Raw genomic sequence first — 57,249 nt, 5'->3', positions numbered from 1 at the left:
CATCTTGTCCCGCTCCTGATCGGAGAAGCCGGCGTTGCCCCGGTTGGACTTGGGATTCTTCAGGTCAATCTCCTGGTGGGCCACGTTCAGATCCCCGCACAGTACCACGGGTTTTCTGGCGTCCAGATCCTTCAGGTATACCAGAAAGGCGTCCTCCCACGCCATGCGGTAGTCCAGCCGGGTCAGGCCCCGCTGGGCGTTGGGCGTGTAACAGCACACCAGATAAAAGTCCTCAAACTCCGCCGTAATGACCCGGCCCTCCGTGTCGTGCTCCGGCAGGCCCAGGCCGTAGCTCATCCGCACAGGCGGTACCCGGGTGAACAGGGCGGTGCCTGAGTAGCCCTTCTTTTCCGCGCTGTTCCAGAACTGCTGATAGCCAGGCAGCTCCAGTTCAATCTGATGGGGCTGCAGCTTGGTCTCCTGCAGGCAAAACACATCCGCGTCAATGGTGTGGAAAAAGTCCAAAAAGCCCTTGCCCAGACAGGCGCGCAGGCCGTTGACATTCCAGGAGATCAGCTTCATACTTCATCCTCCACCGCCCAGCGCATGGGCTTCCCCTCCCCGTCCAGCAGGGGGGTCAGGCCGCCGGCGTAGCCGGAGACCGTCTGCAGATAGAGCGCGCCGGTCTCCGTGTCCAGCAGAATACGGGTGAGTTCGGTGACACCCTGGGTATAGATGATCTGAAAGCGGTCATGCTTTCCCATGATAGGAGCCCTCCAGTTCCAGCAGGAATTGTTTCAGCGCCAGCCCGCCTCCGTAGCCGGTCAGGAAGCCGTTTGCCCCCACCACCCGGTGACAGGGGATAAAGATGGACAGCGGGTTGTGGTGGTTGGCCTGCCCCACCGCGCGCACGGCCTTGGGACTGCCGATGCGGTGGGCCAGCTCCCCATAGGTAATGGTCTCCCCGTAGGGGATGGTGAGCAGGGCGTCCCATACCTTTCTGCGAAAAGGGGTGCCTTGGGGGGCCAGGGGCAAGTCAAACTGCCGGCGCTTTCCCTGGAAATACTCCAGCAGCTGCGCCTTTGCACACGCCAGCAGCGCCGTCTCCCGCTGGACCATGCGGGGATACCCCTGCCCGGGCAGCCAGATATGGGTAAGCGCGCCGTCCTCCTCGGCCAGGGCCATGGTGCCGGCGGGGGTGTCCACGGTGATCAGATCCATGGCCTCAGTACCTCCTCACCACGGCCACGACCTTGCCCAGGATCTCACACCCGTCTCCGTCGATGGGCTCATACTCCGGGTTTTCCGGCATGAGCCAGGTATGTCCATCCTTGCGGCGCAGGGTCTTGACCGTGGCCTCGTCCTCAAAGAGGGCCACCACGATCTCTCCGCTGCGGGCGTCCTGCTGCTGGTGGACCACCACCAGATCACCGGGCAGAATCCCCGCGTAGAGCATGGACTCCCCCCGCACGCGCAGGGCAAAATGCTCTCCGGTCAGGCCGTCGGTGTCAAAGGTCAGATAGTCCTCCACGCACTCCTGGGCCAGAATGGGGGACCCGGCCGCCACATTGCCTACCACGGGCACCCGGTCGGCGGGCGCCTCGGGCTCCGCCGCGGAGCGCGCGCCGGCTCCTCCGCAGATGGTGATGGCCCTGGTCTTGCCCTCCTCCTTGGAGATTAGGCCGGCGGCCTCCAGGCCCTTCAGATGGAAATGGACCGTGGAAGGGGACTTGAGCCCCACATGCTCCCCGATCTCCCGCACGGAGGGGGGATATCCGTGCTGGGCGGCGAAGGAGATGATATAGTCGTAGATCTGCTGCTGCTTGGGGGAAAGCGTCTTCATGGCAGACCCTCCTTTATAAAATTCCAGATTGATTGTACCACAGGAGAGAGAAAAATGCAAACATTTGTTCCAATAAAATTGTTCACAATTTAGACTTGATTTCTCCACGGGGTGGGCTTATACTACGTAAGCATACTAATTATCAGGGTGCGAACGATTGGAGGCGATGAAATGTACTGTGCGGACGAACCCAGCGCCATTTTTCACGGGCTTCAGCAGGCCCACCGCAAACGGGTGATGGAACAGCAGTCCGCCCGCGGCGTGGCGGAGTTGGGAAATCCCATGCTGTTGCTGGTACTGCTCCACGGGGAAGAGAAAGGTAAGGTCTTTTCCCAACGGGAGGTAGCCAGGACCATGCGCCTGTCCCCGGCCACGGTGGCCATGTCCCTGCGCTCTTTGGAGCGCCAGGGGTATGTGGCCCGCCGGGCCGATGAGCACGACCAGCGCCGAAACCGCGTGGTACTCACGGAAAAGGGCCGCCAGGCGGTGGGAACATGCGGCCAGGCGTTCCGGGCGGTAGACGAACAAATGCTCTCCGGCTTTTCCCGGCAGGAGCGCGCTCAGCTGACCAGCTTTTTGCTGCGCATGCTGGAAAATCTAGGGGGTCCGCCGGAGTTTCTGCCGCCCCCGCCGCAGGCAAAGGAGGAATCATAACTTGCTGCAACTCTTTCTCACGCACCTCCGGGGTTATGGGAAACAGGCCGTCAAGGCCCCCATTATGATGATCCTGGAGGTCATATGCGAACTGACGCTTCCGCTGGTAATGTCCAAGATCGTGGATGAGGCCATTCCCTCCGGGGACGTGGCCTACATCTTCAAGCTGGGGGCGCTGATGCTGGCGCTGGCCGCCGTATCCATGACCTGCGGCGTCCTGGGGGCCAAGTATGCCTCTTACGCCAGCCAGGGGTTTGGCGGCAACCTGCGTCAGACCCTTTTTGACAAGATCCAGACCTTTTCCTTCGCGGACATTGACCGCTTTTCGTCCGCGTCCCTCATTACGCGGATCACCAACGACGTGAACAACATGACCATGATGCTGGCCATGGGCCTGCGCATGCTGGTGCGCGCCCCGGTGATGCTGGTGGCCGCGCTGGTGATCAGCGTGGTGCTCAACGCGCGCCTGGCCCTGGTGCTGGCGGTGGTGATTCCCCTGATGGTGCTGGCCATCGGCGTGGTGATGAAGGTGTGCACCAAGCTCTTTGAAGCCATGCAGAAGAAGATCGACGCCCTGAACAACACCCTTCAGGAAAACCTGGTGGCCATTCGGGTGGTGAAGGCCTTTGTCCGCGGCGCCCATGAGCGGCAAAAGTTTAAAAAGGCCAATGATGAGCTGACGAAAGCCGGCCTCAACGTAGGTATGAAGATCGTAGCCATTCTGCCTGTGATGATGCTGGCCATGAACGGCGCCACCGTTGCGGTGCTCTACTTCGGCGGCAAGATGGTGATGGGGGCCACCTTCGATCTGGGCCAGCTGCAGGCGTTCCTCAACTATATCTTCCAGATCCTCATGAGCGTCATGATGGTGGCCATGTCCCTGCTCCAGCTCTCCCGCTCCCAAGCCTGTGCCCACCGGATCAACGAGGTGCTGAACGCGCAGCCCGACATTGAGGATCAGCCCCAGGCCGGCCAGTCCGCGCTCCCTGCGCCCCGGGGCAAGGTGGAGTTTCAGGACGTGTCCTTTAAATATGTGGCCACCGGAACCGGGGACGATGTGCTCTCCCACGTGAGTTTTTCGGTGGAGCCCGGACAGTTTGTGGCCATTGTGGGCGGTACCGGAACTGGGAAATCCTCTCTGGTCAACCTGATTCCCCGCTTCTATGACGTGACCGGGGGCGCTGTCCTGCTGGACGGCGTGGACGTGCGGAACTATCCCCTGGAGGAGCTGCGCAGCCGCATCGGCATGGTGCTTCAGACCAATGTGCTCTTCTCCGGGACCATCCGGGAGAACCTGCTCTGGGGCCGGGAGGACGCTACGGAGGAAGAGCTGGTTCAGGCGGCCAAGGACGCCCAAGCCTATGATTTCATCATGGCGCTTCCGAACGGGTTTGACACCCGTCTGGACCAGGGCGGCGTAAACGTCTCCGGCGGCCAGAAGCAGCGCCTGTGCATTGCCAGAGCCATGCTGCGCAAGCCCGCCGTGCTGATCCTGGACGACTCCACCTCTGCCGTGGACTCCGCCACCGAGGCGGCCATCCGGGAGTCCTTTCACAGGAACCTGGCGGGAACTACCGTCATCATCATCGCCCAGCGCATCTCCTCGGTGCAGTATGCCGACGAGATCCTGGTGCTGGACGACGACCATATCGCTGGCCGCGGCACCCACGAGGAGCTGCTGGCCTCCAATCCCATCTATCAGGAAATCTATCAGTCTCAGCAGGAAGGGGTGAGCGCATAATGCCGGGACCCAATCACGCCCCCAAGGGGGGCTATCAAAAGCCCAAGAACATGGGCAGGACCATCAGGCGGCTGCTGGGCTATCTCACCAGCAATCCCCTGCCCCTGCTTTTGGTGGTGGGCTGCCTGCTGGCATCGGTGTTCACCAATCTGGGCGGCTCGTATATGCTGCGGGGCATCATCAACGACTTTATCTGGTCGGGCTGCACCGACTTTGCCGGGCTGGGGCTGGCGGTTTTGAAGCTGATCGGCATCTATCTGCTGGGATGCCTGGCCACCTATATCCAGTCGGCCACTATGGTGCGCCTGGCCCAGCGGGGCATCAACCGGCTGCGCAAGGATCTGTTTGACAAGCTGCAGGATCTGCCCCTGAGCTACTTTGACAAACATCCCCACGGAGAGCTGATGAGCCGCTTCACCAACGACGCGGACAACGTGCAGCTGGCCCTGGAGCAGAGCGTGGTCTCTCTTCTGTCCAGCTGCCTGATGTTCGTGGGCCTGGTGGGGCTGATGCTCTTTATTAACTGGAGGCTGTTCCTGGTTACCCTGGTGGTGCTCGTGGCCACCATGACCCTCTTTAAAAACCTGGGCGGAAAGAGCCGCAAATATTATCGCGCGCAGCAGTCCGCCCTGGGCGCGGTAAACGGCAATATCCAGGAGATGATTGAGGGGCTGAAGGTGGTCAAGGCCTTTACCCATGAGGAGCAGGCCAAGAAGGAGTTTGAGCAGCTCAATAACGCCTATCGGGACGCGGCCCAGAAGGCCAACTTTTATTCCACCATGATTATGCCTGTAGCGGGCAATCTGATGAACATCAGCTATGCCCTGACTGCCGCCGCCGGCGGTCTGCTGTCGGTGCTCCAGGGCTTTGACCTGGGCGGCCTGGTGGTCTACCTCAACTATTCCAAGCAGGTGGGGCAGCCTCTCAACCAGATCTCCCAGCAGCTGACCACGGTGCTCTCCGCTCTGGCGGGCGCCGAGCGCATTTTTGAGGTTATGGATACCGAGCCTGAGGTGGACAATGGTACGGTGACCCTGATCCCCGCGGAGAAGGACGCCAACGGCACCCTCTCCGCTTACTCCGGCCAGGGCCGCTCCCGGGTGTGGGCCTGGAAGACCTCCAAGGGCAGCGGTATGGCTCTGGTACCTGTACTGGTGGGCGAGAACGACGTGCTGACCGAGCTGGGTCAGGCGGTGCGGGTGGAAAACGGCCTGAAGCTGCTGCCGCCCCATCAGGACTCCGAGGAGGGTCTCTGGGTGAAGATTGCCCCGGACGGCACCCTGACCGAGGTAGCCGACCTGGCGGCCCTGGCGGGCCACGGCTGGGCCTGGAAGTATCCCGACCATACGGGCAGGAGCTCACTGCACCTTATCCGGGGCACGGTGCGCAATGTGCCCGGCGAGGACTGCTATCTGACCGAGCTGCGGGGCGCGGTGCGCTTCCACCATGTGGACTTCTCCTATGTGCCGGGCAAGCGGATTCTCAAGGACGTGTCGGTCTACGCCAACCCTGGCCAGAAGATCGCCTTTGTGGGCTCCACCGGTGCGGGCAAGACCACCATCACCAACCTCATTAACCGGTTTTACGAGATTGAGAGCGGCATCATCACCTATGACGGCATTGATGTCACCCGGATCCGCAAGGATGACCTGCGCCGGAGCTTGGGCGCGGTGCTGCAGGACACCCATCTGTTTACCGGAACTATTATGGAGAACATCCGCTACGGCCGGCTGGACGCCACCGACGAGGAGTGCATCGCCGCGGCCAAGAGCGCCAACGCCCACTCCTTCATCCGTCGCCTGCCCGAGGGCTACCAGACCATGGTCTCCGGCGACGGCGGCAACCTGAGCCAGGGGCAGCGCCAGCTGCTGGCCATTGCCCGGGCAGCCGTGGCCGACCCGCCGGTAATGATCCTGGACGAGGCCACCTCCTCCATCGACACCCGCACCGAGCGGAACATTGAAAAGGGCATGGACGCCCTGATGGAGAACCGCACAGTCTTTGTCATCGCCCACCGGCTTTCCACGGTGCGCAACTCTAACTGCATTGTGGTGATTGAGCACGGCGAGATCGAGGAAAAGGGCGATCACGACCAGCTGCTGGAAAAAAAGGGGCGGTATTATCAACTCTATACCGGCCAGTTCCAGTTGTCCTGATTCAAAAAATAAAGCGGCCCGGACTGTGAAAACAGTCCGGGCCGCTTTATCTGCTTTTGCGGGAGGAGCAGCCTGCCCGGAGGGCAGGGCTCAGTCCTCGTAATTCATATAGTAGGGCTTCATCAGGCTGCCGGGCTGCTCCGTGGAGTCCTTCTGAGTGCCCCGGCGCAGCTCCGGCGGGCCGTTCCGGCGGCCCTGAGGGCGCCTCTTTTTGCCGGAGGCCTTGGCGGACTGCTGCGCGCCCCCTCCCTGCCTGGGCGCCTGCGACGGGGGCTCGGCGGGCTTGGAGGCCTTGGAGCGGCTGCGGCGGCGCTTTGCGGGCTTGTCCGCCGGAGTAGCGGCCGGCGTGCCCCCCGTCGGCCGGGCGGCGTGCCGGGGAGCCAGCAGGCGGGCGGTGGCATCCAGGATCACATCACTGGCCAGGGGATCCGGTTTTTCAAATTCAAAGACATCGGCGCTCTCGTGGACCGGAATGGCGGGGGCCGTGGCGGTCAGAGCCTCCTCCAGGGTGGCGCTGGCCCGATAGCCCCGGGCCGCCTTCCTCTGGGCCGGGGTCTGCTGTGGCTTAGGGGGCCGCTCCGCGGCGGGCTTGGCGGCCTTCTTCGGCCTGTCGGTCCGGGCCGGGGCGGTGGGCTGCGGCTCAGGTGCGGGCTGGGCGTTTTTCCGGGCCTCTGCGGCGGCCTTGGCCGCCGCATCCCGGGCACGGCGGCGCTCCTTGGCGGCGGCACGGGCCTCCGCGTCCTCCGGATTCACCACCCGGCCCTTTTTGTCCTTGGGCAGGGGGTCAAACACCTCCATGGGCCAAGGGTGGTCCTCCACTACGGGGATGGGCCGGCCCAGGAGCCTCTGGATGTTCTTGAGCTCCTCCCTCTCGTTGCTGTCGCAGAAGGAGATAGCGGTTCCCTCGTGGCCCGCACGGCCGGTGCGGCCGATGCGGTGGACATAGGTCTCCGGCACGTCGGGGAGGTTGTAGTTGAACACGTGGGAAAGCTCCTCAATGTCCAGCCCCCGGGCAGCGATGTCGGTGGCCACCAGGGCCTTGACCCGGCCGGCCTTGAAGTCGGCCAGGGCCTGCTGACGGGCGGTCTGGCTCTTGTTGCCGTGGATGGCCGCAGCGGACACCCCAGACTTATTCAGGTCCCCAGCCACCTTGTTGGCCCCGTGCTTGGTGCGGGTAAACACCAGGGCGTTCTTCACCCCGGCGGTCTGAATCAGGCTGGAGAGCAGCTTGGTCTTGTTGCCCCGGTCTACGAAGTAGAGCTTCTGGTCGATGACCTCCACCGGGGAGGAGACCGGGTCCACCGCCACCTTCACCGGGTCGGTGAGCAGCGAGTCCACCAGCCCCTGCACCTCAGGGGGCATGGTGGCGGAGAAAAACAGGGTCTGCTTTTTGGCGGGCAGCCACTTGAGGATTTTGCGCACGTCGTGGATAAAGCCCATGTCCAGCATCCGGTCAGCCTCGTCCAGGACAAAGATTTCCAGCTGCTCCACATGGATAAAGCCCTGGTTGTGCAGATCCTCCAGCCGGCCGGGGGTGGCCACCAGAATGTCCACGCCCGCCTTCAGCTTGTCCACCTGGGGCTGCTGCCCCACGCCGCCGAAGATGACCGCGGAGCGCAGGGGGAGGTGTTTGCCGTAGGCCCCAAAGCTCTCCTGGATCTGGAGGGCCAGCTCCCGGGTGGGGGTGAGGATCAGGGCGCGGATGGGCCGACCCTTTGCAGGTGCGGCGTTCAGCCGCTGCAGGATGGGCGCGGCAAAGGCGCAGGTCTTGCCCGTGCCGGTCTGAGCACAGCCCAACACGTCCCGCCCGGCGAGGGCGGGACCGATTGCCTTCTGCTGGATGGGGGAGGGCGTGTCATAGCCCAGCTCGTCCAGCGCGCGCAAAATGGGCGCAATGAGGCCCAGGTCTTGGAAGGTCATGTGATTAAATTCCTTTTTTCTCTGATTTGCCCTCCCTGCGCCGGGGGGCGGAGCAGACGCGCGGGAAAAGCCCGCGGCGCAGACGCGGGCAATCATACGTCAGGCGCCCGCCGGCCGGCGGTGGGCGTCAGGACGCAAGCTTCTATCCATATACTATATAGTATACCACAATTTCCCGAAAATACAAGAACTGCAGAATGGGGCCGCGAAGACGGCGTTACAGCCAGGAATCCAGGGGAATGTAGTGGACCGCCCGGGGGGGCTCGCTTTCATCCGTGCCGGGCGCATACTCGTTGATGCGCAGGGTAAGATCCTCCTCCCCCTGAGGGACGAAAAACACAAAGGAACCGTACAGCGGGTCTTCCCACTGGCAGTCCCGCAGGCTGACCGCGTACACACCGTACTCCTGCTCCAGCGCGCGGGCCAGAAAGGGGTCGTCATCCAGACAGAGCGCTGTGCCGTCGGGGAGCAGGATGCAGGGGGTGTCGAAGTACACATCCTCCCGCTGGGTACCTCCGGTGATCCACACGTCCACCGCCAGGCAGTCATACCCTTCCTGATAATAGCGGGAGGTCTCCTCCAGCGGGATCCACCAGCTGTCCTCAATGGACGCCTCGGCCCCGCTGAGCGGGAAGTACTCCCAGGTCTCGTGGAATACATCGCCCTCGGCGGCGGGGAGAGAGGGCTCGGGCGCGGGCTCGGAAAGGGAAAAAAGCGCGTCGTAATAGGCCTCCTGCACCAGGGAGACCAGCAGGCCGCCCACAGAAAAGAGGGCGACCAGAACCAAAACAATGACAACGATGACCAGCGGGGCTTTGCCCCGCCGCGGGGGCTCCTCGCAGGCGGCACAGCCCTGGATGCGGCTGGAATGTGTTTGGCGGCGCAGCTCCGGGGTCCCGCCGTAGGCGGGGTGACTGCCGGGCGAAGCGCCCTGCCCCGCTGTGTCCGGCGGCGTGCGGCGGGGTTGCTGCTGGCGGGCCCTGGCCTGCTCCTTGGCGCGGGTCTGATTGCGCTGGCCGGTTTCAAAGCGGGAGAGCAGCTCCCGCTCCAGCTGGGTGGCGCCGCTGTCGGCAGGCGGATTATAGGCTCCGCACTTCGGGCAGAAGTCGTCCTTGTCGTAGTCGTAGCGTTTCCCACAGTCCTTGCAGCGGATGGTGCGCATAACATGACCCCCTTTTCCGGTGGCTGGCAGCAGCGTGGCAGGAAGAAATACTGGGCCGCTCCAAAGGAAACGGCACAGACCAAGGCAGAGAAATTACAAAATTATTATAGCAAAACATCGCCCGCACGGCAATGGAGTGCTCCGTCAGCTGGGACAGCTGGCGGATCTTCTGGTTGAGCATATCCCGCATACAGTTGGGCACATGCTCCTGATGGGCCCGGTGAATGGCGACGCACTCCTTGCAGTTGCCGTGATAGCGGCAGGCCTTTTTGCAGGGGCAGTGATCCTTTTCCCGGTACTCCGCACGGAAGGCGGCGGCGAACTCCTCCTGCAGGCGGAGGCCCTCCGGCCGGTCGCCCCGGTGAAAGGCGGCCATGGCCTCTTTTTCCTTGGGATTTCCATCAATGATCATGACGGCTCTCCCCCCTCGGCGGCTAGCTGCTGGGTCCGGCGATTCAGAATGCGGGGAAAGCGCCGGATAAAGGTCAGGCCGGTACAAGCGGCGGCGGCAATGTCGGCAATGGGCTCTGCCAGCAGCACAAAAAACACTTGGTCGTGCCCGAACAGCCGGGGCAGCAGATAGACCAGGGGAATGAGCAGAATAATCTTGCGCAGCAGGGCTAGAAAGAGGGAAATCTTTGCCTGTCCCAGGGCCACAAAGGTCTGCTGGCAGGAGTTCTGCACCCCCATGGCGAAGATGCCGCCCATATAGATGGGCAGGGCCCAAACCGTGATTTCCACCAGCTCTGCCTTGTCGTTGAACAGGGCCACGAACGCACCCGGGAAAAGCCGCACCGCCAGCCAGAAGGCGCAGCTGAAAGCCACCGCGCAGGTCAGAAGCAGCCGGTAGGCCCGGCGCACCCGGTCCATCCGGCCTGCGCCGTAATTGAAGCCGATGATGGGCTGTGCGCCCTGGGCCAGGCCCAGAAGGGGCATGGAGAAAATCTGCATGATGCTGGAGCAGATGGTGACGGCGCCCACCGCCGGATCGCCTCCGTACAGGCGCATGGAGGAGTTGAGGGCAATGTTCACCAGGCTCTCGGTGGACTGCATGATAAAGGGGGACACGCCGATGGCCACCACCGGGGCGAGAATGGCCCGCCGCAGACGGAAATACCGGGCCTGCAGTCTCAGCCGGGTGCGCCTGCCCAGCAGAAACAGCAGCACCCACACTGCGGAGAGCACCTGGGAGAGCACCGTGGCCAGGGCGGCGCCCTGCACGCCCATGTCAAAGACAAAGATAAAAATGGGGTCGAGAATGATGTTGGCCACCGCACCGATGATGACCGTGAGCATGGAGAAGGCGGAGAAGCCCTGGGTGGTGATGAAATTGTTCAGCCCCAGGGAGACCAGTACGGCAATGGTCCCCCAGAGATAGACGCCCAGATATTCCACGGCGTAGCCGATGGTGTTCTCACTGGCGCCGAAGAGATAGAGCAGGGGCTCCTTCCAGAGTTGGAACACCACGGTGACCGCTGCGGAGAGGAGCACCAGCAGCGCGGTGCAGTTGCCCAGAATCTCACTGGCCAGGTCCAGCCGGCCCTCCCCCATGCGGATGGCGGCCCGTGAGCCGCCCCCCAGTCCCACCAGGGCGGACAGGGCGGAGATGAACATGAGCACGGGAAAGCAGATGCCCAGGCCGGTCAGAGCCAGGTCCCCCACCCCCTCGATGTGCCCGATGTACATCCGGTCCACAATGTTGTACAGGGCGTTGATCAGCTGGGCCACAATGGCGGGCAGGGCCAGCCGAAACAGCAGGCCGCCCACACTGTCCCGGCCCAGATCGTTGACGTGTTTTGCCATGGTCAGTTTTCCCCGCCCTCCAGAAAGTAAGTGGCCTCCATATCGGCCACGCTCAGGGCAAAGGCCAGGGGGTACTGCTCCAGGGCCTGCCCCACCAGGCGCTTGTCCTCCTCGCCGGAAAAGCCCATGTGCCAGCGGATGGCCATGGCCTCCTCCCGGGTCAGCTTCAGAAAGCCGGAAATGATATACACGGATTTTTCCCCGTGGCCATAGGGCAGCTTATCCTCATAGAAAAAGGTGGGGACCTTCTCCCAGGCCCCGGTGGCCTCGTTCTTCACATTGCGGGTGCCGGAGCGGTAGCAGCCGATTTTGCACAGGTCGTGGAGCAGGGCGGCCACAGCGGCCGACTCCTGGGAGTACTCCAGGCCATACAGCTCCCGCACCCGCTCCCGCTCCAGATAGGCGCTCAGGCAGTGGTAGACATTGACGCTGTGCTCACACAGCCCGCCGGCGTAGGCCCCGTGAAACCGGGCGGAGGCGGGGGCGGTGAAAAAGTCGCTTTTGTGCTCTAAGTAATCCAGCAGGGCGTCTGCGCCCTCCCGGTGGATGTGGTCCGTGTACAGCTGGATGAATTCTTCCTTGGCGCTCATGGGCTCTCTCCTTTTTTGGCTGCGTATCGGGCTCGCGTTTTTGCACTTGCGCCCGGAGGGCATAAGCAAAAGGGACGCAAAGCAAAGTACAATGCCGCGTTGCGGTTATTATAGCACAGATCCCTCCCTCTGACCACCCCCTGAACGCCGGACAGGCCGGGCGCATAGGATGGGCGGAACAGGAGGGTACACATGCAGGAAGTATGGACCATGCTGCTGGCCGTGCTGCTCTTTGCGCTGGCCTGCAATCTGGATACGGTGCTGCTGGCCATGGGCTACGCGGCAAAGGGGATCCGGGTCTCCTTCGCCCACAGCCTTCTGATCGCGGCGGTCACCACTCTGGTCACCTGGCTTTCCCTGGCGCTGGGGGACGCGGCGGCACAGGTGCTCCCGACGGGACTCACCGGGGCCCTGGGCGGTGTGGTGCTGGTGGGGATCGGACTGTGGTTTTTGCTGGACTACTTACGCAATCTGGGCCAGGGGACGCAGGAGCAGCCGCCCCCCGCAGCCCATTCCGCCTGGGGTTGGGTCTCCCTGGCGGCGGCTCTGGCGGTCAATAACGCGGGCATCGGTGTGGCGGCCGGGGTGACGGGGATTGCCCCCCTCTGGGCGGCCTCGGGGAATTTTGCCGTGACCCTGGCCGCCCTACCCCTGGGGCGCTGGCTGGGCCGCCGTCTGGCCGGGCGGCTGCTGGGGCGGTACGCCCTGCCACTGTCCGGTGTGCTGCTGGTGGTGCTGGGCGCGTGGGAGGTGCTGGGATAGGCACGGCCGCGGGGGGCATACCCGGTGTGCAGGGGGCGTGCTTTGTGGTATAATAGCTGCAAGTCAGCTATTATACCAATCGCCCGGCACGATCCGCTCCCGCCCTGCGGGCGGAACCGCGGACGATGCCGATCTGCCACGAAACCCTTCGCGTTTGTGGCAGTATAGCTGCAGAGCGGGACGAGGATAACCCCATGATATTCCAGAAAAACGGCAAGGAAGTGATCCGATGACTCTGTTGGAACGCCTGGGCGGCCGGGCGGAAATTACCCGGGGAATCGTTGCGGAATTTAGGCGTCTGTCCCGGCATCCCCACGCCTCCTGGCACGAGGCGGCCACCGCACGGGATGTGGCGGAGCGGCTGCTGGAGCTGGGCGTGAGGCCGGTGCTGGACGAAGCGGGCAACATGATGGCAGAGGTGCCGCCCTCCCCGGGGCGGGAGGGCGCCCCTCTGCTCCTGGTACAGGGGCATCTGGACATGGTGTGCGCCGTCTCCCCCGGCAGCGGGTTTGACCCGCTGACCGACCCGGTGTGCATCCGGGACATGGACGCCCTGCTTCGCTCGGACGGCCGCTCCTCCCTGGGGGCGGACAATATGCTGGGCAACGCCGCGGTGTTGTGGCTGCTGTCCGGGCGGAAAATCGCCCATGGCCCCCTGCGGCTGATCTTTACCGTGGCGGAGGAGCTGGGGCTGGAGGGGGCAAAGCGGGTGAACCCGGGCTGGCTGTCCGGAGGGGCCTACCTGCTCAATACAGACGGCTTCCACCTGGGCCGGGCCATTGTGGGGGCGGCCGGCGGGCGGCGGGAGACCTATACCCGCCCCCTGAATCCCGTCCCCGCCCCCGCGGGCACGGCCTGGCGCATCTCCCTCACCGGCGGGGCGGGCGGGCACTCGGGCTATGACATCCACCTGGGCCGGATCAACGCGGTCAAGGCCCTGGGGGAGCTGCTGGCGCTCCTGCGGGAACGGACAGGCTGTGCCCTGGCCGCCTGGGAGGCGGGGACCGCCCACAACGCCATTCCGGCCCAGGGCAGCCTTCTGGTGGTATGCCCGCCGGAGACGGAGGGGGTGCTCCGTCCCACGGCGGAGGCCTGGTTTGCCCGCTGCCGGGCGGCCCATGCTCAGACAGACCCCAACCTGGACCTGACCATCGCCCCCGCCCCCCGGCCCGGCCGGGTGTGGACGGCAGAGTGCCGGGATGGGGCGCTGGCCTTGGTCAACGGCCTGTGGAACGGCGTGGCGGCCATGCACCCGGAGTTTTCCGGCGTGGTGGGCGACTCGGCCAATGTGGGGAAAATCGGACTGGAGGAGGGTCAGCTCCAGGTGTGCGCCTTCCTCCGCTGCCGGGACGCGGAGCGCGAGGCCGCTCTGGCCGCCCGCCAGGAGGCGGCCGCCCGGGCAGCCGGCTTTGCCTGGTCGGTCTCCGGATATCCCGCTTGGCCGGGCGCGCCGGACAATCCCCTGGCCCTGCTGCTGGAGCGGGTCTACCGGGAGCAGACCGGCCGCACCCTGGAGATCAGCGCGGTCCACGTGGGGCTGGAGCCCTCCATCTTTCAGTCCAAGGCGCCCGGCCTGGTGATGGTGAGCACCGGGCCGGAGATTCTGGACGCCCACTCAGTGGATGAGCGTGCACCCCTCCACGCCCTGCCTGACTATGCCCTGCTGCTGGCGGGCTTCTGGGAGGCGCTGTAGCCGCCTCGGCGTGTCGAAAAAGTGGCTCTGCCACTTTTTCGAGGGGGCTGAGCGGTGGTTTCCCCGACGTGCATGTCGCCGTGGAAAACGGATTTTTATTTGCTTCGCGCCTCCGGGCGCCAACGATGCGAGATTTTTTTGATAGACTAAGGCGGCCCCGGCGAAAGCCGGAGCCGCCTGAATTTAATAGAGCTGGTCCAAACGCTCCACAATCTGAGCGATGCACCCCTCCCGGCAGGGGCAGAGGAGCTGGGCACCCCAGTCCTTGACGGCCTGGGCGCAGTCGCCGGGGGCAAAGGGGATGGCGGAGATGGCCAGCATGGGGATGTCGTTCTGATTGTCGCCCACGCAGTAGATGTGTCCGGGCTGAATACCCAGCCGGTCGGCCAGATAGCGGACCATCCCGCCCTTGTGGCTCCCCTTCCGGGTGAGCTCCAGCAGATAGGCGTTGGAGAAGATCACCTCATAGTGGTCGCTCCACCGGGCGAGCATGTACTCCTGCACACGCCGGAGGACGGGGGTATCCTGCTCCAGGATGACCTTGCTCCAGGGCTGGGGCATCTGGGCAATGGGCAGCTGGGTGTAGTGGGCCTTGGCCCGGGTAATGTGGGCCTCGGTGACCGCATTGGGCTGGTAGGCGTAGATATCGTCCCCATGGTAGGCCTCAAAGCCGATCTCAGGGATGTCCCGGGCCAGCTGGCACAGGTCCTCCCCCACCCGCTCCGGGAGAAAGGTCTCATACACCATGCGCCCGGCCTGGAAGTCATACAGGGCTGAGCCGTTGGAGAGGATCACCGGGGCGTTGAAGGGGACTTGGCCGGCATAGGGGGCGAAGGTGGGGTGGGCCCGCCCGGTGGCGATGGTGAACGTCCCACCCTCGCCGGTAAAGTAGTTCAGGGCGCGCAGGTTCTCCGGCGGGACCACCAGGTCACCGGTGATAAAGGTGTCGTCAAAGTCGCTGGCCAGCAGGACGCCGTTAAATTTTCCCAAAGCATTCTCATCCTGTTCTTTTTATAAGTTCCGCAGCTTGTCCAGCACGGCGGTGAAATAGGCGGGCAGGGGGCACTCCAGGGTCATGCGCTCCCCGGTGCGGGGGTGGGTGAAGGAGAGCCGCCGGGCGTGCAGGCACTGCCCTGCCAGGCCGGGATAGGGGCGCCGGGCCCCGTACACCACGTCTCCCAGCAGGGGGTGGCCCAGCCTGGCCATGTGCACCCGGATCTGGTGGGTGCGCCCGGTCTCCAGCCGGCACTGGAGGTAGGTATAGCCGGGGTAGCGTTCCAGCACGGTGTAGTGGGTCACCGCCGGGCGGCCGTGGAGGAAGTCCACCGCCATCTTCTTCCGGTCGGTGGGGTGGCGGGCGATGGGCGCGTCCACGGTGCCCGTGTCCTCCCGCAGACTGCCCACGCACACCGCCTCATACTCCCGATACAGGCTGTGGTCCTGGAGCTGGTCGGCCAGAGAGAGGTGGGCAAAGTCGTTCTTGGCCGAGATCAGGAGACCCGAGGTGTCCCGGTCAATGCGGTGGACGATGCCCGGGCGCAGGGCCCCGTTGATTCCGGAGAGGGAGCCGCCGCAGTGATACAGCAGGGCGTTGACCAGTGTCCCGTCCGGGTGGCCCGCCGCCGGGTGGACCACCATGCCCACCGGCTTATTGACCACAATGACATCGGCATCCTCATACACCACATCCAGAGGGATGTCCTGTGGGACCGCGTCCACCGGGTCCGGGTCGGGGAGAATCACGGTGAACACGTCGCCAGGGGCGGTTTTTGCATTCTTCCTTACCGCCTCGCCGGCGCGGGTCACCGCCCCCTCCTCCAGAAGCCGCTGGGCCGCCGAGCGGGTGAGCTGGGGCAGCATCCGGGCTAAAAACTGGTCGCACCGCTCACCTGCCCGGTCAGCGGTCAGCCTCAGGGGGGTCATTTGGCACCCTTCCCGTGGAGAAAGACGTAGTACACACAGAAGGCAATTCCTCCGGCCACCACACAGATATCCGCCACGTTGAACACGGCAAAGTTCATAAACAGGGTCTGGAACATGTCGGTGACAAAGCCCAGAAACAGCCGGTCGATCAGGTTGCCCACCGCCCCGGCCAGGACCAGGGCCAGACTGACCATGGCAAAGGGGCGGGGAAAGACCCTTCTGGCCAGCAGGACGGCCAGAAGGACCGAGACCACGGCGGAGACGATGGTCAGAATCCAGGTGTGCTCCTCCAGCAGGGAAAAGGCCGCGCCGGTATTCTGCACATAGGTCAGCTGGAGAATGTGGGGCAAAAAGGGCACACCCTCCCCCAGGGAGATATTGGCGCGCACCAGGAATTTGACCACCTGGTCCAGAACCACCAAAAGGGCGGCCAGAAGAAAATAGGGCATGGCGCAAAGGCTCCTTTATCAAATCAGAATGGATCCCCGCCCATCCTCTCTCCTCCGCCCAGAGGGCGGGAGCAAACGGGCGGATAGCAGAGTACAATTGCCGCTTTGCGGTTATTGTACCACGCCCCCGCGCCGCTGGCAAGCCGAACCGGACGGAGGGGGCGCGGGGATGTCGTTTTTGGTTGAAAGAGCAGGAAAACAATGGTATACTGCTGGCAAGATACCAAAAAGGCGGTGGAGGTATGGAAGAAAGCCGGATTTTATCCCTGAATTTGTTCTTAAACACAATGGCCGAAAGCTGTGAAAACGAGAAGCGCTACTGCTTTATTTTGGGGGCGGGGGCCTCCAAGACCTCGGGCATCCCCACCGGGGAGGAGATGGCCGCCCAGTGGCGGGAGGAGTTGGACCGCCTCTACGCCAATTGCCCCGAGGAGCTGCAGAGGCTGCAAAGGCGCCTGAATGTACGCAGCCTCAAGCCCTCCAGCAAAAATTACTTCAGCCTGTACGCCATGCGCTTCTTCCCGGACTACCGCAACGGCTCGGCCTTTCTGGAGCGCGCCCTGGAGCGGGCCCAGCCCAGCCTGGGCTACTACCCCCTGGCCGCCCTGCTGGCCCGTACCCGGAACAACCTGCTTATCACCACCAATTTCGACAGCCTGGTGGAGGACGCCCTGTTTATCTACACCGAAAAAAAGCCCATGGTGGTCAGCCATGAGCTGTTGGCGGATTATATCAACTTCAATACCAGCCGGCCCATTGTGGCCAAGCTGCACCGGGGCCTCTTTTTCAACCCCCTCAACCGGGCGGAGGAGGTCAACGGCCTGTCGGAAAAGTGGAAGAAGACCCTGCACAACGCCTTTAAGATTTACACCCCCGTGGTGGTGGGCTACGCCGGCGGGGACCACAGCCTGATGGACTTTTTGAAGAATGAGGCGGAGCTGGACTGCATCTACTGGTGCTACCGGGGGGAGGAGCCCTCCGATGAGATTCAAAAGATGGTGGAGCGCCACAAGGGCTATTTTGTCCCCATTGAGGGCTTTGATGAGATGATGTACCTGCTGGGCCAGAAATTTGAGTACAAGGACCCCTGCGAGCGGATCAAAAATGTGGCTGATCAGCGGATACGGGACTATACGGAGCAGGTTAAGGCCTTTGAGGAAAAGCTCAACGCCGTGGCCGACCCCAGCGAGACCCAGAACCAGATCCTGGAGGCCCTGAGCCAAAAGCAGCGGGAGGATCTGGAGCGCCTTGACCGGCGCATTGAGGAGAACGAAAAGGACGCGGAGGCCTATGAGGAGCGGGGAAAAATCTTCCACAACGCGGAAAAATATCAGCAGGCCGTCGAGGACTTTACGAAGGCCGTCCAGCTGGGCCGGGAGAGCGGGATGCTCTACTGGTATAAAGGGTATTCGGAGATGCAGCTGGGCCATACGGACGCGGGGTTTCAGGACTACTCCCGATCCCTGGAGCTGCATGAGTACGCGGGCGTGCGCTACAACCGGGGCCTTATCTACAGCAGATGGAAGGAGTACGAGAAGGCCATCGCCGATTTTACCCGTGCCATTGAGTTGGAGCCTGGGCGCTCCCAGTATCGTACCCAGCGTGCCATCGCTTACTACAATTTGGGAGAGGTCGAAAAGGTAATCGAAGACTGTGAAAAGGCAATCGAGCTGGGGCAGCCGGATGCCGACACCTATAAGTTCCTGGCGGATGGGCAGCGCAAACGGAAGGAGTTTGACAAGGCCATCGAAAACTATGGGAAGGCGATAGGGCTGAACTCCAAATTCAGCGCGGCCTACAACAACCGCGGGGTCGCCTATGAGGCCCTGAACTTAGATCAGCAGGCCCTGGCGGACTATCGGAAGGCGGCCCGGCTTACCACCCGTGATCCCCTGTACCACAGCAATGCAGGAAACGCGCTCAAGCGGCTGGGCCGGTATAAGGAGGCGGTCACCAGCTACAACAAGGCCATCAAGCTCAAGCCGGACGACGCAGATTTGTACCGGCGCCGGGCCGAGGCATACGACGCCTTGGGGCAGAGCGATAAGGCCGAGCGGGACCGGGAAAAGCACAAGCAGCTGAGCGGGCAGTCATAGCGAGATTTATGCCGCCGGGAGCCTTTGGCTCCCGGCGGCATGTTTGTTACAGATCCAGTTTTTTCACCACAGCGGCGCAGCGGGGACACAGTTCCGGGTGCTCCGGGGCCTGGCCCACATGGGGGTCGAATTTCCAGCAGCGCGCACACTTGGGGGCGTCCAGGGCGGCCACCTCCACGGTGGGCTCTTCGCCCGCGGCGTCCGGGCCGAGCTCCACGGCGGAGACGATGAACAGATCGGCCAGGAAGGCTGGATCCTCGCCCTTCACAGCGGCGTACTGGGTGCTGAGATGGAGGGTCACCTTGGCCTCCAGGCTCTTGCCGATGCGCTTCTCGGCGCGGGCGGCCTCCAGGGCGCGGTTGACCTCCATGCGCAGGGCGATGAGGGCCTCCCAGCGCCCGGCCTCCGCCTCGTCCAGAGCCAGGGCCGGGTCATAGGCGGGCATGTCGTTGAAGAGCACGCTCTCGGCATCGGCGGTCCGGTCGTGGGGCATTGCGGCCCAGATCTCCTCGGCGGTAAAGGCCAGAATGGGGGCCAGCAGGCGGGTCATGCCGTCCAGGATGCGGTACAGGGCGGTCTGGGCGCAGCGGCGCAGGGCATCGTCGTCGCAGTAGAGCCGGTCCTTGATAATGTCGAAATAGAAGTTGGACAGGTCCACCACGCAGAAATTGTAGATGGAGCGGTACACCCCGTGGAATTCATAGGCGTTGTAATATTTCTGCACCTGACCGGCCAGCTCGTTGAGCCGGGAGAGGGCCCACTTGTCCAGGTCCAGCAGGTCGGCGTAGGCCACCATGTCCCGGTCGGGGTCAAAGCCGTTCAGGTTGCCCAGCATGTAGCGGGCGGTGTTGCGCATCTTCAGATAGGCGTCGGAGAGCTGCTTCATGATCTCCTTGGAGATGCGCATGTCCTGGGTGTAGTCGGCGGAGGCCACCCAGAGGCGGAGCAGGTCGGCGCCGTAGTCCTTGATGATCTCATCCGGGGCCACGGCGTTGCCCAGGGACTTGTGCATGGCCTTACCCTCGCCGTCCACGGTCCAGCCGTGGGTGATGATCTGCTTGTAGGGGGCCACGCCTTTGGCGGCGATGGAGGTGAGCATGGAGGACTGGAACCAGCCGCGGTACTGGTCGCCGCCCTCCAGGTACACGTCCGCCGGGAAGTGGAGGTAGGGCCGCTCGTCCAGCACGGCGGCGTGGGTGGAGCCGGAGTCGAACCACACGTCCATGATGTCGGATTCCTTGGTAAAGTGCTCATGGCCGCACACTGGGCACTTCAGGCCCGCGGGCACCAGCTCATCGGCCTCCCGGTCAAACCACACGTTGCTCCCGTGCTCCCGAAACAGGGAGGACACCTTGGAGATGGTCTCGGGGGTGACGATATCCTTGCCGCACTTGGCGCAGTAGAAGATGGGGATGGGCACGCCCCAGACCCGCTGGCGGGAGATGCACCAGTCGTTGCGCTCGGTGATCATGCTGGTCATGCGCTCCTTGCCCCAGTCGGGCTTCCAGGAGATGCCGTCGCAGGCCTTCACCGCCGCGTCCTTGATGGCGTCCACGGAGCAGAACCACTGCTCGGTGGCCCGGTAGATGATGGGCTTCTTGCAGCGCCAGCAGTGGGGGTAGGAGTGGGTAATGTTCTCCTTGGCCAGCAGGGCGCCGCATTCCTCCAGGTCCGTCACCACCTGGTCGTTGGCCGCGGCGTAGAACTGGCCGTCGTACTTCTCATCGGTCATCACACCCTTGGCGTTCACCGGCACGGGAGTGCCGATGTGGGTCAGGCCGGCGTCGTCGTACTGCTTGCAGATGTTGAAGTCGTCCGCACCAAAGCCGGGGGCGGTGTGGACGCAGCCGGTGCCCGCGTCCAGGGTGACGTGCTCGCCGCACAGCAGAACGGAGTCCCGGTCAAAGAAGGGGTGTTTGGCGCGCATCAGCTCAAACGTATCGCCCTTGAGGGTGGCCAGCACCCGGCAGGCTGCGTAGTCGACGCCCGCGGCCCTGCACACGCCCTCGGCCAGGTCCTTGGCCAGGATCAGAATGTCGCCTGAGGGAATCTCCAGAAGCACATAGTCAAAGCCGGCGTTGACGCAGATGGCCATGTTGCCGGGGATGGTCCAGGGGGTGGTGGTCCAGATGACAAAGCTCATTTTGGACACGTCGCCGTACTGGCCCAGCCTGCCCTTGTCGTCCCGCACCGGGAACTTGACGAACAGGGTGGTGCAGGGGTCGTCGGCGTACTCGATCTCGGCCTCGGCCAGGGCGGTCTGGTCGTGGGGGCACCAGTACACGGGCTTCATTCCCTTGTAGATGAAGCCCTTCTCGGCCATCTTGCCGAAGATCTCCACCTGCTTGGCCTCAAAGGTGGGCTTCAGGGTCAGGTAGGGGTTCTCCCACTCGCCCAGCACGCCCAGGCGCTTGAACTGGCTGCGCTGCTTGTCCACGAAGTCCAGAGCGTACTGCTTGCACTTCTCCCGGAACTCAGAGGTGGTCAGCTGATCCCGCTTGATCTTCTTGTTCTTCAGGATGGCGGACTCGATGGGCAGGCCATGGGTGTCCCAGCCGGGCACGTAGGGGGCCTGATAGCCGGACATGTTGCGGTGCTTGACAATCATGTCCTTGAGAATCTTGTTCAGGGCGGTGCCGATGTGGATGTTGCCGTTGGCGTAGGGAGGACCGTCGTGGAGGACGAACTTGGGCTTGCCCTCGTTCTTCTTCATCAGCTTGTGGTACAGGTCCTTGTCGTACATGGCCTGAAGCATGTCGGGCTCCCGCCTGGGCAGGCCGGCCCGCATGGGGAATTCCGTCTTGGGCAGGTGGACAGTCTGGTTATAATCCATAGGAAAAAGCCTCCTCATTCAAATACAAAATAAAAGCGCCCCTGTCTCCCGTTAAGAGACAAAGGCGCAAACCTCTGCGGTACCACTCTCATTGTCCCGGCGCGGCCGGGACCCCTCGATGGCCGATAACGGGGCCAGCCGTACCCGCTTACGGTCCCTTTCGGGGGTTGGGCGGGCCGCTCGGAGGTGATATTCCCGCCCTGCCCCGTCCGCCTCGCACCCAAACGGCGGCTCTCTGTACGGAGGTAAGCGCGGTACTCGTCCTCTTCATCGCATTTTTCTGGGAAAATTTACTCGGAGACGCATTTTTGCGCGTCTCCGAGTATCTTACATGTTAAAATCCCTTCTGTCAAGGGGCTTACTTAATCTCGTAGTCCTTCCCGAACTGCAGATGCTCAAAATCAATCCGGCGGGTGGGGGCGGTCACGTCGTCCTCTTCTTCTCGGTCTTCCTCCTCCACATCCCCTGCCGACGCGGTGCGGGACAGCTCCCGCAGCTCGGCGTACAGGCTGTCGTCCGCCTCGGGGGTGGGAGTGGGCTCCGTCTCGGTCTCCTCCTCCACCAGGCGGTCCACGGCGGCGGAGATATCGTCGGCCGCCTGGGCCACCGAGTCAGCGGGGGGAGCGGCGGTAACCGCGGTGAGTGAGGACAGACCGCCCAGATAATCCAGCTCATGCTGATAGAGCTCCTTGAGCTTGTTCACGTAAGAGGCGGTGGAGGCCTGCGCGGCCGCCAGACGGGCCTGCTCGTTGCGGATCTCCTGCTCCAATTCAGCCATGCGCAGTTGGGCGTCCTTCTCCGCGTTTTTCAGCAGATCGGACTTTTTTGCCTCTGCCTGCGCCACCAGCTCATCCGCCATCCTCTGGGCGGTAAGCAGCGTCTTGCGCATGGCATCCTCGGTGGAGCGGTATTCCTCCACCTTGTCCACCAGCACCTTCATCTTGGCCTTGAGCGTGGCGTTTTCCTTATAAAGGGTTGTATAGTCCTCGGTAAGCAGATCCAAAAACTCGTCCACCATGGCCATGTTGTATCCGCCGAAGGACGCCTTGGAAAAGGCGCGTTCGGAGACCTCCTGAGGCGTCAGCATATCAATTCCCCCGCTTTCCTCTTAGTTGCGCTGTGATCGGCTGCGGAGCGAACTCCGCGGCTCTTTAGAAGTACAGTCCGTTATTTTCCAGCTCGTCGATCAGATCGCCCAGAATGTCCACATTGTAGGGTGTGATGATGTAAGTAGAGATGGCCACCTTTTTGATCTTGCCCTCATTGGCGTAGGCCACGCCGGAGAGGAAGTCCAGCAGACGGCGGGCAATGTCCTTGTTGGTGGACTCCAAATTAAGCACCACGGTGCGCTTTTCCCGCAGGTGGTCGGCAATCTCGCTGGCATTCTCAAAGCGCTCCGGCTTGACCAGCACCACCTGCAGCTGGGTGGTGGTGTGGATATTTACCACCTTGTTGCTGCGCCGCTCACTCTCACCGCCGTATAGACTGCCGGTGATCTCCTGCCGGGCAGGGCGCTCCCGCCGTTCGGGCCGCTCCACCCGGTCCGCAGTCCGATCCAGCCGGTCGCTGCGGGTAGCCGGCTCAAAGTCGTCAAACTCCTCGTCCTCTTCCTCGTCCTCGTAAGGCCGGGCCAGACGCTTGAGCTCATCAATAAATCCCATTTGGTTTCCCCCCAAAATCATTGTCCTTCGTTTTGGGCCGTGCGCACAGGCGGCCGGGGACCGAACAGCGCGGTTCCCACCCGTACCAGGGTGGCCCCCTCCTGCACGGCGTCCTCAAAGTCGCCGCTCATTCCCATGGAAAGGCAGTCAATATCAGATTTATTATCCGTCAAAAGAGTTCTTATGTCAACAAAAAGCTGCCGCATCTGCGCAAAAAATTTGCGGTTGCCTCCAGCAATGGAAGCGGCTGGAGGAATTGCCATAAGTCCCCGCAGCCTGATATGGGGCCGCCCGGCGGCCAGCCGGGCCATTTGGGGTGTTTCGGCGGGCAGAAGGCCGCTTTTGCTCGCCTCACCGCCGATGTTGACCTCCAGCAGAATGTCCTGCACCAGGTCGAGCTTGGCCGCCTGGGCTTCAATGGCCTCCAGCAGGCGCAGGGAGCTGACCGACTCGATCAGATCGACCCGGCCCACCACCTGGCGGACCTTGTTGGTCTGCAGATGGCCGATAAAGTGCAGCCGGGCCCCGGCGTAGGCGTCGTCATCCAGGTGGGCGGACATCTCCTGCACACGGTTTTCCCCGCACACTGTGATCCCGGCGGCAATGGCCGCCCGAATGGTGTCAGAAGTCTGCGTTTTTGTGGCAGCCACCAGAGTGATCTCCTCCGGATCTCGTCCGGCCTGGCGTGCCGCCGCGGCAATCCGCGCCTGCACGGAAGCAACCTGCTGTGCCAATGACATACAAAAGCACCCCACAAACATTCCGCCGCACTGCGGTGTTTCTTTCACCGGGCGCCGCCCGGTCTATCGGACGACTTTCCCGTCGTACAGCTCCTCTGCGGCCACAATAATTTCATCTCCGGCCCGGAGTATTTTCTTCTGCTCGGTCTGGGTGGCGGCCGGGGCGGGCTGGACCAGGCAGAAGTCCTCCTCCTGATCCACAATGACCACCGGTTTTTTCTCGGCCTGGGTCCCCACCAGCGCGTAGACCACGTTGATCTGCTCCTGGCGCTCCTCCCCGGTCTCCGCGTCGGTGACGGTGCGGGTGTCCACCCGAAGGGCCTGCTTGGGGACGCGGATCCCGGTGAGGGTGTCAAACACCAGCTCCACCGTCTGACGGCGGAGTAGCGTGACCTGGGAGAGGTAGCGGTCGGTAGAGAGCACCACGGCTACCCGGCCGTCTTCCGGGGTGCCGATGCGCTCCACCTGCATGTCCACCTCGCCGGACCAGTCCCGGGAGAAGCGCACGGTGACAGAGCCGCCCTCGTACAGCCGCCCGGCGTCCTCCTCGCTGATGGGACAGACGAAGTACCAGGTGGCGTCGGTGATGAGCTTGCCGATGGCGCTCTCGTCCCCGGCGGGCTTCTGCCGGGCCAGGGCATCCAAGGCGGAGGGGGTGTAGGTCTCAAGCTGGTCCGGGGTGAGCAGGGTCTCATAGCCGTCCACCTGACCGGAAAAAACGCCGGCCCGGTCCGTGGTGACCCGGGTGGTGTCCTGGCTGGCCTGGCTGGTCAGGGCGCTGATCCGGGACTCCACGTCCTGGATGGCGTCCTCGATGCTGCCGCTCTCCCCGCCGGAGCCGTATGTATAATCCCGGCGGTAGACCAGGCTCTTCAAATTTAGGGTCTCCCCCTCCAGGCCGGTCAGATCCCCCGCGGCGGCGGATGCCTTCAGCGCCACCATGGAGTCAATCACCGCCTGGTTCAGGGCAGAGGCGTCCCGGCCTGCGTCCTCCTGGGTCAGGGAGTACTGCAGTTGTTCCCGCTCCAGCTCCAGGGCGTACAGCTCCTGCTTGCGGTCCAGGGCGCTGCTGTTCTGGTACAGAAGAGCCACGGTTCCGCCTCTGGACACCTTCTCCCCCTCCTGGGGCAGAAGATCCACAATGCCGCTTTGTCCCGGAATCACGGTCTCCTCCCGGACCAGAAAACCGGTGACCTCCAGAGAGTCGTCCACGCTGTAGGCATAGGAGACCACGGTGGAGAAGGGCTCGTGCAGGCTGTTCCAGGCCGAGGCGATCAGATAGACCACAATGGCGGCCAGCAGCACCAGCATGACGATTTTGTTGAGAAGGGTTCCCTGCTTCATGGCGTTTGTCCTTTGTCAGATTCCGCGGGCGGCCTCCTCCTCCCCGTCCAGAGAGACGGGCCGCTCCGGCGTGATAGTCGAGATCGCGTGTTTATAGATGACCTGCTGTTTGCCCTCGCTCATCAGGACCACCACAAAGGGGTCAAACCCGGCGATCTGCCCCCGCAGCTGGTAGCCGTTCATCAGAAACATGGTCACATTGGCACGGGTCTTGCGGGCGCGGAGCAGAAAGAGGTCCTGTAGATTGTTGTTTTTTTGCATTTGAGATGCACTCCTTTTCTCTATAAAGAATGCATCCATATTATACCAATTTTTGCGTGAAAAAACTCGAAGAGGCGGGGAAAACCCAAATCACGCCCGTTTAAACTGTTTCTCCAGCTGCGCCCTGGTCAGTTCAATCGCCACGGGCCGCCCATGGGGGCAGTACCTGACCGCGCCGGACACAACCGCCTCGGCGACCCGCTGCAGCTCCTCCGGTGCATTTTTCTGTCCGCCCTTGATGGCGGCCTTGCAGGCCATGGTGTGCAGCAGCGCGTCCCGGGCGGCGTCCGGGTCGGCCCGGCCGGTGGTAAGCAGCCGCCCGGCCAGGTCGCAGAGGGTGGCCTCGATCTCGCCGGCGGCGATGTCGCCGGGGGCCGCGCGCACCAGAATGGCCCCGCCGCCGAAGTCCTCCGCCTCAAAACCAAAGCGGGCGAGCAGGGGCAGGTGGGCCAGCAGAGCCGCCCCCTCCTCCGCCGCGGGAGTAAAGACCACCGGGGTCAGCAGGGCCTGTACCATGGGGGTGTAGCCCTCTGCCTTGAGCCGGTCAAAGTTGAGCCGCTCATGGGCGGCGTGTTTGTCGATGAAGAGGATCTTGTCCCCCTGCTCCACGATAATGTAGGTGTTGAGCACCTCTCCGGCCACCCGCCATGGCTGGGCCGCCGGCTCGGGCTGAGGCTTGGGGACGGGCTGCGGGGCCGCGGACCGGTCGGGAACAGCGGCGGGCGCAGAGGGGGGGGCGTGGACGGGAGCCGCACCCTTCCCCTCGGGCGGAAAAAGGGCGGAAACAGGGGCCGTCGGGGCGGCCTTGGGCGCAATCTCCGTTCCCGCCGCCTGGACGGTCCGGGGCGCGGTAAAATCGTTAAGGGAGAAGCTGGGGGCCGGGTGTGCCGCCGGAGAGCGGAATTCCTGGGCGGTCATGGCGCGGAAGACGGTCTGATTGGGGGTGACGGAATCGGCGCACACGCCGCCGGCCTGCCCTTCCGTGCGGCCGTCCCGGGGCGCGGGGACGGCGGAAGCGCTCAATTCCGCCCGTGGGCGGGTGTGGTCGGCCTCCAGCGCGGCCTGGACGGCGTGGTAGACCGCGCTGAACACCTGCCGCTCACTGCCGAACTTGACCTCCTGCTTGGTGGGGTGGACGTTCACGTCCACCCCGCTCAGCCTGCAGGTCAGATGGAGCACGCAGCCGGGGAATTTGCCCACCATCTTCTGATTGGCATAGGCCTCCTCCAGGGCGGCCATCATGGTCCGGCTTTTGACAAAGCGGCCGTTGACAAAAAAATATTGGTATCCCCGGGTACCACGGCAGCAGGCGGGCAGGGACACAAAGCCGGATACGCTCATATCCTCCCCCGAGCCCTTCACTGGGGTGAAGCCCAGGGCCATGTCCCGGCCGAGCACGGCGTACAGGGCGGAGCGGAGCGCCCCGTCCCCGGGGGTGAACAGCTCCTGCTTCCCGTCCCGCAGAAAGCGTACGGACACCTCCGGATGGGACAGGGCGGTTCGCTGCACCGCCACAAAGACCGCCGCCCCCTCCGCTGCGTCCTTTTTCATGAATTTCAGCCGGGCGGGGGTGTTGTAGAACAGGTCCCGGACGATAAGAGTGGTGCCCCTGGGGCAGCCCGCCTCCTCCCGGCTGACCACCGCGCCGCCCTCCAGGGCCAGGGCGACACCCATGGGCGCGTCCGCCGTGCAGGTGAGCAGCTCGACCCGGCTGACCGCGGCGATGGCCGCCAGGGCCTCTCCCCGGAAGCCAAGGGTGCCGATAGCCTCCAGGTCGTACTCGGTGCGGATTTTGCTGGTGGCGTGGCGGAGAAAGGCGGTCTCAGCCTCCTCCGGGGGAATGCCGCAGCCGTCGTCGGTGACCCGGATGAGGGTCATCCCGCCGTGCTGGATCTCCACGCTCACTGATTTGGCGCCCGCGTCGATGGCATTTTCCATCAGTTCCTTTACCACCGACGCTGGCCGCTCCACCACCTCGCCGGCGGCGATCAGGTCGGCCACATGGGGATCTAATGGTTGAATGTGAGGCATAATAACCAACTTTCTAATCATCAATGAATGGCAAAAAACAGAGTAAAGGCGTTGATGACCGCGTGGAGGACGGCGGCGGACCACACCGAGCCGCCCCGGTCATAGCACCAGGAGAGGGCGAGGCCCATGGGCAGATACTGCACGGCCAGCAGCAGGTAGCGGAAATCCACCGCGCCGAAGGAGTACACAAACTGCCACACGCAGTAGACCGCGTAGAGCCCAGTGGAGAGGACGTAGGCCAGGGGCCGGCTGTATCGCCCCACCGTGCCGAAGAGAACGCCGCGGAAAAGGACCTCCTCCACCACGGGCATGAGCACCAGCAGGATCACCGCCGTGGCCTTGGGAGAGAGGGCAAATTCCGCCTGATAGCTCAGCAGGCTGGGGTTGTCCACCGGATAGGGCAGAAGCATCACCAGAAAGTGGAGCGCGCCCGACCCGGCCAGGCCGGTCACAAAGGCAAACAGATTTTCCGGCAGCCAGTCCAGCAGCAGAAAAAAGCTTTTTTTCAAAAAGTTCCACAGCACCAGCAGGACCAGGGTCACGCACAGCAGGTAGTAAATCACATTGGCCTCGGCCACGGGCAGCTCGCCGCCCATGGCGCGCTGGATCAGACCCATCAGAGGCGGGAAGAGAAACACGTACAGCGCGAAAAACACCCAGCCCCGGCCGCGTTCCGCCGGGGTGAGCGCAGATTGCCAGATGGGGCGCTGTGGGTTCATAAAAGCTCTCCTTTCACTTGCAGGCGCCTAGCCTCCCGCGGGAAATGCTCAAAGCATCTGCTTGAGCTCAAAGAGCAGGTTCATGGCCTCAATGGGGGTCAGGGTGTTCACATCGGTCCTCCGCAGCCGCTCGGCCGCCTGGGCGGCCCCCATATCCATCAGGGAGACCTGGCCCCCGTCCCGGTCGGCCGCGGCGGGTTCCGCCGCGGGCCGGACGGCGCCCTCGGCCTCCAGCTCGGCCAGGATCTCCCGGGCCCGGCGGATGACTCTGTCGGGCACCCCGGCCAGCTTGGCCACCTCGATGCCATAGCTCTGATCCGCCCCGCCGGGGACGATTTTGCGCAGGAAAATGATGTCGTCCCTGCGCTTCTTGGCGGCAATGTTGTAGTTCTTTACCCCGGTAATCTGCCCCTCCAGGCCGGTGATCTCGTGGTAGTGGGTGGCAAAGAGGGTCTTGGCCCCCAGGCGGCGCTTGTCCGCGCAGTATTCCAGCACTGCCCGGGCGATGGACATGCCGTCGTAGGTGGAGGTGCCCCGGCCGATCTCGTCCAGGATCAGCAGGGAGCGGGCGGTGGCGTTTTTCAGCAGCTCGGCCACCTCGGTCATCTCCACCATGAAGGTGGACTGCCCGGCGGAGAGGTCGTCGCTGGCGCCGATGCGGGTGAACACCCGGTCCACCACGCCGATACGGGCGGATCTGGCCGGGACAAAGGAGCCCATCTGAGCCATAAGCACAATGAGGGCCACCTGGCGCATGTAGGTGGATTTGCCCGCCATGTTGGGGCCGGTGATGATGGCCACGGTGTCGTCCTTGTTGTCCATAAAAGTGTCGTTGGGGACAAAGAGGCTGTGTCGGAGCATCTTCTCCACCACCGGGTGGCGTCCCTCGACGATCTCGATGCGGTCGGACAGGTCCACCTCCGGACGGCAGTAGTTCCCGTCCGCGGCCACGGCGGCGAAGGAGGCCAGCACATCGGTCTGGGCCACGGCGGCGGCGGAGGCCTGAATGCGCCCCACGCAGGCGGCGGCCCTCTCCCGCAGATCGCAGAACAGCTCGAACTCCAGGGCCACCAGCCTGTCCTGGGCGGAGAGAATGGTGTGCTCCATGTCCTTTAATTCCTGGGTAATATAGCGCTCGCAGTTAGACAGGGTCTGCTTGCGGATGTAATCGGCGGGCACTTGGTCGTAGTAGGACTTGGACACCTCAATGTAGTAGCCGAACACCTTGTTGTAGCCCACCTTCAGGCTCTTGATGCCGGTCTTTTCCTTCTCCCGGGCCTCAATGGCGGCCACCATGCCCTTGCCGTTGGCCTGGATGTCCCGCAGGCGGTCCACCTCGTCGTGGTAGCCGGCGCGGATAAAGCCGCCCTCCCGCACGGAGAAGGGGGGCTCGTCCACAACGGCCCGGGCAATGAGCTCCCGCAGCTCGGTCAGGTCGTCCAGCTCCTCCCGCAGGGTGGAGAGCAGAGGAGCGGAGTAGGGGGAGAGCAGCTCCCGCAGCCGGGGCAGCCGGCTCAGCCCGGCGGCCAGGGCCACCAGGTCCCGCCCGCCGGCGGTGCCGTAGACGATGCGGCCGATCAGCCGCTCCAGGTCGGTGATCTCCCGCAGGCAGAGGATGACCTCCTCCCGCCCCACGGCGTCCCCGGCCAGGTCGCCCACCGCAGCCAGGCGGCGGCTGATGGCCGCCGGGGAGAGCAGGGGCCGTTCCATCCAGGCGCGGATGAGCCGGTGGCCCATGGCGGTTCTGGTCTTGTCCAGCACCCACAGAAGGCTCCCCCGCTTTTCCTTGGAACGCAGAGTCTCGGTTAGCTCCAGGGTCTGCCGGGCAGTCAGATCCAGCTCCATAAACTGCCCCGTGGTGAAATAGGTCAGGGTGGAAATGTGGCCCAGGTCGGTCTTCTGGGTTTCATAGAGATAGGAGAGCAGGCCGCCCGCCGCCTGGAGGGCGTGGGGGTCCTCGGGCAGGGCGTCCAGCCCGGTCTGAAACTGCTTCCGGGCCAGCGCCCCGGCCGCCTCGGGGCGGTAGCGGGCCTCTCCCCCGTTTTCACAGCGGCACTCCAGACGCTTGGCCAAAAAGTCCAGCAGGGCCCCGTCGCTGTACGCCCCGTCGGAGAGCACCGCCTCCCGGGGGGAGAAGCGGCCCAGCTCGTTATAAAGATGCTCGTCACCCTCACCGGCGGGGAAGGCGGTGACGGAGATCTCCCCGGTGGAGATGTCGCAGAAGCACAGCCCCGTGCCGGTGGAGTCCCGGTAGATAGAGCAGATGAAGTTGTTGCGCCCCTCCTCCAGCATGGACGAGTCAATGACCGTGCCGGGGGTGACGATGCGGATGACCTCCCGCTCCACCAGGCCCTTGGCCAGGGCCGGGTCCTCCATCTGCTCGCAGATGGCCACCTTGTAGCCCTTGGCGATCAGCCGGGCGATGTACGCGTCGGCGGAGTGGTAGGGCACGCCGCACATGGGCGTGCGCTCCTCGGCAGGCTTGGAGCGGTCCCGGCTGGTAAGGGTCAGCTCCAGCTCCTTGGACACCAGGTGTGCGTCCTCGTCAAACATCTCGTAGAAGTCTCCCAGGCGGAAAAACAAAATGCAGTCCGGGTGGCGCTCCTTCATCTCGATATATTGTCTGCGCATAGGGGTCAGTTCGGCCATGGCGGGTGCTCCTTTTCTCTGTCTGTGGGGTGGGGGTGGCGTCCTCCTGGCAGGGGGACAGGGGCTTTGTCCCCGCGGGGGACGGGGAAACACGCTCCCGTGGGGGCGGTTCCCTCGGCGGCTCGGCCGCCTTCCCTGGTTGTTTTCCGTCCAATTTTGCAGCCCAAAAGCGGACCCCGCGCGGGAGTGCAAAACTCTGTCAGTCCTTAACCGGCTCCCCGGTTAAGGACCACTTGTTCGACCCGGTCATACGAATTTCGACAAAACGACCAATGAGGGACCTGTCCCCCTCCAGCCGCACCAGGCGGTTGCCGGGGGTGCGGGCAGTCAGGCCCTTGCCGTCCTCCCCATCCACCAGGCAGCGGACGGTCCTTCCCACATAGGCGGCGTGGCGCTCCTCGGAGATCTCGTCCTGCCGGGCGGCCAGGCGCTGGAAATTGGCGGCCTTGTCCTCCTTGCTCATGGGGTCGTCCATCCCGGCGGCCGGGGTGCCCCTGCGGGGGGAGTAGATGAAGGTAAAGAGGGCGTCAAAACGCACCTCCTCAATGAGGGAGAGGGTCTCCTCAAACTCAGCCTGGGTCTCCCCGGGGAAGCCTACGATCACGTCCGAGGTGATGACCACATCGGGCACCGCGGCCCGCAGGGCGCGGACCTTCTCCAGATACCCCTCCCGGGTGTACCGGCGGTTCATGGCCTCCAGCACCCGGGTGCTGCCCGACTGGAAGGGCAGGTGGAAGTGGGGGGCGACCTTCTCACAGCGGCCCATCACGTCAAAGAGCTTTTGGGAGGCGTCCTTGGGGTGGCTGGTCATGAACCGCAGCAGGAAATCCCCGGGAATGGCGGCCGCCTGCTCCAGCAGGTCGGAAAAGTCGACGCCCAGGCCCAGGTCCTTTCCGTAGGAGTTCACGTTCTGTCCCAGCAGGGTAATGTCCCGGTAGCCCTCGTCCACCAGGGCACGGATCTCGGAGAGGATGACCTCCGGGTCCCGGCTGCGCTCCCGGCCACGGACATAGGGCACGATGCAGTAGGTGCAGAAATTGTTGCACCCGTACATAATGGACACCCAGGCCTTGATGCCGTTCTGGCGTACCACGGGGATGCCCTCGGCAATGGAGCCGGGCTCGTCCGTGATCTCAAAGACCCGGCCCCGGCGGGTGTACACACGGTAGAAGAGCTCGGGGAATTTCCACAGGGCGTGGGGACCGAACACCAGGTCCACCTGGCGGAAGGAGTCTTTGATCTTCTGCGCTACATGGGGCTCCTGCGCCATGCAGCCGCACACGCAGATGATCTGTCCGGGCTTGGCCCGCTTGGTGTGCACCAGGGCGCCCACATTGCCCAGCACCCGGTGCTCCGCGTGCTCCCGAATGGCGCAGGTGTTGATTAAAATCACATCGGCCTCATGCTCGTCGGACGTAAAGGCGTAGCCCATCTCGGCCAGATAGCCACGCAGCCGCTCGGAATCGGCCTCGTTCTGCTGGCAGCCGTAGGTGTCCACAAAGGCCAGGGGCTGGGCCGCCCGGGCGGAATTGCGCGCGCGGATCTGGGCGCAGAAGGCGCGCTGGCGGTCGATTTCCTCCGGGGCGATGCGTGTCGTTTTTGTGTTCAAGTTCATTCCTCCACGGGAAATGGTTTGATAAAAAATCATACCACTTTTTTGCTGAAAAGACAAGCGCCCTCCCCCTTTTCGTTGACTGGTACTTTATACAGGTGCTATAATAGCGGCAGGCGGCGCGCTATGCGCCGGGAAAGAGGGCTGCCCTGTTCTGCTGCCTGCAGAGTCCGGAAGAAAGAGAGAAAGGCGGTATGCCTGTGAAAAAGCTGATCTTGGAGCGGGACGCGCTGAAAAACAACATTGACGTCATCCGCGAGCGGGCGGGCTCGGCCGCCATCTACGGGGTGCTCACCGGGGACGCCTGCGGGGCGGGCACGGTGGAGCTGGCCCGGCTGCTGCGGGACGAGGGGATCGTCCGCTTCGCCGTGAGCGAGCCGGGGGAGGCCGCCGCCCTGCGCAAGGCCGGCTTTGTGGAGGAGGAGATCCTGATGCTCCGCTCCACCACCGACCGGGAGGAGCTGGAGCAGCTCATTGACCTGAACGTGGTGTGCACTGTGGGCTCTGCGGAGACCGGCATGGCCCTCAACGGCGTGGCCGAGGCCCGCTCCACCGTGGCGGAGGCCCATCTGCAGATCGACACGGGTATGGGCTTCGGCGGCTTTTTGACCGGGGAGACGGACAAGATCTTCTCCGTGTACCGCAACCTGCCCAACGTGGCTATCTCCGGGGTGTACACCCAGATCCATTCCATGAAAAAGGATGGCCAGGATGCCAGCGCTCAGCTGGAGGGGTTCCGCCAGATTGTGGAGGCCATTCACGCCGCCGGGTTTGAGACCGGGACGGTCCACGCCGCCGGCTCCTTTGCCCTGCTGCACTACGACTTTGCCCGCTTGGACGCAGTGCGTGCGGGCTCCGCCCTGCTGGGACGCTGCCGCCGCACCCGGAACGACGGCCTGCTGCGGGTGGGCTACGGCGAGGTGGATATTGAGGAGGTGCGCTGGCTGCCCAAGGGGCACACCGTGGGCAATGAGACCCTGGTGGTGCTGAAAAAGCCAACCCGCATCGCCGTGCTGCCGGTGGGGTATCAGAACGGCTTCGGCGTGGGGCGGTCCCGGGACGCAGGCTTTTGGGCCCTGCTGCGCCGCTGGCGGGCGGGGCGGAGGCTTACGGTGCGCATCGGCGGGGAAAAGGCCCGCATCATAGGCCGCATCGGCGCCATCGAGACCCTGGTGGACGTGACCGACCTGAAGTGCGCCCCCGGCGACCTGGCGGTGTTTGACATCGACCCTATGTATGCCCGCGGCTTTATGCGGGAATACCGGTAAGGAGACGGAATCATGCGCGCGGTAGTGACAAGAGTGCAGAACGCCCGGGTGGAGATCGGCGGTCGGGTAAACGGGGCCATCGGCCGGGGCTTTCTGGTGCTGCTGGGGGTGGGGCCCGACGACACTGAGGCCCAGGCGGTCCGGCTGGCCGACAAGGTGTGCGGCCTGCGGGTCTTTGAGGACGAGAACGAAAAGATGAATTTGAATCTGGCCGCCGTGGGGGGCGCGCTGCTGGTGGTGAGCCAGTTCACTCTCTATGCGGACACAAAATCCCGCCGCCCCGGCTTCTCCGGGGCCGCCCGGCCGGAGACCGCCGTCCCCCTGTATGAGAAATTCATGGCCGAGTGCGCCGGCCGGGGCTTCCAGGTGGAGCGCGGGGAGTTCGGGGCCGATATGCAGGTCTTCTCCCAGAACGACGGGCCGGTGACTATTTTGTTTGATACGGATCAGATGTAGAGAGGGGGCCTTGTCCCGGCTGAGGACGGGGGAAAGCGCCCCCCACGCGGGGGGAGGGGGGCGTTGCTGCCGCGGGGGCCCAAACCCATTTTTTTGACAGGCCAAAAGAAACGGTTTTGGATGCCAAAGAAAAGCCCCACGTTCATCTGACACCGTTTACTTCTATTAGTCGGCGCGCCCATCAGGGCGGCTAAGTGGTTCCCTCGATGGCTCGGCCGCCTTTCCCGGCAATGAATCGGCCGGGCGCACCCCAGTCGTGTGCGCCTCGCGGGATACCCGCGCAGTGTTGCGGCAGGGCCGTTCAAGCCATAAGCCCTAACACGGCGCAAAGCACCTGTGGCGGCTCGTCTGCACCCCTTCCAGCGCAAGTGCTCACAAGTCTTGCGGTTTACATGCCGAGGGGCGGCAGCCGGACTTACAACGGGCGCCGGACCGATACGAGCCCTGAGCGGTGTAGGGCTTGCCAACCGATTCAGACCCACCGCGGCCTGGCCCACGGGGTCCGGGGGTCAAAACCCCTGGCTGTTTTTCCCCGGCTCCCTTGAGGGACACCCCAACAAACCAACGAGGTGAAGCAAATGAAAATCAAAGCCCTGCAGGTGGGTCCCATCGGCACCAACTGCTATCTTCTGGAGGACGAGACCACCAACTCCGCGGCCGTTGTGGACCCGGGCGGAGAGGCCGAGCGGATCCTGGCCCAGCTCAAAGCGGACGGGATGGAGGTCAAGTGCATCCTCCTCACCCACGCCCATTTTGACCATACCGGCGGCGTGGCAGATCTGCGCGCCGCCCTGCCCCAGGTGCCCGTCTACCTCCACCGGCTGGACGCGGAGCGGCTGGGCACCGGCGAGATGCCCGCCATCGGCCCCACTGTGCCCTATGACGAGGGGGACGAGGTGCTGGTGGGCGCGCTGACGGTGAAGGTGCTCTTCACCCCCGGCCACACCCCTGGCGGAGTGACCCTGCTGGTGGAGGGCGAGCGGGTGCTCTTTACCGGGGATACCTTATTCCAGGGCTCCATGGGCCGCACCGACCTGGCAGGCGGAAATTATGAGGAGATCATGCGCTCCCTGGCCCGGCTGGCGGCCTTGGAGGGGGACTACCATGTGCTGCCGGGCCATATGGGCGGCTCGACCCTGGAGCGGGAGCGCAAGAGCAACTATTATGTAATGGAGGCCGTCCAGGGCTGATATGAAGCTGTATTTACAGGGCCACGACTACAAATATGCCGTGGAGCAGATGCTCCTGACGCTCTTTCCCGACCAGCGGCCGGTCTATCCGGACGCGCCGCCGGAGGAGGGAGAGGACTTCGCACGCCTCTCCCTGTCCGCGGGGCCTTGCTGGGCCACCGCTGCGGCGCAGCTGCGCTATGGCGGGGCGGAGCGCCGGGCGGTCCGCCGGGCCCCCGTCTCGGCCCTCACGGACGAGCGGACCCGGGGCCGGGTGCTCCAGCGCATTGTGAAGCGGGCCTTTTACGACGCGGGCACCGCCCTTCTGGGCCATGAGCCCCCCTGGGGGGCCATGACCGGGGTGCGGCCGGTGAAAATTCCCGCAAAAGCTATGGGAAATGGGGCCACCGCCGCCCAGGCCGAGCGCCTGCTGCGGGATGTCTACCGGGTCTCTCCCGGCCGCCGGGCCCTGGCTATGGACTGCGCCCGGGCCAGCCTGGCCGCCCGGGAGAGCCTGAACGACGGCGAGGTGTCCCTCTATGTGGGCATCCCCTTCTGCCCCACCCGCTGCGCTTACTGCTCCTTTGTCTCCGCCGACGTGGGGCGGACGCTGAAGCTGCTGCCCGAATTTGTCTCCGCCCTGGAGCGGGAGATCGCCGCCCTGGGCCGGGCCCTGGACCGGGCGGGGGTGAAGGTGCGCACCGTCTACTTCGGAGGGGGCACCCCCACCACCCTGTCTGCCGGGCAGCTGGACGCCGTCATGGGCGCGCTGGGCGATCAGATCGACCTGTCCCGCTGCACCGAGTACACGGTAGAGGCCGGCCGGCCGGACACCATTACCCGGGAAAAGCTGGAGGTGCTGGCCCGCAGGGGATGCGGCCGGGTGTCGGTGAACCCCCAGACCATGTCGGACCAGGTGCTGGCGGCTATGGGCCGGGCCCACCGGGCGGAGGACATCCGCCGGGCCTACGCCTTGGTGCGGGAGAGCGGCCTCCCCTGCGTGAACATGGACCTGATCGCCGGCCTGCCCAAAGACAGCGCGGACGGCTTCCGCCGCAGCCTGGACCAGGTGCTGGAGCTGGGGCCGGAGAACGTCACCGTCCACACCCTGACTCTGAAAAAGGGCAGCCGCCTGATGACCGAGGGGAGCGCGCTCCCCTCCGGGACGGAGGTGGCCGCCATGCTGGACTACGCCTGGGCGGCGCTGCGCGCAGCCGGGCAGGTCCCCTACTACCTGTACCGTCAGAAGTACATGTCCGGCTCTTTTGAAAACGTGGGCTGGTGCCGGCCGGGGACCGAGAGCCTGTACAACATCTGCATGATGGAGGAGCTGCACACCATCGTCTCCCTGGGGGGTGGCGGCATGACCAAGCTCATCGACCCGCCGTCCGGGCGAATCATCCGGCAGGCCAACCCCAAATACCCCCAGGACTACCTGCGCAACATTGACAGCATTGTGGAGGAAAAGCAGCGCGTGGCGGATTTTTTTGCCGCCCAAATGTAAGGAGGTCCCACATGCCCTATCAGCTGGAGGAAATCAATCACAAGATCCATCAGGACCCATCGGCCTTTTTGGCCGAGTGCGACGCCCACTATCAGCAGCGCATCAACGAGGCGGTGGACAGGATTCTGGAGCGCATGAGAGAGAGCCCCATTGTGCTCCTCTCCGGCCCCTCCGGGTCGGGCAAGACCACCACTGCCCTGAAGCTGGAGCAGGAGCTGGAGCGGCGGGGGGTGAACACTCACACAATTTCCATGGACAACTACTTCAAGACCCTCAACCGCAAAACCGCCCCCCACACGCCGGAGGGGGATGTGGATTACGAGTCCCCCCTGCTGCTGGACATGGACCTGCTGGACGACACCTTCACCAAGCTCTCCCGGGGGGAGTGGGTGGTGGTGCCCAAGTTTGAGTTCGCCCGCCAGATGCGCAACGACAGCCGGGGCACCCTGCTAAAGCTGGAGCCCAATGAGATCGCCATTTTTGAGGGCATCCACGCCCTCAACGACGACATCGCCGGCCGCCACCCGGAGGCCACCACCCTGTATATCTCCGCCCGCTCCAACATTCTGGAGGGGGAGGCGCTGCGCTTTAAGGGCACCTGGATGCGCATTGCCCGCCGGGCGGTGCGTGACTATAATTTCCGGGGCACCGACCTGGTGGAGACCTTGTCCATGTGGTACAATGTGCGCCGGGGGGAGAAGCGCTACATCTCCCCCTTTAAGGGGCGGGCCAAGGTGGTCATCGACTCCTCCCTGCGCTACGAGGTGCCGGTATTTGCCAACTATGCCGGGCCTTTGCGCCGGGCGTTGGAGGAGGTCTCCCCGGAAAATGAGCGGTACCGGGAGCTCCACGACCTGGTCAACGCCTTTTCGTACTTTGAGCCGGTGGACCCGAAGCTGATTGCCGGAGATTCCCTGCTCCGGGAATTCATCGGCGGGGGAGACTATCACTATTAAAACCGCGCCGGGGCGCGTTGGAAGGGTCCCGGAAAATGCTGCCGTGGGAGACCACGAGAAAGAAGGAAGCAAACGATGTCAGAGTGTACGCACGACTGTTCCAGCTGCGGCGAGAGCTGCGGGGAGCGCACCGCGCCACAGGATCTGCGGGAGCCGGTAAACGGCCTGTCCTCCGTGGGCAAAGTGATTGCCGTGGTCAGCGGCAAGGGCGGGGTGGGCAAGAGCATGGTCACCTCCTCTCTGGCCGCCGCCATGCGGCAGTTGGGGAAAAAGGTGGGGGTTCTGGACGCCGACATTACCGGCCCCTCCATCCCCACCGCCTTCGGTATTCATGAGAAGGCCGAGGGCAGCGAGCTAGGAATCTACCCCGCCACCACCAAAACCGGTGTGGAGATCATGAGCCTCAACCTGCTCATGCCCAACGAGACCGACCCGGTGGTGTGGCGCGGCCCGGTCATTGCCGGGGCGGTCAAGCAGTTCTGGACCGACGTGATCTGGGGCGAGCTGGATTATCTGTTTGTGGATATGCCCCCCGGCACCGGCGATGTGCCCCTCACGGTGTTTCAGTCCCTGCCCGTGGACGGGATCATTGTGGTCACCTCCCCCCAGGACCTGGTGAGCATGATCGTGACCAAGGCGGTCAAAATGGCCGGGATGATGGACGTCCCCATCCTGGGCCTGGTGGAGAACTACAGCTACTTCAAATGTCCCGACTGCGGCAGCGAGCACGCGATCTTCGGAGAGAGCCATATTGACAAGGTGGCCGCCGACCTGGGGTTGGAGGTGCTGACCCGCCTGCCCATTGATCCGGGGGTGGCCGCCGCCTTTGACGCGGGCGCCATTGAGGACTACCGGCCCAACTATCTGGAGCCCGTGGCCCTCCGGCTGGAGCGGCAATAGAGGGAAAACAGGAAGGACCCCGCAGGCAACTGTCCTGCGGGGTCCTTCCTGTTTGGTATAAAGCGTGAGGCGGCAGGTAATGTGCCTGTGGGGCAGGGGTCACTTTTTCTGCTTTGCCGCAAACTCCTCGCGGAACTGCAGGGCGTGATTCTCCCCCGGCTTGACCACACACAGCTCGGCAGCGTAGGCCTCCTGGGCCAGAGAGGCGCGGACGCTCTTGGCCATCAATTCACGGAAGGGCTGGACAAAGACCTCGCGCCACATTCTGCGGTGCATGGGCTCCAGGCAGAGAATGGTGTTCTCGGCAAAGCGGCGGGCACTCTCCACCAGCTGATCCTTGGGCACAATCTCGTGCCAAAGGCCCAGGTCGACGCCCTTTTGGGCGTCAATAGTGGTCCCATTGAGGAAAATGCCCTTCACACGGTTGCGGCCCACAATATAGCCTACCAGGTCGTTCAGACCGTCGGCGGGGATGCAGTGGGAGCCGTGGACGTGCTTATCCACATAGTAGGTGTCGGGAGAGACAAAGATGTAGTCGGACATGAGCCAGACCTCCGGATGGAAGCTACAGCGGCCGTTGATTGCCGCCACAACAGGCACCGGGATGTCGATAAAGGCGTTGAAAATGCGGGTCTGGTTCATCCACCACCAGTCGTAGGTGGCGCTGTGGGGATACACCTTTTCCCCCTCGGCCATGGCCTCGGCCCGGTCGGGCTCGTTCATGAAGTCCTCGCCGGTGCCGGTGAGGATGACGCACTCGTTCTCCGGATCGCGCTGGATGTCCAGGGCCAGGCCTACCAGACCGCTGTGGACCGACTCACTGAATTTACAGGAGCCCTCGCCCCAATGGAGCTGGACGGTGAGGATGCCGTTCTCGTCCCGGTTGATCCAGGCCAGCTCCTCCCATTTGGGGGCGTAGTCCTCCAGATAGGTGTGGAAGGGGACGCCCAGTTCAAATTTGTGCGCATACTGCTGGTTTGCCATAGAAGAGATCTCCTTTCGTTCCAATAGAATAAAATCAAGTTTGCGCCGGCGGGTCTCACAGGCTCAAACCATATAGTGCGCTTGGAAGGAGAGGAGGCGCCCCGGCCCGGAGGGTACCGGCCGACGGACCGGGGCTGGCATGTGGTTAGACTTCGTCGCCGCGCGTGGCCTTCAGGTAAGGCCGCTGGGCGGCGGGCAGGGGCGCGCTTTCGCCCTTTTTGCCGATGTAGTTGCGCAGGATGCCCATACCCTCGGCCTCAAACTCAATGGTGCCGCCCTGTGGGATCCACTTTTTCAGCTCACAGCCCGCGCCGAAGGGCAGCGTGCCGCTGGTAAACACATCGCCTGGGAAGATGGTCTGCACCTGGGTCACATAGGCCACCAGATGCTTGAGCGGGAAGTAGAAGTCCACCATGGTGCGGGACCACTCCTCGCCGTTGACGCGGATGGTGAAATGGGCGTTGTACAGGTCGTACTCGTCCCGGGTGACGATGCAGGGGCCAAGGGAGCCGGCGTTGTCCTTGCACAGGCTGGGCCCTAGATTGATGCTCATCTCGCGGTTCTGGAAGTCGCGGGTGCTCCAGTCATTGTAGAGGGTCCAGCCGTAGATGTAGCTCTCCCCCTCCTCCTCCGGGACATTGCGGCCCTGCTTGCCGATGATGGTGGCGATCTCCAGCTCATAGTCGAACCTGTCGGTGAGCCCGGGCCAGGGGACCAGCTCGTCGGGGCCGTAGATCTCGGTGGTGTTGGTCTTGTAGTAGGTGGGCAGATTGTACCACTCGTCGGGCAGCTTGGTCAGGGAGGGCTTCACGCCGCCCCAGGCGGCGGTGTCCTGCATGGACTTGATGCCGTTGAGCATGTGCTTTTCGCTCAGAGAGAAGCAGCGGATGCTGTTGGGGCGGGGAATGGGGGTGAGCAGCCGGACGGAGGCGGGGTCATACACTACGGTGAGGCCGTCGGCCTTTTCCGTGCCCAGCTCGGCGGCAAAATCCAGGACCTCATAGCCCTTCTTCAGTGCGTCGTCCCCGGCGCGGATAAAGGCCAGCATGTCGCTGGGGCAGTCCAGCTGGGCCTGGTCATAGGGGCGGGGCACGCCCCGGGTTTTCAGCAGGGCCTCACGGCCGGCGGCCAGGTCCACGAAAAAGCCGTCCTTTTTGCGGATGGCGCCCACACGGCGCAACTCGCCCGCGGGCGTGTCGATGGCAAAGGTAACAAGTTTCATAGCGATTCAACGCTCCTTTCCAAAAAGCAAAGGGAAATGTGGCGGGGGAGATTACATCTCCTTGTCAATCATGTTCTTGTGGCCCTCCTCGGGCTTGGCGTCGGTGCGCAGCTCGGAGGAATAGCACTCATGGCACAGGCTGGAGCGGATATCCTTCATAAATGCCTCGCGCAGGGGCTGGGTGAAGGTCTCGCGGGTCATGCGGCGCACCATGCGGGAGGGCACGCGCTTGAGCAGGTCCTCGGCGAATTCCCAGGCGCGCTCCAACTCCTTGCCGTGGGGCACGACCTCGGCGAAGATGCCCAGCTCATGGCCGCGCCTGGCGTCGATTACGCCGCTGTTGAGCAGCAGGGCGCGGGCGGCGTTGACGCCCAGCAGCTTCTCGTAGAGAATGTTTACCCCGTCGATGGGGGCACAGCCGGCGTCCTGAATGTGGCGGTCCACGGTGTAGGCGTTCTCACCGGCGATGATGTAATCGGAGAGCAGCACGGACTCCGGGTGAATGGTGATGGGGCCGTTGAGGGCGCAGATCACGGGCACGGGAATGTCCAGCCAGGCCAGGGGCACCCGGGTGGCGGTGAGGTACCACCAGTCGTAGGTGACGGAGCTGGTGTACTTGGGGAACACGGTGGACATCTCCGGGTCGGACAGGGAGACAAAGCTGTCCCCGGTGCCGGTAAGGATGACGATCTCATTGTCCGGGTCGTGGCTGATGTCGTGGCACAGGCCCAAGTAGCCGGTGTGGATGGCCTCGCAGAAGCGGACCGGGCCGTCGTCGGTGTGGAAGCGCACCTCCAGAATGCCGTCTTTGCGCTTCAGGTGGGCCATGCCGTCCCACTTGGGGGCGTACTCCTCCAACTGGGTGCGGTAGGGATGATATTTGTCGTACGTATAAGCCATAGCTGAGCTCCTTTTTTGAAATATGACGCGTGGGACTGGGTTGTATACTTGTATTATCCCACCGCTCCCGAGGGCGGGAGCGGTGGGATAATATGGACACAGGAAATGGAATCAGATGACGGCGTTGGGGTCCTTCTTCAGGAGGCTCCGCTTGCCGAAGATGCAGGCAATGAGGGAGCAGGAGGCCGTGATGATCATCATAATGCCGATGTACTTGCCCACAGAGCCGCCGGCCTTGACCGAGGCCAGGATCGAGGTGGTGATGGAGGAGAACAGATACTGGACAAAGCCCATAAAGGCCGCGCCGGTACCGGTGGCCTTGCCGGAGGCGTTCATCACCAGAGACATGGCCACGGGGAGGACAATGCCCTGAACCGCAGGCAGGACCCACAGCATGTACTGCATGTAGTGCCAGTCGGCAAAACCGCCGATGAAGGCAATTGCAAAGAAGAGGGCAAAGGCGATCTGGACCACGTTCAGGACCTTAATGATTGTGGAGGGGTTGTACTTGGGCGCGATAAAGGTGCGGCCGAGGAACGCGAAGATGGTCATCGCCACCGCGCCCCAGGCATAGACGTTGGCGTAATGGCTGTTGTCCATGCCCAGCTCGGTCACCATGGCAAAGGACATGGAGCCGGCGTACAGGAAGAAGGTAGCCATGTTGAACGCAAAGCACAGGACAAAGAACACGTACTCCGGGGTGGCCAGGCAGGCCTTGATCTCGCTGCCGATGCGCTTAAAGCAGCCGGCGCCGGCAATCTCAGAGGTTTCGCGGACAAAGATCAGAACCAGAATGCACAGCACGGCGCAGATGATCGCCTGCAGCCAGAAGATGGCGGGCCAGCCGAAGGAGTTGCCCACCCATTTGCCGGTCAAGGGCAGGATAATGGGAATGGCGGCGGACCAGATCTGCATGAAGGTCAGAGCCATGGCGGACTTGCGGCCCTTGCCGGCGTCGCCGCCCACCGCGCGTGCGGCGTTGGAGGAGGCGGCGCCGCCGATGCCCTGGAGCATACGGGCAGCAATCAGACCGCCCAGAGCGGTGGACTGGGAGCCAATCACCGCGCCCACAACACAGATGATAAAACCAAAGACCATGGTCTTCTTCTTGCCGATCATGTCAGACAGCGGGCCGACGATCACGTGGCCGATCATCATGCCGTAGAAGAAGCCGGAGGTGACCATCAGGGTGCTGTTGCCGGAGGCCAGATCATTGGCGATGGTGGGCAGAATCCAGTTGATGGTATCCATGTGGATGGCGCCCATGGAAAGGATCAGGCCGCACACAATGGACATGACTGCGCCAAACTTTACCTTGTTGTTGTTTTCAAGACTATTTGACATTTGTTCCAACATCCTTCTCTCATAAAATTTGTCGCTGGGGTCAACGGACAAACGAATTCGCGCGGTTCCTCCCTTCTTCCACAGATCATGGGAAACGTAGTATATATGCCAAATGCGCTGTACAAATTAGGTATGCTTATTGTATACAATTTGGATACGGTTGTCAAGGGTGTTGTTGAAAAAATACGATTTCGCAAAAATTTTGAAACTTAACTTGACAGTTCCAACAGAAAACAGATAAAATACAAATGGAATACAATTCCACGAGCGATTGGAGCATCAGTAACTATGGCCAAAAGAACCTCAAAATCAAATAAAAACAACGAGATATACTATACGATCCGCAATGACATTATCAACGGCAGATATCCCGGCGGCACCTTTCTGGTGGAGGGGGAGCTGTGCGAGGAGTTCGGCGTCAGCCGCACGCCGGTGCGGGAGGCGCTGATCCGTTTGGAGAACGACCAGTTTATCAAGCTGATCCCCAACCGGGGTGCCTATGTGCCCCATGTCACGCTGAATGACATCATTGAGCTCTATCAATTGCGCAAGGCCAACGACGGGCTGGCCGCCTGGCTGTCTGTGGAGCGGCAGACACCCGATCTGGTGGAGGCGCTGGAGCACTCTGTGGAGCGGGAGGCGGCGCTGATCGCCAAGGGGGGCAGCGACCCGCAGGAGGTCTCCCGGGAGGACTTTGTGTTTCACGACCTGCTGGTGAGCCGGTGCGGCAACCGCAGATTGATAGACATCATAGATTTGATTCAAAACCAGATGAAACGAATCGTTGTGCTCTCAGCGGATCAGTATGCCTTTGAGACGCTGACGGTCAGCCTGGATTACCACCGCAAGATTGTGGAGGCGTTTCACGAAAATGACTGTGCCAAGGCGAAGGCCGCCATTGAGGACCACTGGATTGCCATGATTGAGGGCTATATCTCCCGTGACCTGCAGGGGCGGATGCCCTACCTTCTGTGAGGGAATAAAAAACCAAAGGGGGGGGACGCAAATGCGTCCCCCCCCTTTGGTTTTTCAGTTCCGGTAGCGCCGGGAGAGGCTTCCGTCCGCGTTGCGGGCCCGGTGGCGCTGCATCGGCAGGCGGATGACGAGGATGATAAGAATGAGATAGGGCAGCCAGAACCGGGCGTGAAGAGCTTCAAAGAGGGTGTGCTCTGCAGTCCCCAGCACCACGGCACGCGAGGTCTCCGGGATGGAGACCTCCTGCTGTCCAGCAATCAGGCTGGACAGCAATTCCGACTGCAGGCCCACGGGCCGGGCGGGCAGGCCCTCCAGCATGGAGAACCCCAGGGAGCCGTCCAGCATATCCGCGGGCAGTGCGGCGGTGAGCGTCCGGGTCTCCCCGGCGCTCAGGGCGGCGCCGCCGTCCAGGGTGACCGAGCGCACCCGCCGGCCGGGCTTTTGGGAGACGTCGTACACAAAGGAGAAGCCGGAAACCTGTGGAAAGCCGTCAAAGCCCGACTCCGGGTCCAGCTGCTCGGCCTCGTCAATGTCCAGGGTGCCCACCCCGTGCTCCAGCAGGGCAAACAGCTGCCCCGCGGTCAGCTCCACGGCCACCACCATCCGGTCCCGGTCAAAGACGGCGGCGGCGTCCGCGGCAGTCAAATCGCCGCCGGGCAGGCTTTTGACCAGATGGCCGCCGCACTCGATGGCGATGTCGGTTCCGGCTGCCTGTCGAAAGGCGTCCGCCACATAGTTCCCCAGCGCGGTCTCCTCCACCCGGGCGCCGTAAGACTGGGTGGTGCGGTTAGGGGACATGGCGCGGGTACTGGAGCCGATCACGGTCGCTCCGGAGGCCGCGGCCGCCGGAGCTCGCAGAAGGCACGCCGCCAAAAGGACCGGCAGACAGACCAAAAGCACGGCGCGCCGCCCGGGGGCGCGCCGGTCACTGTGCCGTATTCTCATAGGCTGCTGCATCCCCCCGGAGTTCCAGCGCCAGATGGCAGGCCACAAAATGCCCGGGCTCCAGCTCCAGGAGGGCGGGCTGCTCCTGCCGGCAACGGTTACAGGCGTGGGGACAGCGCGCGGCAAAGCGGCACCCCGGCTTCAGATTTACGGGAGAGGTGATCTCTCCCTCCATAATCACGCGGCGGCGCTTGTGGTGGATATTGGGGACGGGAATCGCGGAGAGCAGACCCTGGGTGTACGGGTGCATGGGGGTGCGGAACAGCTCCTTTGAGGAGGCCTCTTCCACCATCTGACCCATGTACATGACCAGGATGTCGTCCGAGATGTGCTTGACCACGGACAGGTCGTGGGTGATGAACAGATAGGTCAGCCCCCGGGCCCGCTGCAGCTCCCGGAGCAGGTTGAGAACCTGGGCCTGGATGGACACATCCAGGGCGGACACCGGCTCGTCACAGACCAGGAAGGCGGGGTCCAGGGCCAGGGCGCGGGCGATGCCGATGCGCTGGCGGCGTCCGCCGTCCAGCTCGTGGGGATAGGCGTACATCATGTGCTCAGAGATGCCTACCATGTCCATCAGCTCCCGCACCCGCTGCTCCAGCTCCGCCCGGGTGGGACAGACCTTAAAAATTTCCAGCGGCTCCGCGATCAGCTCCATAGTACACAGCCGGGGGTCCAGGGAGGAGAGCGGGTCCTGAAAAATCATCTGCATCTCCCGGCGCAGCGCCTTCCGCTGCGCTTTTTTGACCCGGGTGATGTCCCGTCCCTGAAAAATAATCTGGCCGTCGGTGGCGTCCAGCAAGCCCACCAGTATCCGGCCCAGGGTGGATTTGCCACAGCCGGATTCCCCCACCACGCCCAGGGTTTTGCCCTTGGCAAGGGTAAAGCTGATCTGGTCCACCGCGTGGAGGGTCCCGCCTGGTATGTCAAAGTTCTTTTTGAGGTTGCGCACTTCCAGAATGGCGTTCACGTCGGTCACTCCTCCTGTGCCTGTTCCGCACCTCCGCAGAAGCGCAGGCATTTCACCAGGTGTCCCGGCGACAGCTCCTCCACAGGGGGCTGGACAGTGCGGCAGCGCTCGTCGGCGTAAGGACAGCGGGGATGAAATTTACAGCCCTGGGGCAGGGCGGTGGGGTCGGGCATCAGGCCCGGAATGGGGCGCAGCAGGTCCACGTCCTCCTCCAGCGAGGGGATGGACTGGAACAGCCCCACCGTGTAGGGATGGGCGGCGCGGTCAAAGAGATCCGCCAGGGAGCCGCTCTCCATAATTTCGCCCGCGTACATCACGGCCACCTTGCTGCAGGTCTCGGCCACCACGCCCAGATCGTGGGTGATGAGAATGGTCGCGGTGTGCAGCTTCTCCTGAAGCTGGTTTATCAGCTCCAGGACCTGGGCCTGGATGGTCACGTCCAGGGCCGTGGTGGGCTCGTCCGCCAGAAGCAGCGCGGGGGAGCAGGCCAGGGCAATGGCGATGACCACCCGCTGCTTCATGCCGCCGGAAAACTGGTGGGGATACTCGCTGCCCCGCTCGGCGGGGATACCCACCAGCTCCAGCATCTCCAGGGCGCGCCGCTCCGCCTCGGCCTTGGAGATCTTGTCGTGCAGCAGAATGACCTCGGCGATCTGCTCGCCTACCCGGATCACCGGGTTGAGGGCGGTCATGGGGTCCTGAAAAATCATAGAGATCTGCCCGCCGCGGATGGCGCGCATCTCCTTCTCGGTCTTTTCCAGCAGGCTCTCCCCCTGGAAACGGATGTCGCCGCCCACGATTTTTCCGGGCGGATCGGGCAGCAGGCGCAGAATGGACAGCGCGGCGGTGGTCTTGCCGGCGCCGGTCTCCCCCACCAGGCCCAGGGTCTCGCCCCGGTCCACCTGAAGAGAGATGCCGTTGACCGCCTCCACCGTGCCGTCGCTGGTAAAGTATTTGACGCTCAGGTCCTTGAGTTCCAAAAGCGGCTCCACGTCGCATCCCTCCTATCGCTTCAGCTTCGGGTCCATGGCGTCCCTCAGTCCGTCGCCCACCAGGTTGAACAGAATCAGGGTGACCACAATGGCCACGCCGGGAAAGGTGACCATGGGCCAGAAGTCCCGCATGTAGGTCCGGCCGGAGGCCAGCATGGAGCCCCACTCCGGCGTGGGCGGCCGCACCCCAAGGCCGACAAAGCTCAGCCCGGAGATCTGCAGAATGGCGGTGCCGATGCCCAGGGTCACATTGACAATGGTAGAGGACAGGGCGTTGGGAAACACATGCTTTAGAATGATACGTACCTCCGAGGCGCCGCAGGCCCGGGCAGCCTCCAGATACTCGTTGCCCTTGACCGACAAAGTTTCGGCCCGCATCAGGCGCACAAAGCGGGGAATGTTGGTCAGGCCCACCGCCAGGGCGGTGTTCAAAAGCCCGGTTCCCAGGGCGGCGGAGACGGTGACCGCCAGCAAAAAAGCGGGAATAGCCATCATAATGTCCGTGCATTTCAGAATGATAAACTCACAACGGCCGCCGAAATAGCCTGCGGCCGCGCCCAGAAGGGAGCCCACCACGGCGGAAAGCGCCACGGAGAGCACCGCCACCAGCAGGGAGACCCGCCCGCCCACCAGCACCCGGGAGAGAATATCCCGGCCCAGGTTGTCCGTGCCAAAGGGGTGCGACAGGCTGGGGAAGGTAAAGGTGGCGTCCAGATCCCGCTGGTTGTAGACATAGGGGGCGACCTGCTCGGAAAACACAATGGCCAGGAGAATCAGGCACAACAGGATCAGGGAGACCAACGCCACCCGATTGGCACACAGACGCCGGAACACATCCCGCCACTGGCCGCGCTTCTTTTTCTTGGTCTGCTTCAAAATCGTTTCCTCCGTCCTTCTGCGGTTTTGCGGGTTCAGCGCACATTGACGCGGGGGTCGATCCAGACGTAGACAATGTCCACCAGCAGATTGATGAGGCACACAACGCCTGAGAGCAGAAGCACCACCGCCTGAATGGTGTTGTAGTCCTTATTGTTGATGGCGGTCATCATCAGGCTGCCCATGCCGGGGAAGGAGTGGACGGCCTCAATAATGGCGGAGCCGGCAATGACCGCACCGGCCTGCATGCCGATCAGGGTGACCACGGGAATGAGGGCGTTGCGCAGGGCGTGCCTCCGGATAACCACCCCCTCGCTGACGCCTTTGGCCCGGGCGGTGCGGATGTAGTCCTGGCGGATGACCTCCAGCATGCTGGAACGGGTCTGCCGGGTAATGGAGGCGATATATTGGGCCGAGCTGGCGATGACTGGCATAATGTAGCACGTCCAGCTGGTCAGACCCGAGGAGGGCAGCCAGCCCAACCGGCTGGAGAAGATGAGAATCATGATCATGGACAGCCAGAAGCCGGGCACTGCGGCAAAGAAGAGCGAGATAAAGGTAACGCCGTAGTCTAGGGGCGAATACTGCCGCGTGGCGGATATGATGCCGAAGGGCACACCGATCAGGACGGTCAGGGCCACGGAGATCAGGCCAAGCTTCAGGGAGACCGGGAAGCGGGTGGTCAGCTCGGACATGACGCTTTTGCCGCTGTAGTAGGAGTAGCCGAAGTCCAGTTTGGTGACAATGTTCTTGATATAGTTGACAAACTGCTGAAAAAAGGGCTGGTCCAGGCCCCATTCGGCGGCCTTTTCCGCGTACTGCTCCTCCGTGTAGTCAAAGTCGTAGAATACCGCCACCGGGTCGCCGGGGGTGAAATAGTTGATGGTAAAGATAATAAACACCACACACAGCATGGTGGGAATCACCATCAGCGCGTTTTTGATGATGTATTTTGCCATGTTGACACACCTCGTATTTGAACTGTGGGGAATGCCGCGGCGTGCGCAGCCGGACGCTACCGCTCGATCAGGTCCAGATTCCGAATGTCACGGGTATGCATCAGATTGTAAAAGCCGGAGTCATCCACATAGTCCCGGCAGACAAAAGAGGTGTTGTACTCCACCATGGGAATGTACCACATCTGTTCGTCCAGCCAGTCCTGGATCCAGGCGTAGGCGGCCTCGGCGGTCTGGGTGGACTGGGTGTAGCGGCCCTCCTTGAGCTTGGCGTCCAGCTCCGGATCCAGCTGGGTCAGCCAGGCGGCCTTGTTGTAGCTGCCTTCGGGCAACTGAATAAAGCAGCCGGAAATGTCGCTGTTCATGGTGTAAAAGGTGGTAATGCACAGGTCCACCTCCCCGTTGCGCTGCATCTGCAAGGCGGCGGGGAAATCAAAGGTATCAATGGTCAGCTCCACGCCCACGTCGTCCAAAAAGCTCTGAATGATCTCCGCCAGGGCCACGCTGCAGGTGTCGTTGGCCGAGACCACGGTATAGAAGCTCAGCGCTCCCGGCGGATAGCCGGCCTCGGCCAGCAGTGCCTTGGCCCGCTCCGGGTCGTATTTGTTGGTGTGGTACTCCCTGCGGTAGGGGGCCATGGAGGACACATAGGAATTCATGGGAATGCCAAGGGCGCCGTAAGCCGCCTTGGCCGCGGCGTCGGTGTCAATGGCACAGAAGATGGCCTCCCGCACGCGCGCGTCCTGGAAGGCCTCCACATAGGTGGGCAGGCAGATGACGGTGTAGTTGCCGGAGGAGACGATCCTGGTGCTGCTGTGAGCGGCCCCCTGGCTCATCATCCGCTTGGTGTCGTTAAAGCTCAGGCCGATGCATGCGTCAATCTTGCCCCGCTCATAGTCGATGGTCATGATGGAGGCCTCGGAGTAGAACTTGACCGACAGATAGTCAAAATTGGGCCGCTCGTCAACAATGCCCCAGCCCCAGTAGTTGTCGTCCACCTTTAAAAGGACCGAGTCGCCGGAGATCTGCTCCTCCACAATGTAGGGCCCTGAGCCGTCCACATTGTCCCAAAGATCGTCGTCCGTGGCCGTGGCCTCAAAGCTCAGGTTGCCCACGTTCAGCCATTGGCAGGACAGGCACTCCAGGATGGTGCTGTCGTACTGATACATTTTGATGTACAGGTCCCGCTCCCCCTCGTACCAGGAGTGCTCCACGTCAATGGTGTCCCCCAGGTAGGTGCGCACGGTGCCCACCGTCTCCACCCGGCCCACCGTGGAGGCAAAGCAGTCCTCCGCGGTAATCGGGTCCCCACTCTGGAAGTGGACGCCCTCCCGGATGACGATGTGCAGGGTCATTCCCTCCCCCGTTTCATCCGGGATGAACTCATAGGATTCCGCAATCCGGCAGAGAATTTCGCCGGTCTCAAAATCCTTGGCAAACAGGCCGTCATAGATGGTGGAAATGGCGATCAGGTTGTTGTAGCCCACGGTGGAGAGGGTGCTGGTCACAAAATTTTCCCCATAGGCGCCCAGCCGGAGGGTCCGGTCGTCGATGGGCTTTTCGGCCGGCTCCGCCTCCGTGCTCCGCACACAGGTAACCTCCTGTCCGGTGCCCAGGGTCCAGGTGGCCGTCTCGGTCTCCACCCCGCCGCCGGGGGACGACGGTGAACAGCCGGCCAGTAGAAGCACGGATAGGCCCAGGGCGAGCAGCGGCCGGGATCTTCTCATCATCAATCGGGTGCCTCCTTTTTTGCGATGCCGCGGCACAGAGCGGACATCGTTTAAAAGTCTTTCCCAAAACCAAAGGAATTCATCGAGTCCAAATTGTATACAATATATATATAACAAGAATACGAAAAAGTCAACAAAAACAGCACAGTCTTTCGACCAATTCTTTAAGTGAAATGATACCCAGGCAGCCATGTCGGGCGGGACACAAAACAAAAAGCAGGTCTCCCGGTCCGGACCGGGAGACCTGCTTTTTGTTTTGCGCTCATGCGGTTTGAATCGGTTTTCCCGTCCGCTCCTCCAGGAAGGGGGCGAATTTCTCCGGGTCGCCGCTGAGAAAGCGGGATTTATCCAGCACAAAGCCCCGGCGGCGGTCCAGCATAATGACGTAGTAACCGTCCCCGCTGCAAATGTCATGAATGATGCGGTAGGGGCTGATCTGCCTGTTTTTGCCTGAGAGGGTGGAATAACCGTGACAGTCAAAGGCGTAGCGGATGGTCACAGGCTGCTGGTTCACCATATGGCGGCCGGAGCGGTTGATGTATTTTTTATAGAAGATTCCCAACAGCAGAAAAATGGTCCCGGCAGCCAGACCGCTGACAGCGGGCACGGCGGAAACACCCTCTGCCACAGCCGCCCACAGCCAGAGCAGGCCGTAGGCCAGCGCGCCGCAGCCCACTACAAAGGTCAGTATACGGACCAGGCGGATGCGTTTGGCGCGGACAGTGCGGTTCAGAATATTTTGGAACGCACGGACCGTGGGCTGGTCGTAGGTGGTCTCCATCTCAAAACGCATAATGCAACTCCTCCAATCTGTAGGGACGTGGTCGGAATCAGACTGCGGCAGGGCCCGGGGCGGACGCCACAGCTTTCCGCGCAATAGAGCTGTTTGAAAACGGGCGCACCCCGGGACAGGGTCTCACTGTCCCGGGGCCGCACCGCAGGGGGTATTTCCGCTTAACTTTTCCCGTTCAGCGCGGGACAGAAGGGGGCGAAATCCTTTTTGCTGCCGTCAGGCTCGTACAGGCGGTTCTTACCATAGAAGTAGCCCAGAACCGCCAGCTCAATGGCGGAAATGGCATAGTTAAACACAGTGGGGGGCATCCAGCCGAACAGGAAGGTATCCTGCGGCAGATAAACGCCCACAATATGACTCTGGATAAAGACCACAATATAGAGGACCAGCAGAATTTTGTGACCAGTGCTCTCGCGGCTGGCGAAGAACTTGGTCAGGGGGGTGTTGATCTCCTTGGCGGCCCGCTCATCCGGCTGGGTGGCTAGGCTCACCACTACGTAGAGAATGGTGTTGATAATCAGGCCCCACAGGATGGGATCGACCACAGGCACGGGATTCTTAACAAACAGGGTAAAGAGCACGGCTGCCATACCCACCACAGTGCCGGCCAGGGCGCCCTGCTTGGTGCCCCGCTTCCAGTACAGGCCGCCGATGACGGCGGGCATCATTTGGGCAAAGCCGGGCGCGCAGAAGCTGTAAGCATAGGTAATCAGGAAGGCGGGGCGGAAGTAGGTGACGATGAGCACGGTCACCATGAGGATGGTCAGCACAATGGCGTTGTTCTTCTTGGTGTTGCGCTCCTCCTTGCCCTCTTGGCGAATCATGTCATGGGACACGATGGAGGAGGCCACCACCAGCTGGGAGTCCGCGGTGGACAGGCCGAAGGCGAACACGCCGATGACCAGGAGGATGGCCAGGATGCCGGGGGCGTACTGCAGAGCCAGCATAGGAATGACATTGTCGCTGGCTGCGGCCTCCAGCGCGGGATAGGCGCTGCGGCCGGCCCAAATGCCCTGAATCATGAAGCAGCCGAAGGAGATCAGCTCCAGGACGGGGAAGGCGGTGCCCATGACCTTGAACACATCTTCATTTTTCGCCATGTAGGAGCGGATGAAGATATGGGGCCACACGATGATGGAGATGCCGGCGGAAAGGGAGGTGCCCAGGCCGGCAATCCAGTTGGTCCACTTGCCGGTGATCTGCAGGACCTCAATATTGCCGTCGGCAATGATCTTCTGAGTGGCGCCGGCAAGGCCGCCGTTGCACACGTTGACAATAAAGACGATGGTACTGATGATAACGATGCAGATGCCGACGATGGCCGCGAACAAGTCCGTGCCCACCACGGCCTTGTTGCCGCCGCCCAGCACGTGGAGGTACATGTAGACCACCAGGACGGCCACACAGATCCAGAAGCCGATCCGGCCTTCTGTGGTCGTGACAATGCCGTTGGCCACGCCGCTGACCTGCACAGAGACGTAGGGGATGATACAGACCACACAGATGACAGAGATCACCATTTTCAGGGCCTTGGACTGATAGCGGTGCATAATAAAGTCGCCGGGGGTTGTATAGCCGTATTGCCTGCCCAGCAGCCACAGGCGGTACATAACGGTGGGGGCAAAGAAGCCCACGAAGCAGGCGCCCATGGCGCCGATCCAATATCCGATACCCTGTCGATACAGGCCCGCACCATAGCCGTAGAAGGCAAGGGCGCTCCAGATGGACAGTGTAACCGTGGCCAACAGAGTAATCGTGCCTACGTTTCGGCCGGCGACCAGATAGTCGCTGGAGGTGCTGGTGGTCTTAGACGCGATGGCCGAAATACCGAACACGAAGATACCGTAGATGACCAGCGCGACGATGATACCAATCGTAACAAAGTTCATAAGATCGCGTTCACACCTTTCACATTTGAATTGCTGAGTCTAACTTGTGTTTTCCACTGAGAGTTCCCCTTATCCCCAATAACGCGATATCCCCCCTTTCACTCAGTGGAACTTCACCCCCCGACTATGCAAGAATTACGCCAACTCTGTGCCGGCCTGAGCAGCCTGACCGCTTGTGGGCAAGGCGACAGACAGAAAACGCCTTTATTTGCAATGCTTTTTCCCTGTAAGCTGGGGAAACAGAAAATTTTCCCGGCTGGGCCGCGCCGAGTAATGCACCTACGTACATCTGTGCCAGACTGCGTGTCATTCTGGCACAGAACCTGTCACAATGTAACAGGAGAGCGGCACACATGCACAAAAAGAAACGACATTTTATCTCTATACTTGAAAATTCAAACAAAAGTTTTTATAATAGAAACGCTGTTATTTTCAGTGGATAGAAAGGAGGTTGCGGATGGTGACGGTCGATCAAGGAAAGATCCGGAAGGCCAAAGAGCTGTTCCGGACGGGCCATGAGGTGCCGGAGGGGATGATCCGCCCGATTATCCTGGAATCCTGGAAGCGATCCCGTGCATTTGGCGTACAGATGGACTGCGCAGACAAGAGCGTGATTCCGCGCTCCGCGCTGGAGCGGCGGATCTACGCCCGGAGAGATTTTTACAACATTGCCGTACCCTTTATGGAGCGTTTGGCGGCATTTACCACCGGCTCCGGCTATCTGACCGTCATTGCTGACGAGGAGGGATACATTCTCCGGGCCTTTGGAGAGGCAGAGATTACCCGTCTGGCGGAGGAAAATGGCTTGGTGGAGGGGGGCAACCGCAGCGAGCGGAGGCTGGGCACCAATGGGATCGGCACGGCGCTGGAGCTGGGGGAGCCGATTCAGGTGCTGGGTGAGGAGCACTATTTCACCCTGCATCACAATTGGGTCTGCTCCGGCGCGCCGGTGTTCGGCCAGGAGGGGAAAAGCGTGGGGGCGGTCTGTCTCATCGGCCCCAGCGAAAAGGTATCCTTTCACACCTTGGGCATGGCGGCGGCCGCGGCCGAATCCATCTCTCTCCAGCTGCTTACCAAGCAGGCCTACGACGAGGTGGAGCTCAGCCAGCGCCGCACGGAGGCCATTGTGGAGAGCACGCCCTCCGGTATGCTGCTGTTCAGCCAGTCCCTGCATGTGATTTATTATAATCAGCGGGCCGCCCAGCTGCTGGGGCGAACGGAGGAGGAGCTGGAGCACTGCTCCCTGTGGGAGCTCTTTGGCCGGGACGACATCAGTGAGCGGGATCTGTCCCTGGGCTTCAACGACCGCTATATCTCCGTGGAATACAAGGGGCGGCAGCTTAACCTGACCGTTACCGCCCGGGCGGCCGGCCAGGGGGAGCGGGTGCTGATTCTGGAAAAGGCGGAGAATCTGCACCGGAAGGTCAGCCGGATCATCGGCTCGGAGGCGCGCTTTACCTTTGATGACATCCAGGGCACCTCCCCCAGCTTGAAGGCTGCCCTCCGGCTGGGGCAGATTGCGGCGCAGACGCCGTCTAATGTGCTGATTACCGGGGAGAGCGGCACGGGAAAGGAGCTCTTTGCCCAGGCCATCCACAACGCCAGCGACCGCCGAAACGGGCCTTTTGTGGCCATTAACTGCGGCGCGCTGCCCAAGAGCCTGATTGAAAGCGAGCTGTTCGGCTATGAGGGCGGCACCTTTACGGGCGCCCGCCGGGAGGGCTGCGCCGGCAAGTTCGAATTGGCCAACGGCGGCACGATTTTCCTGGACGAGATCGGGGACATGCCTTTTGATGTGCAGGTGGCCCTGCTGCGGGTGCTGCAGAGCCATGAGGTGAGCCGGCTGGGCTCCAGCAAGACCATTAAGGTGGATGTGCGCGTCATCTCGGCCACCAATAAGGACCTGCTGGCTGCCATTGACAACAACCAGTTCCGCAGCGACCTCTACTACCGCCTGAATGTGTTCGGCATTGCCATCCCTCCCCTGCGGGAGCGCGCTGGCGACGTGCGGCTGCTGGCAGATTATTTTCTCCAAAAGTATACCAGCTTTTCCGGACACTGCCTCAGCGGCTTTACGGAGGCGGCCTATGCCCTGCTGGAGGAGTACGAATGGCGCGGTAATATTCGGGAACTGGAAAACGCGGTGGAGCGGGCGGTATACCTGACCAGTGAGGGACGTATTGGGGCGGAGTGCTTCCCGTCCCTGCAGGGCGGCCTTGGACGAAGAACGGATGGCGTTCTTCATCCCGCCCAGGCCGGGCGGGATGAGACCGGTTTGTCCATCAAGGCACTGGAGCAGAGGCAGATTGAGCAGGCCCTGGTCCAGACCCACGGAAATGTGAAGAAGGCCGCGCAGCTGCTGGAGATCAGCCGCCGGACCATGTATCGAAAGCTTCATCAATATGGCATTGACTGCGATGCACTCCGTCTGTGAGTCATGGCATGCGAGAAAGGCACGGACCCATATGGGTCCGTGCCTTTTTTGGCATGTGTCAGACCCTGGCGCACTGGCTGGGATATGTGTCAAAACGCCACATGTTTTCTGTGCCAAAGAAGCGCACAGAGAAAAGCGCGCACGATTTTTCAGGGGTTTAGGCCCTTTCAAAAGTTGGCATATAGTTTGCAGCTGTATCGGACGAGGAGCCAAATGCAGCCGCATATGATCTGCGGCAGAGAAACAGAAAGGATGAACAAGTCTATGGTAGAAATTATCTGGAGGCCGACTTTGCACCATTTTGATACGAGCCGGGAATTTGTAGAAGGCTTTTCGCTTGGCGGGGAGGACCTGATCCTGACCAACGAGTACATCTACAAGCCGCACTTCGGCGGGATGGGGCTGAAGTGCCGGACGATCTATCAGGAGAAATACGGCCTGGGCGAGCCGACGGACGTAATGGTGGACGCCATTCTGGAGGAAGCTCACAAAGCCGATTACAGGCGGGTGATCGCCATCGGCGGCGGCACTGTGCTGGACATTGCCAAGGTGCTGGCGGTTTCCGGCACCGAGCGGGTGGATGAACTGTATGAGCAGGCCCCGGACCGGCTGGGGAAAAAGCACGAGCTGATACTGATTCCAACCACCTGCGGCACGGGCAGTGAGGTGACCAACATTGCGATCATGGCCCGCACCCGCCTGGGGACCAAGCTGGGCTTGGTGGGGCCCGCCATGTACGCCGACCACGCGGTGCTGATTCCGGAGCTGCTGGAGGGACTGCCCTTCGGCGTGTTCGCCACCAGCTCCATCGACGCGCTGGTCCATGCGGTGGAGTCCTCCCTCTCCCCCAAGGCCACTCCCTACACCAAGCTCTTTGGCTACAAAGCCATTGAGATGATTATCCGCGGCTACCAGAAGATTGCCGCGGAGGGGCGGGAGGCCCGCATCCCCCTGCTGGGCGATTTCCTGCTGGCGTCCAACTACGCGGGGCTGGCCTTTGGCACCGCCGGCTGCGCGGCGGTGCATGCGCTGAGCTATCCCCTCAGCGGCAAATACCACGTGGCCCACGGCGAGAGCAACTACGCCATGTTTACCGGCGTGCTGAAAAACTATATGGAGATCAAGTGCGACGGGGAGATTGCGGCGATGAACGGATACCTGGCCGGCCTGCTGGGGTGTGACACTGCGGTGGTCTATGACAAGCTGGAGGAGCTGCTCAACCAAATGCTGCCCAAGAAACCCCTGCACGAATACGGCGTAACCCAGGAAGACCTGCCGGAGTTTGCCCACAGTGTAGTGACCGGTCAGGGCCGCCTGATGGCCAACAACTTTGTGCCCCTGGACGAGGCGCGGGTACTGAAAATCTATAAGGAATTGTTTTAAAAGAAAAAGGAGGAAATTACT

Annotated in this window: 49 protein-coding genes and 1 other annotated feature (1 of these 50 only partly in view); of the genes, 15 read left to right on the top strand and 34 right to left on the bottom strand. The window is 62.7% G+C overall.

Annotation, left to right across the window (positions count from 1 at the left end; all coding sequences use genetic code 11):
• The 4 genes in view from H9Q75_RS10175 to lexA are tightly spaced (at most 4 nt apart) and all read right to left on the bottom strand, a layout consistent with a single transcriptional unit that may run on beyond the window.
• A protein-coding gene (locus H9Q75_RS10175; RefSeq protein WP_186566729.1) for an exodeoxyribonuclease III crosses the window boundary here: on the bottom strand, positions 1–522 show its 5' portion. The gene continues 234 nt to the left of window position 1, outside the view; only the first 522 of its 756 coding nucleotides appear in the window; it begins with the start codon at positions 520–522; its stop codon lies beyond the left edge, outside the window.
• Positions 519–704: a DUF6440 family protein gene (locus tag H9Q75_RS10170; protein ID WP_186566727.1), complete on the bottom strand. Its 186-nt coding sequence runs from the start codon at positions 702–704 to the stop codon at positions 519–521. Before H9Q75_RS10170 ends, H9Q75_RS10175 begins: the two co-directional genes overlap by 4 nt.
• A complete protein-coding gene (locus tag H9Q75_RS10165; protein WP_186566725.1) occupies positions 691–1,161 on the bottom strand; it encodes a methylated-DNA--[protein]-cysteine S-methyltransferase in 471 nt (156 codons plus the stop codon). The genes H9Q75_RS10170 and H9Q75_RS10165 overlap by 14 nt, the downstream gene beginning before the upstream one ends.
• 4 nt (positions 1,162–1,165) lie before the next feature.
• Complete coding sequence (gene lexA, locus H9Q75_RS10160; protein ID WP_186566723.1) at positions 1,166–1,783, bottom strand: transcriptional repressor LexA; 618 nt, start codon at positions 1,781–1,783, stop codon at positions 1,166–1,168.
• Positions 1,784–1,954: 171 nt separating this feature from the next.
• Here lexA and H9Q75_RS10155 point away from each other — a divergent pair, with 171 nt between their 5' ends.
• From H9Q75_RS10155 to H9Q75_RS10145, 3 genes are read left to right on the top strand one after another with little or no spacing between them, the layout of a single operon-like run.
• Positions 1,955–2,437 carry a MarR family winged helix-turn-helix transcriptional regulator gene (locus H9Q75_RS10155; protein ID WP_186566721.1) on the top strand — a complete coding sequence of 161 codons (483 nt, stop codon included), beginning with the start codon at positions 1,955–1,957 and terminating at the stop codon, positions 2,435–2,437.
• 1 nt (position 2,438) lies between these two features.
• A complete protein-coding gene (locus tag H9Q75_RS10150; RefSeq protein WP_186566719.1) occupies positions 2,439–4,178 on the top strand; it encodes an ABC transporter ATP-binding protein in 1,740 nt (579 codons plus the stop codon).
• Entirely contained in the window at positions 4,178–6,334 is a 2,157-nt protein-coding gene (locus H9Q75_RS10145) for an ABC transporter ATP-binding protein (protein ID WP_186566717.1), read from the top strand. The genes H9Q75_RS10150 and H9Q75_RS10145 overlap by 1 nt, the downstream gene beginning before the upstream one ends.
• Before the next feature lie 90 nt (positions 6,335–6,424).
• On the opposite strand, the gene H9Q75_RS10140 is transcribed toward H9Q75_RS10145, so the two are convergent.
• The 5 genes from H9Q75_RS10140 to H9Q75_RS10120 all read right to left on the bottom strand — a co-directional run bounded on the left by H9Q75_RS10140 (position 6,425) and on the right by H9Q75_RS10120 (position 11,809).
• A complete protein-coding gene (locus tag H9Q75_RS10140) occupies positions 6,425–8,254 on the bottom strand; it encodes a DEAD/DEAH box helicase (protein WP_186566714.1) in 1,830 nt (609 codons plus the stop codon).
• Positions 8,255–8,471: 217 nt separating this feature from the next.
• Positions 8,472–9,416: a hypothetical protein gene (locus H9Q75_RS10135; protein WP_186566712.1), complete on the bottom strand. Its 945-nt coding sequence runs from the start codon at positions 9,414–9,416 to the stop codon at positions 8,472–8,474.
• Complete coding sequence (locus H9Q75_RS12885; RefSeq protein ID WP_341480936.1) at positions 9,334–9,828, bottom strand: hypothetical protein; 495 nt, start codon at positions 9,826–9,828, stop codon at positions 9,334–9,336. Before H9Q75_RS12885 ends, H9Q75_RS10135 begins: the two co-directional genes overlap by 83 nt.
• A complete protein-coding gene (locus H9Q75_RS10125) occupies positions 9,825–11,219 on the bottom strand; it encodes an MATE family efflux transporter (protein WP_186566711.1) in 1,395 nt (464 codons plus the stop codon). The genes H9Q75_RS12885 and H9Q75_RS10125 overlap by 4 nt, the downstream gene beginning before the upstream one ends.
• 2 nt (positions 11,220–11,221) lie before the next feature.
• The gene (locus H9Q75_RS10120) at positions 11,222–11,809 is read right to left on the bottom strand and encodes an HD domain-containing protein (protein ID WP_186566710.1); all 588 of its coding nucleotides are present in this window, start codon (positions 11,807–11,809) and stop codon (positions 11,222–11,224) included.
• Between the two features lie 192 nt (positions 11,810–12,001).
• On the opposite strand from H9Q75_RS10120, the gene H9Q75_RS10115 reads away from it, so the two are divergent.
• A complete protein-coding gene (locus tag H9Q75_RS10115) occupies positions 12,002–12,571 on the top strand; it encodes a manganese efflux pump MntP (protein WP_186566709.1) in 570 nt (189 codons plus the stop codon).
• A gap of 229 nt (positions 12,572–12,800) precedes the next feature.
• On the top strand, positions 12,801–14,264 hold the full coding sequence (locus H9Q75_RS10110) for a M20/M25/M40 family metallo-hydrolase (RefSeq protein WP_186566707.1): 1,464 nt from the start codon (positions 12,801–12,803) through the stop codon (positions 14,262–14,264).
• Between the two features lie 183 nt (positions 14,265–14,447).
• Here the strand turns inward: H9Q75_RS10110 and H9Q75_RS10105 are convergent, their stop codons facing one another.
• From H9Q75_RS10105 to lspA, 3 genes are read right to left on the bottom strand one after another with little or no spacing between them, the layout of a single operon-like run.
• Positions 14,448–15,254: an HAD-IIB family hydrolase gene (locus H9Q75_RS10105; protein WP_186566705.1), complete on the bottom strand. Its 807-nt coding sequence runs from the start codon at positions 15,252–15,254 to the stop codon at positions 14,448–14,450.
• Positions 15,255–15,275: 21 nt separating this feature from the next.
• Positions 15,276–16,187: an RluA family pseudouridine synthase gene (locus H9Q75_RS10100; protein ID WP_186566703.1), complete on the bottom strand. Its 912-nt coding sequence runs from the start codon at positions 16,185–16,187 to the stop codon at positions 15,276–15,278.
• Positions 16,184–16,636, bottom strand: coding sequence for a signal peptidase II (gene lspA / locus H9Q75_RS10095; RefSeq protein WP_186566701.1), 453 nt, complete (start codon positions 16,634–16,636; stop codon positions 16,184–16,186). Before lspA ends, H9Q75_RS10100 begins: the two co-directional genes overlap by 4 nt.
• Positions 16,637–16,878: 242 nt before the next feature.
• Here lspA and H9Q75_RS10090 point away from each other — a divergent pair, with 242 nt between their 5' ends.
• Positions 16,879–18,732: a tetratricopeptide repeat protein gene (locus H9Q75_RS10090; RefSeq protein ID WP_186566699.1), complete on the top strand. Its 1,854-nt coding sequence runs from the start codon at positions 16,879–16,881 to the stop codon at positions 18,730–18,732.
• A gap of 46 nt (positions 18,733–18,778) precedes the next feature.
• Here the strand turns inward: H9Q75_RS10090 and ileS are convergent, their stop codons facing one another.
• From ileS to miaB, 10 genes are all read right to left on the bottom strand, one after another.
• Positions 18,779–21,565, bottom strand: coding sequence for an isoleucine--tRNA ligase (ileS, locus tag H9Q75_RS10085; protein ID WP_186566694.1), 2,787 nt, complete (start codon positions 21,563–21,565; stop codon positions 18,779–18,781).
• Between the two features lie 51 nt (positions 21,566–21,616).
• Positions 21,617–21,845 (bottom strand) — a binding site (T-box leader).
• A 78-nt stretch (positions 21,846–21,923) separates the two neighbouring features.
• Positions 21,924–22,652 carry a DivIVA domain-containing protein gene (locus H9Q75_RS10080; RefSeq protein ID WP_186566692.1) on the bottom strand — a complete coding sequence of 243 codons (729 nt, stop codon included), beginning with the start codon at positions 22,650–22,652 and terminating at the stop codon, positions 21,924–21,926.
• A gap of 64 nt (positions 22,653–22,716) precedes the next feature.
• Positions 22,717–23,226, bottom strand: a complete 510-nt coding sequence (locus tag H9Q75_RS10075; RefSeq protein ID WP_186566690.1) for a cell division protein SepF — start codon at positions 23,224–23,226, stop codon at positions 22,717–22,719.
• Between the two features lie 17 nt (positions 23,227–23,243).
• The gene (locus tag H9Q75_RS10070) at positions 23,244–23,966 is read right to left on the bottom strand and encodes a YggS family pyridoxal phosphate-dependent enzyme (protein WP_186566688.1); all 723 of its coding nucleotides are present in this window, start codon (positions 23,964–23,966) and stop codon (positions 23,244–23,246) included.
• 63 nt (positions 23,967–24,029) lie between these two features.
• Positions 24,030–25,310 carry a biotin/lipoyl attachment domain-containing protein gene (locus H9Q75_RS10065; RefSeq protein WP_186566686.1) on the bottom strand — a complete coding sequence of 427 codons (1,281 nt, stop codon included), beginning with the start codon at positions 25,308–25,310 and terminating at the stop codon, positions 24,030–24,032.
• Positions 25,311–25,325: 15 nt separating this feature from the next.
• The gene (gene hfq, locus H9Q75_RS10060) at positions 25,326–25,571 is read right to left on the bottom strand and encodes an RNA chaperone Hfq (protein WP_186566684.1); all 246 of its coding nucleotides are present in this window, start codon (positions 25,569–25,571) and stop codon (positions 25,326–25,328) included.
• Positions 25,572–25,661: 90 nt separating this feature from the next.
• Positions 25,662–27,602 (bottom strand): DNA mismatch repair endonuclease MutL, encoded by a 1,941-nt coding sequence (gene mutL / locus H9Q75_RS10055; protein WP_186566683.1) that lies wholly within the window; start codon positions 27,600–27,602, stop codon positions 25,662–25,664.
• Positions 27,603–27,622: 20 nt separating this feature from the next.
• Positions 27,623–28,321 (bottom strand): CPBP family intramembrane glutamic endopeptidase, encoded by a 699-nt coding sequence (locus H9Q75_RS10050; RefSeq protein ID WP_186566681.1) that lies wholly within the window; start codon positions 28,319–28,321, stop codon positions 27,623–27,625.
• A gap of 48 nt (positions 28,322–28,369) precedes the next feature.
• The gene (gene mutS, locus H9Q75_RS10045; RefSeq protein WP_186566679.1) at positions 28,370–30,970 is read right to left on the bottom strand and encodes a DNA mismatch repair protein MutS; all 2,601 of its coding nucleotides are present in this window, start codon (positions 30,968–30,970) and stop codon (positions 28,370–28,372) included.
• Positions 30,971–31,169: 199 nt separating this feature from the next.
• Positions 31,170–32,585, bottom strand: coding sequence for a tRNA (N6-isopentenyl adenosine(37)-C2)-methylthiotransferase MiaB (gene miaB / locus H9Q75_RS10040; RefSeq protein WP_186566677.1), 1,416 nt, complete (start codon positions 32,583–32,585; stop codon positions 31,170–31,172).
• A gap of 197 nt (positions 32,586–32,782) precedes the next feature.
• Here miaB and H9Q75_RS10035 point away from each other — a divergent pair, with 197 nt between their 5' ends.
• The 6 genes from H9Q75_RS10035 to H9Q75_RS10010 all read left to right on the top strand — a co-directional run bounded on the left by H9Q75_RS10035 (position 32,783) and on the right by H9Q75_RS10010 (position 38,835).
• The gene (locus tag H9Q75_RS10035) at positions 32,783–33,850 is read left to right on the top strand and encodes an alanine racemase (RefSeq protein WP_186566675.1); all 1,068 of its coding nucleotides are present in this window, start codon (positions 32,783–32,785) and stop codon (positions 33,848–33,850) included.
• Between the two features lie 12 nt (positions 33,851–33,862).
• Positions 33,863–34,306, top strand: coding sequence for a D-aminoacyl-tRNA deacylase (gene dtd / locus H9Q75_RS10030; RefSeq protein ID WP_186566674.1), 444 nt, complete (start codon positions 33,863–33,865; stop codon positions 34,304–34,306).
• Between the two features lie 578 nt (positions 34,307–34,884).
• Positions 34,885–35,496: an MBL fold metallo-hydrolase gene (locus tag H9Q75_RS10025; protein WP_186566672.1), complete on the top strand. Its 612-nt coding sequence runs from the start codon at positions 34,885–34,887 to the stop codon at positions 35,494–35,496.
• 1 nt (position 35,497) lies between these two features.
• Positions 35,498–36,979, top strand: a complete 1,482-nt coding sequence (gene hemZ, locus H9Q75_RS10020; protein WP_186566670.1) for a coproporphyrinogen dehydrogenase HemZ — start codon at positions 35,498–35,500, stop codon at positions 36,977–36,979.
• Positions 36,980–36,990: 11 nt separating this feature from the next.
• Positions 36,991–37,935 (top strand): uridine kinase family protein, encoded by a 945-nt coding sequence (locus H9Q75_RS10015; protein ID WP_186566668.1) that lies wholly within the window; start codon positions 36,991–36,993, stop codon positions 37,933–37,935.
• Positions 37,936–38,010: 75 nt separating this feature from the next.
• Complete coding sequence (locus H9Q75_RS10010; protein WP_186566666.1) at positions 38,011–38,835, top strand: Mrp/NBP35 family ATP-binding protein; 825 nt, start codon at positions 38,011–38,013, stop codon at positions 38,833–38,835.
• A 99-nt stretch (positions 38,836–38,934) separates the two neighbouring features.
• Here H9Q75_RS10010 and H9Q75_RS10005 read toward each other — a convergent pair whose 3' ends face one another.
• The 4 genes from H9Q75_RS10005 to H9Q75_RS09990 form a co-directional block, all read right to left on the bottom strand.
• Complete coding sequence (locus H9Q75_RS10005; RefSeq protein ID WP_186566664.1) at positions 38,935–39,819, bottom strand: enoyl-CoA hydratase/isomerase family protein; 885 nt, start codon at positions 39,817–39,819, stop codon at positions 38,935–38,937.
• 145 nt (positions 39,820–39,964) lie between these two features.
• The gene (locus H9Q75_RS10000; protein ID WP_186566662.1) at positions 39,965–41,041 is read right to left on the bottom strand and encodes a fumarylacetoacetate hydrolase family protein; all 1,077 of its coding nucleotides are present in this window, start codon (positions 41,039–41,041) and stop codon (positions 39,965–39,967) included.
• Between the two features lie 51 nt (positions 41,042–41,092).
• Positions 41,093–41,941 carry an enoyl-CoA hydratase/isomerase family protein gene (locus H9Q75_RS09995; protein WP_186566660.1) on the bottom strand — a complete coding sequence of 283 codons (849 nt, stop codon included), beginning with the start codon at positions 41,939–41,941 and terminating at the stop codon, positions 41,093–41,095.
• A gap of 111 nt (positions 41,942–42,052) precedes the next feature.
• A complete protein-coding gene (locus H9Q75_RS09990) occupies positions 42,053–43,285 on the bottom strand; it encodes an MFS transporter (RefSeq protein WP_186566658.1) in 1,233 nt (410 codons plus the stop codon).
• Positions 43,286–43,573: 288 nt separating this feature from the next.
• On the opposite strand from H9Q75_RS09990, the gene H9Q75_RS09985 reads away from it, so the two are divergent.
• Positions 43,574–44,260 (top strand): GntR family transcriptional regulator, encoded by a 687-nt coding sequence (locus H9Q75_RS09985; RefSeq protein ID WP_186566656.1) that lies wholly within the window; start codon positions 43,574–43,576, stop codon positions 44,258–44,260.
• A gap of 54 nt (positions 44,261–44,314) precedes the next feature.
• Here the strand turns inward: H9Q75_RS09985 and H9Q75_RS09980 are convergent, their stop codons facing one another.
• The 8 genes from H9Q75_RS09980 to H9Q75_RS09945 all read right to left on the bottom strand — a co-directional run bounded on the left by H9Q75_RS09980 (position 44,315) and on the right by H9Q75_RS09945 (position 53,411).
• On the bottom strand, positions 44,315–45,205 hold the full coding sequence (locus tag H9Q75_RS09980; protein WP_186566654.1) for a 5'-nucleotidase C-terminal domain-containing protein: 891 nt from the start codon (positions 45,203–45,205) through the stop codon (positions 44,315–44,317).
• Positions 45,186–46,175 carry an ABC transporter ATP-binding protein gene (locus H9Q75_RS09975; protein WP_341480935.1) on the bottom strand — a complete coding sequence of 330 codons (990 nt, stop codon included), beginning with the start codon at positions 46,173–46,175 and terminating at the stop codon, positions 45,186–45,188. The genes H9Q75_RS09980 and H9Q75_RS09975 overlap by 20 nt, the downstream gene beginning before the upstream one ends.
• A 5-nt stretch (positions 46,176–46,180) precedes the next feature.
• Positions 46,181–47,167, bottom strand: coding sequence for an oligopeptide/dipeptide ABC transporter ATP-binding protein (locus H9Q75_RS09970; RefSeq protein ID WP_186566650.1), 987 nt, complete (start codon positions 47,165–47,167; stop codon positions 46,181–46,183).
• Positions 47,168–47,179: 12 nt separating this feature from the next.
• Positions 47,180–48,043: an ABC transporter permease gene (locus tag H9Q75_RS09965; protein ID WP_243200790.1), complete on the bottom strand. Its 864-nt coding sequence runs from the start codon at positions 48,041–48,043 to the stop codon at positions 47,180–47,182.
• A 35-nt stretch (positions 48,044–48,078) separates the two neighbouring features.
• On the bottom strand, positions 48,079–49,002 hold the full coding sequence (locus H9Q75_RS09960; protein ID WP_186566648.1) for an ABC transporter permease: 924 nt from the start codon (positions 49,000–49,002) through the stop codon (positions 48,079–48,081).
• Between the two features lie 56 nt (positions 49,003–49,058).
• Positions 49,059–50,729, bottom strand: coding sequence for an ABC transporter substrate-binding protein (locus H9Q75_RS09955; protein WP_186566646.1), 1,671 nt, complete (start codon positions 50,727–50,729; stop codon positions 49,059–49,061).
• A 262-nt stretch (positions 50,730–50,991) separates the two neighbouring features.
• A complete protein-coding gene (locus H9Q75_RS09950; protein WP_186566644.1) occupies positions 50,992–51,522 on the bottom strand; it encodes a hypothetical protein in 531 nt (176 codons plus the stop codon).
• A 161-nt stretch (positions 51,523–51,683) separates the two neighbouring features.
• Positions 51,684–53,411, bottom strand: a complete 1,728-nt coding sequence (locus H9Q75_RS09945; protein WP_186566642.1) for a sodium:solute symporter family protein — start codon at positions 53,409–53,411, stop codon at positions 51,684–51,686.
• A 457-nt stretch (positions 53,412–53,868) separates the two neighbouring features.
• Between H9Q75_RS09945 and H9Q75_RS09940 the strand changes: the two genes are divergently transcribed.
• Both H9Q75_RS09940 and H9Q75_RS09935 read left to right on the top strand, forming a co-directional pair.
• Entirely contained in the window at positions 53,869–55,845 is a 1,977-nt protein-coding gene (locus tag H9Q75_RS09940) for a sigma-54-dependent Fis family transcriptional regulator (RefSeq protein WP_243200789.1), read from the top strand.
• A 264-nt stretch (positions 55,846–56,109) separates the two neighbouring features.
• Positions 56,110–57,228, top strand: a complete 1,119-nt coding sequence (locus H9Q75_RS09935; protein ID WP_186566640.1) for a 4-hydroxybutyrate dehydrogenase — start codon at positions 56,110–56,112, stop codon at positions 57,226–57,228.
• Positions 57,229–57,249: the final 21 nt, after the last annotated feature.

Origin of the sequence: Lawsonibacter celer (assembly GCF_014281125.1) — a bacterium.
Taxonomy (GTDB): Bacteria; Bacillota; Clostridia; order Oscillospirales; family Oscillospiraceae; genus Lawsonibacter_B; species Lawsonibacter_B celer.
Note: the sequence above shows the minus strand (reverse complement) of the source record. Positions and strands in the feature narration are given on the sequence as shown.

Coding starts and splice junctions, on each gene's coding strand:
- H9Q75_RS10170 (WP_186566727.1), bottom strand. CDS start 704: ATGGGAAAGCATGACCGCTTTCAGATCATCTATACCCAGGGTGTCACC.
- H9Q75_RS10165 (WP_186566725.1), bottom strand. CDS start 1,161: ATGGATCTGATCACCGTGGACACCCCCGCCGGCACCATGGCCCTGGCC.
- lexA (WP_186566723.1), bottom strand. CDS start 1,783: ATGAAGACGCTTTCCCCCAAGCAGCAGCAGATCTACGACTATATCATC.
- H9Q75_RS10155 (WP_186566721.1), top strand. CDS start 1,955: ATGTACTGTGCGGACGAACCCAGCGCCATTTTTCACGGGCTTCAGCAG.
- H9Q75_RS10145 (WP_186566717.1), top strand. CDS start 4,178: ATGCCGGGACCCAATCACGCCCCCAAGGGGGGCTATCAAAAGCCCAAG.
- H9Q75_RS10140 (WP_186566714.1), bottom strand. CDS start 8,254: ATGACCTTCCAAGACCTGGGCCTCATTGCGCCCATTTTGCGCGCGCTG.
- H9Q75_RS10135 (WP_186566712.1), bottom strand. CDS start 9,416: ATGCGCACCATCCGCTGCAAGGACTGTGGGAAACGCTACGACTACGAC.
- H9Q75_RS12885 (WP_341480936.1), bottom strand. CDS start 9,828: ATGATCATTGATGGAAATCCCAAGGAAAAAGAGGCCATGGCCGCCTTT.
- H9Q75_RS10125 (WP_186566711.1), bottom strand. CDS start 11,219: ATGGCAAAACACGTCAACGATCTGGGCCGGGACAGTGTGGGCGGCCTG.
- H9Q75_RS10120 (WP_186566710.1), bottom strand. CDS start 11,809: ATGAGCGCCAAGGAAGAATTCATCCAGCTGTACACGGACCACATCCAC.
- H9Q75_RS10115 (WP_186566709.1), top strand. CDS start 12,002: ATGCAGGAAGTATGGACCATGCTGCTGGCCGTGCTGCTCTTTGCGCTG.
- H9Q75_RS10110 (WP_186566707.1), top strand. CDS start 12,801: ATGACTCTGTTGGAACGCCTGGGCGGCCGGGCGGAAATTACCCGGGGA.
- H9Q75_RS10100 (WP_186566703.1), bottom strand. CDS start 16,187: ATGACCCCCCTGAGGCTGACCGCTGACCGGGCAGGTGAGCGGTGCGAC.
- lspA (WP_186566701.1), bottom strand. CDS start 16,636: ATGCCCTATTTTCTTCTGGCCGCCCTTTTGGTGGTTCTGGACCAGGTG.
- H9Q75_RS10090 (WP_186566699.1), top strand. CDS start 16,879: ATGGAAGAAAGCCGGATTTTATCCCTGAATTTGTTCTTAAACACAATG.
- ileS (WP_186566694.1), bottom strand. CDS start 21,565: ATGGATTATAACCAGACTGTCCACCTGCCCAAGACGGAATTCCCCATG.
- H9Q75_RS10080 (WP_186566692.1), bottom strand. CDS start 22,652: ATGCTGACGCCTCAGGAGGTCTCCGAACGCGCCTTTTCCAAGGCGTCC.
- H9Q75_RS10075 (WP_186566690.1), bottom strand. CDS start 23,226: ATGGGATTTATTGATGAGCTCAAGCGTCTGGCCCGGCCTTACGAGGAC.
- H9Q75_RS10070 (WP_186566688.1), bottom strand. CDS start 23,966: ATGTCATTGGCACAGCAGGTTGCTTCCGTGCAGGCGCGGATTGCCGCG.
- H9Q75_RS10065 (WP_186566686.1), bottom strand. CDS start 25,310: ATGAAGCAGGGAACCCTTCTCAACAAAATCGTCATGCTGGTGCTGCTG.
- hfq (WP_186566684.1), bottom strand. CDS start 25,571: ATGCAAAAAAACAACAATCTACAGGACCTCTTTCTGCTCCGCGCCCGC.
- mutL (WP_186566683.1), bottom strand. CDS start 27,602: ATGCCTCACATTCAACCATTAGATCCCCATGTGGCCGACCTGATCGCC.
- H9Q75_RS10050 (WP_186566681.1), bottom strand. CDS start 28,321: ATGAACCCACAGCGCCCCATCTGGCAATCTGCGCTCACCCCGGCGGAA.
- mutS (WP_186566679.1), bottom strand. CDS start 30,970: ATGGCCGAACTGACCCCTATGCGCAGACAATATATCGAGATGAAGGAG.
- miaB (WP_186566677.1), bottom strand. CDS start 32,585: ATGAACTTGAACACAAAAACGACACGCATCGCCCCGGAGGAAATCGAC.
- dtd (WP_186566674.1), top strand. CDS start 33,863: ATGCGCGCGGTAGTGACAAGAGTGCAGAACGCCCGGGTGGAGATCGGC.
- H9Q75_RS10025 (WP_186566672.1), top strand. CDS start 34,885: ATGAAAATCAAAGCCCTGCAGGTGGGTCCCATCGGCACCAACTGCTAT.
- hemZ (WP_186566670.1), top strand. CDS start 35,498: ATGAAGCTGTATTTACAGGGCCACGACTACAAATATGCCGTGGAGCAG.
- H9Q75_RS10015 (WP_186566668.1), top strand. CDS start 36,991: ATGCCCTATCAGCTGGAGGAAATCAATCACAAGATCCATCAGGACCCA.
- H9Q75_RS10010 (WP_186566666.1), top strand. CDS start 38,011: ATGTCAGAGTGTACGCACGACTGTTCCAGCTGCGGCGAGAGCTGCGGG.
- H9Q75_RS10005 (WP_186566664.1), bottom strand. CDS start 39,819: ATGGCAAACCAGCAGTATGCGCACAAATTTGAACTGGGCGTCCCCTTC.
- H9Q75_RS10000 (WP_186566662.1), bottom strand. CDS start 41,041: ATGAAACTTGTTACCTTTGCCATCGACACGCCCGCGGGCGAGTTGCGC.
- H9Q75_RS09995 (WP_186566660.1), bottom strand. CDS start 41,941: ATGGCTTATACGTACGACAAATATCATCCCTACCGCACCCAGTTGGAG.
- H9Q75_RS09990 (WP_186566658.1), bottom strand. CDS start 43,285: ATGTCAAATAGTCTTGAAAACAACAACAAGGTAAAGTTTGGCGCAGTC.
- H9Q75_RS09985 (WP_186566656.1), top strand. CDS start 43,574: ATGGCCAAAAGAACCTCAAAATCAAATAAAAACAACGAGATATACTAT.
- H9Q75_RS09980 (WP_186566654.1), bottom strand. CDS start 45,205: ATGAGAATACGGCACAGTGACCGGCGCGCCCCCGGGCGGCGCGCCGTG.
- H9Q75_RS09960 (WP_186566648.1), bottom strand. CDS start 49,002: ATGGCAAAATACATCATCAAAAACGCGCTGATGGTGATTCCCACCATG.
- H9Q75_RS09955 (WP_186566646.1), bottom strand. CDS start 50,729: ATGATGAGAAGATCCCGGCCGCTGCTCGCCCTGGGCCTATCCGTGCTT.
- H9Q75_RS09950 (WP_186566644.1), bottom strand. CDS start 51,522: ATGCGTTTTGAGATGGAGACCACCTACGACCAGCCCACGGTCCGTGCG.
- H9Q75_RS09945 (WP_186566642.1), bottom strand. CDS start 53,411: ATGAACTTTGTTACGATTGGTATCATCGTCGCGCTGGTCATCTACGGT.
- H9Q75_RS09940 (WP_243200789.1), top strand. CDS start 53,869: ATGGTGACGGTCGATCAAGGAAAGATCCGGAAGGCCAAAGAGCTGTTC.
- H9Q75_RS09935 (WP_186566640.1), top strand. CDS start 56,110: ATGGTAGAAATTATCTGGAGGCCGACTTTGCACCATTTTGATACGAGC.